Origin of the sequence: Streptomyces sparsogenes, assembly GCF_001704635.1 — a bacterium.
In the GTDB taxonomy this organism is placed as follows: Bacteria; Actinomycetota; Actinomycetes; order Streptomycetales; family Streptomycetaceae; genus Streptomyces; species Streptomyces sparsogenes.
This window is the reverse complement of record NZ_MAXF01000010.1, coordinates 1-47,636: the sequence shown is the minus strand read 5'-3', so window position 1 is coordinate 47,636 and position 47,636 is coordinate 1. Positions and strand designations below refer to the sequence as shown.

Annotated in this window: 51 protein-coding genes and 4 pseudogenes; 31 read left to right on the top strand and 24 right to left on the bottom strand. The window is 72.9% G+C overall.

Annotated elements, in window-relative coordinates; genetic code table 11:
- The 7 genes from BBH68_RS00680 to BBH68_RS00650 all read left to right on the top strand — a co-directional run.
- The coding region (locus tag BBH68_RS00680) for an LLM class flavin-dependent oxidoreductase (RefSeq protein ID WP_141712942.1) at positions 1-675 on the top strand (675 nt) is incomplete at its 5' end.
- A 23-nt stretch (positions 676-698) separates the two neighbouring features.
- Positions 699-1,997 carry an NtaA/DmoA family FMN-dependent monooxygenase gene (locus BBH68_RS00675; RefSeq protein ID WP_065958117.1) on the top strand — a complete coding sequence of 433 codons (1,299 nt, stop codon included), beginning with the start codon at positions 699-701 and terminating at the stop codon, positions 1,995-1,997.
- Positions 1,998-2,272: 275 nt separating this feature from the next.
- Complete coding sequence (locus BBH68_RS00670) at positions 2,273-3,178, top strand: S1 family peptidase (RefSeq protein ID WP_065958096.1); 906 nt, start codon at positions 2,273-2,275, stop codon at positions 3,176-3,178.
- A gap of 270 nt (positions 3,179-3,448) precedes the next feature.
- A complete protein-coding gene (locus tag BBH68_RS00665) occupies positions 3,449-4,291 on the top strand; it encodes a slipin family protein (protein ID WP_065958116.1) in 843 nt (280 codons plus the stop codon).
- A 26-nt stretch (positions 4,292-4,317) separates the two neighbouring features.
- Positions 4,318-4,533: a type II toxin-antitoxin system HicB family antitoxin gene (locus BBH68_RS00660; RefSeq protein ID WP_104531189.1), complete on the top strand. Its 216-nt coding sequence runs from the start codon at positions 4,318-4,320 to the stop codon at positions 4,531-4,533.
- A complete protein-coding gene (locus tag BBH68_RS00655; RefSeq protein WP_065958094.1) occupies positions 4,530-4,754 on the top strand; it encodes a type II toxin-antitoxin system HicA family toxin in 225 nt (74 codons plus the stop codon). Before BBH68_RS00660 ends, BBH68_RS00655 begins: the two co-directional genes overlap by 4 nt.
- 213 nt (positions 4,755-4,967) lie before the next feature.
- Positions 4,968-6,044 carry a S1 family peptidase gene (locus tag BBH68_RS00650; RefSeq protein ID WP_065958092.1) on the top strand — a complete coding sequence of 359 codons (1,077 nt, stop codon included), beginning with the start codon at positions 4,968-4,970 and terminating at the stop codon, positions 6,042-6,044.
- 96 nt (positions 6,045-6,140) lie between these two features.
- On the opposite strand, the gene BBH68_RS00645 is transcribed toward BBH68_RS00650, so the two are convergent.
- Positions 6,141-6,584: an SSI family serine proteinase inhibitor gene (locus BBH68_RS00645; RefSeq protein ID WP_065958112.1), complete on the bottom strand. Its 444-nt coding sequence runs from the start codon at positions 6,582-6,584 to the stop codon at positions 6,141-6,143.
- A 247-nt stretch (positions 6,585-6,831) separates the two neighbouring features.
- Positions 6,832-7,545 carry an alpha/beta fold hydrolase gene (locus BBH68_RS00640; protein ID WP_065958090.1) on the bottom strand — a complete coding sequence of 238 codons (714 nt, stop codon included), beginning with the start codon at positions 7,543-7,545 and terminating at the stop codon, positions 6,832-6,834.
- Between the two features lie 284 nt (positions 7,546-7,829).
- On the opposite strand from BBH68_RS00640, the gene BBH68_RS00635 reads away from it, so the two are divergent.
- From BBH68_RS00635 to BBH68_RS00625, 3 genes are all read left to right on the top strand, one after another.
- Positions 7,830-8,555 (top strand): helix-turn-helix transcriptional regulator, encoded by a 726-nt coding sequence (locus tag BBH68_RS00635; RefSeq protein ID WP_076971086.1) that lies wholly within the window; start codon positions 7,830-7,832, stop codon positions 8,553-8,555.
- A 187-nt stretch (positions 8,556-8,742) separates the two neighbouring features.
- Positions 8,743-12,315, top strand: coding sequence for a DNA polymerase III subunit alpha (locus BBH68_RS00630; protein WP_065958088.1), 3,573 nt, complete (start codon positions 8,743-8,745; stop codon positions 12,313-12,315).
- Entirely contained in the window at positions 12,312-13,439 is a 1,128-nt protein-coding gene (locus tag BBH68_RS00625) for a DNA polymerase Y family protein (RefSeq protein ID WP_245737836.1), read from the top strand. The genes BBH68_RS00630 and BBH68_RS00625 overlap by 4 nt, the downstream gene beginning before the upstream one ends.
- 46 nt (positions 13,440-13,485) lie before the next feature.
- On the opposite strand, the gene BBH68_RS00620 is transcribed toward BBH68_RS00625, so the two are convergent.
- Positions 13,486-14,412, bottom strand: coding sequence for a quinone oxidoreductase family protein (locus BBH68_RS00620; RefSeq protein WP_245737835.1), 927 nt, complete (start codon positions 14,410-14,412; stop codon positions 13,486-13,488).
- 291 nt (positions 14,413-14,703) lie between these two features.
- Here BBH68_RS00620 and BBH68_RS00615 point away from each other — a divergent pair, with 291 nt between their 5' ends.
- On the top strand, positions 14,704-15,594 hold the full coding sequence (locus BBH68_RS00615; protein WP_065958083.1) for an esterase/lipase family protein: 891 nt from the start codon (positions 14,704-14,706) through the stop codon (positions 15,592-15,594).
- Between the two features lie 60 nt (positions 15,595-15,654).
- Here BBH68_RS00615 and BBH68_RS00610 read toward each other — a convergent pair whose 3' ends face one another.
- Complete coding sequence (locus tag BBH68_RS00610; protein ID WP_065958081.1) at positions 15,655-16,158, bottom strand: MarR family winged helix-turn-helix transcriptional regulator; 504 nt, start codon at positions 16,156-16,158, stop codon at positions 15,655-15,657.
- A gap of 71 nt (positions 16,159-16,229) precedes the next feature.
- Here BBH68_RS00610 and BBH68_RS00605 point away from each other — a divergent pair, with 71 nt between their 5' ends.
- Together BBH68_RS00605 and BBH68_RS00600 are read left to right on the top strand one after the other, a co-directional pair.
- A complete protein-coding gene (locus BBH68_RS00605) occupies positions 16,230-16,661 on the top strand; it encodes a MarR family winged helix-turn-helix transcriptional regulator (RefSeq protein WP_065958079.1) in 432 nt (143 codons plus the stop codon).
- Between the two features lie 42 nt (positions 16,662-16,703).
- Positions 16,704-17,345 carry a LysE family translocator gene (locus tag BBH68_RS00600; RefSeq protein WP_065958108.1) on the top strand — a complete coding sequence of 214 codons (642 nt, stop codon included), beginning with the start codon at positions 16,704-16,706 and terminating at the stop codon, positions 17,343-17,345.
- Positions 17,346-17,433: 88 nt separating this feature from the next.
- Here the strand turns inward: BBH68_RS00600 and BBH68_RS00595 are convergent, their stop codons facing one another.
- Positions 17,434-17,850: an organic hydroperoxide resistance protein gene (locus tag BBH68_RS00595; RefSeq protein WP_079150716.1), complete on the bottom strand. Its 417-nt coding sequence runs from the start codon at positions 17,848-17,850 to the stop codon at positions 17,434-17,436.
- 106 nt (positions 17,851-17,956) lie between these two features.
- Here BBH68_RS00595 and BBH68_RS00590 point away from each other — a divergent pair, with 106 nt between their 5' ends.
- Positions 17,957-18,448, top strand: a complete 492-nt coding sequence (locus BBH68_RS00590; protein ID WP_065958075.1) for a MarR family winged helix-turn-helix transcriptional regulator — start codon at positions 17,957-17,959, stop codon at positions 18,446-18,448.
- A gap of 97 nt (positions 18,449-18,545) precedes the next feature.
- Here the strand turns inward: BBH68_RS00590 and BBH68_RS00585 are convergent, their stop codons facing one another.
- Positions 18,546-19,322 (bottom strand): class I SAM-dependent methyltransferase, encoded by a 777-nt coding sequence (locus tag BBH68_RS00585; protein ID WP_065958073.1) that lies wholly within the window; start codon positions 19,320-19,322, stop codon positions 18,546-18,548.
- On the bottom strand, positions 19,319-20,164 hold the full coding sequence (locus BBH68_RS00580; protein WP_245737834.1) for an APC family permease: 846 nt from the start codon (positions 20,162-20,164) through the stop codon (positions 19,319-19,321). Before BBH68_RS00580 ends, BBH68_RS00585 begins: the two co-directional genes overlap by 4 nt.
- Positions 20,165-20,265: 101 nt before the next feature.
- Between BBH68_RS00580 and BBH68_RS42855 the strand changes: the two genes are divergently transcribed.
- A complete protein-coding gene (locus tag BBH68_RS42855) occupies positions 20,266-20,502 on the top strand; it encodes a hypothetical protein (RefSeq protein ID WP_245737833.1) in 237 nt (78 codons plus the stop codon).
- Positions 20,503-20,633: 131 nt separating this feature from the next.
- The gene (locus BBH68_RS00575; protein WP_065958070.1) at positions 20,634-21,089 is read left to right on the top strand and encodes an Lrp/AsnC family transcriptional regulator; all 456 of its coding nucleotides are present in this window, start codon (positions 20,634-20,636) and stop codon (positions 21,087-21,089) included.
- Here the strand turns inward: BBH68_RS00575 and BBH68_RS00570 are convergent.
- The 3 genes from BBH68_RS00570 to BBH68_RS00560 form a co-directional block, all read right to left on the bottom strand.
- Positions 21,043-23,220 (bottom strand): MMPL family transporter, encoded by a 2,178-nt coding sequence (locus tag BBH68_RS00570; protein WP_065958069.1) that lies wholly within the window; start codon positions 23,218-23,220, stop codon positions 21,043-21,045. The genes BBH68_RS00575 and BBH68_RS00570 overlap by 47 nt on opposite strands.
- Before the next feature lie 253 nt (positions 23,221-23,473).
- Positions 23,474-23,743, bottom strand: coding sequence for a hypothetical protein (locus BBH68_RS00565; RefSeq protein ID WP_065958067.1), 270 nt, complete (start codon positions 23,741-23,743; stop codon positions 23,474-23,476).
- A complete protein-coding gene (locus tag BBH68_RS00560; protein WP_065958065.1) occupies positions 23,743-24,132 on the bottom strand; it encodes an ArsR/SmtB family transcription factor in 390 nt (129 codons plus the stop codon). Before BBH68_RS00560 ends, BBH68_RS00565 begins: the two co-directional genes overlap by 1 nt.
- Positions 24,133-24,214: 82 nt before the next feature.
- Here BBH68_RS00560 and BBH68_RS00555 point away from each other — a divergent pair, with 82 nt between their 5' ends.
- The 10 genes from BBH68_RS00555 to BBH68_RS00510 all read left to right on the top strand — a co-directional run bounded on the left by BBH68_RS00555 (position 24,215) and on the right by BBH68_RS00510 (position 36,056).
- Positions 24,215-26,035, top strand: coding sequence for a carboxyl transferase domain-containing protein (locus tag BBH68_RS00555; protein ID WP_065958064.1), 1,821 nt, complete (start codon positions 24,215-24,217; stop codon positions 26,033-26,035).
- Positions 26,036-26,146: 111 nt separating this feature from the next.
- Positions 26,147-26,911, top strand: a complete 765-nt coding sequence (locus tag BBH68_RS00550; protein ID WP_065958061.1) for an SDR family oxidoreductase — start codon at positions 26,147-26,149, stop codon at positions 26,909-26,911.
- A gap of 151 nt (positions 26,912-27,062) precedes the next feature.
- Positions 27,063-28,403 carry an ATP-grasp domain-containing protein gene (locus tag BBH68_RS00545; protein WP_076971090.1) on the top strand — a complete coding sequence of 447 codons (1,341 nt, stop codon included), beginning with the start codon at positions 27,063-27,065 and terminating at the stop codon, positions 28,401-28,403.
- On the top strand, positions 28,400-30,325 hold the full coding sequence (locus BBH68_RS00540; protein WP_065958059.1) for an IucA/IucC family protein: 1,926 nt from the start codon (positions 28,400-28,402) through the stop codon (positions 30,323-30,325). Before BBH68_RS00545 ends, BBH68_RS00540 begins: the two co-directional genes overlap by 4 nt.
- Before the next feature lie 55 nt (positions 30,326-30,380).
- The gene (locus BBH68_RS00535; protein ID WP_245737832.1) at positions 30,381-32,219 is read left to right on the top strand and encodes an IucA/IucC family protein; all 1,839 of its coding nucleotides are present in this window, start codon (positions 30,381-30,383) and stop codon (positions 32,217-32,219) included.
- On the top strand, positions 32,216-33,481 hold the full coding sequence (locus BBH68_RS00530; RefSeq protein ID WP_065958056.1) for a type III PLP-dependent enzyme: 1,266 nt from the start codon (positions 32,216-32,218) through the stop codon (positions 33,479-33,481). The genes BBH68_RS00535 and BBH68_RS00530 overlap by 4 nt, the downstream gene beginning before the upstream one ends.
- An 11-nt stretch (positions 33,482-33,492) precedes the next feature.
- Positions 33,493-34,038: an RNA polymerase sigma factor gene (locus tag BBH68_RS00525; RefSeq protein ID WP_065958104.1), complete on the top strand. Its 546-nt coding sequence runs from the start codon at positions 33,493-33,495 to the stop codon at positions 34,036-34,038.
- A complete protein-coding gene (locus BBH68_RS00520) occupies positions 34,035-34,484 on the top strand; it encodes a hypothetical protein (protein ID WP_141712941.1) in 450 nt (149 codons plus the stop codon). The genes BBH68_RS00525 and BBH68_RS00520 overlap by 4 nt, the downstream gene beginning before the upstream one ends.
- Before the next feature lie 148 nt (positions 34,485-34,632).
- Positions 34,633-35,157: an IS5 family transposase gene (locus tag BBH68_RS42850; protein ID WP_425428747.1), complete on the top strand. Its 525-nt coding sequence runs from the start codon at positions 34,633-34,635 to the stop codon at positions 35,155-35,157.
- Positions 35,158-35,408: 251 nt separating this feature from the next.
- The gene (locus BBH68_RS00510; RefSeq protein ID WP_065958049.1) at positions 35,409-36,056 is read left to right on the top strand and encodes a hypothetical protein; all 648 of its coding nucleotides are present in this window, start codon (positions 35,409-35,411) and stop codon (positions 36,054-36,056) included.
- Between the two features lie 110 nt (positions 36,057-36,166).
- On the opposite strand, the gene BBH68_RS00505 is transcribed toward BBH68_RS00510, so the two are convergent.
- A complete protein-coding gene (locus BBH68_RS00505; protein ID WP_065958048.1) occupies positions 36,167-37,072 on the bottom strand; it encodes an alpha/beta fold hydrolase in 906 nt (301 codons plus the stop codon).
- A gap of 188 nt (positions 37,073-37,260) precedes the next feature.
- Here BBH68_RS00505 and BBH68_RS00500 point away from each other — a divergent pair, with 188 nt between their 5' ends.
- On the top strand, positions 37,261-38,703 hold the full coding sequence (locus BBH68_RS00500) for an SMI1/KNR4 family protein (protein ID WP_065958047.1): 1,443 nt from the start codon (positions 37,261-37,263) through the stop codon (positions 38,701-38,703).
- Between the two features lie 11 nt (positions 38,704-38,714).
- On the opposite strand, the gene BBH68_RS00495 is transcribed toward BBH68_RS00500, so the two are convergent.
- Complete coding sequence (locus BBH68_RS00495; RefSeq protein WP_065958045.1) at positions 38,715-38,921, bottom strand: DUF397 domain-containing protein; 207 nt, start codon at positions 38,919-38,921, stop codon at positions 38,715-38,717.
- On the bottom strand, positions 38,900-39,763 hold the full coding sequence (locus tag BBH68_RS00490) for a helix-turn-helix domain-containing protein (protein ID WP_342673109.1): 864 nt from the start codon (positions 39,761-39,763) through the stop codon (positions 38,900-38,902). Before BBH68_RS00490 ends, BBH68_RS00495 begins: the two co-directional genes overlap by 22 nt.
- 160 nt (positions 39,764-39,923) lie before the next feature.
- Here BBH68_RS00490 and BBH68_RS00485 point away from each other — a divergent pair, with 160 nt between their 5' ends.
- Positions 39,924-40,172, top strand: a complete 249-nt coding sequence (locus tag BBH68_RS00485; RefSeq protein ID WP_065958044.1) for a hypothetical protein — start codon at positions 39,924-39,926, stop codon at positions 40,170-40,172.
- A 19-nt stretch (positions 40,173-40,191) separates the two neighbouring features.
- Here BBH68_RS00485 and BBH68_RS00480 read toward each other — a convergent pair whose 3' ends face one another.
- A complete protein-coding gene (locus BBH68_RS00480) occupies positions 40,192-40,767 on the bottom strand; it encodes a hypothetical protein (protein WP_065958040.1) in 576 nt (191 codons plus the stop codon).
- 596 nt (positions 40,768-41,363) lie between these two features.
- On the opposite strand from BBH68_RS00480, the gene BBH68_RS00475 reads away from it, so the two are divergent.
- Complete coding sequence (locus BBH68_RS00475; protein WP_065958039.1) at positions 41,364-41,900, top strand: GNAT family N-acetyltransferase; 537 nt, start codon at positions 41,364-41,366, stop codon at positions 41,898-41,900.
- A gap of 50 nt (positions 41,901-41,950) precedes the next feature.
- Here BBH68_RS00475 and BBH68_RS43940 read toward each other — a convergent pair whose 3' ends face one another.
- The 7 genes and pseudogenes from BBH68_RS43940 to BBH68_RS00450 all read right to left on the bottom strand — a co-directional run bounded on the left by BBH68_RS43940 (position 41,951) and on the right by BBH68_RS00450 (position 45,087).
- Positions 41,951-42,082, bottom strand: coding sequence for a hypothetical protein (locus BBH68_RS43940; protein ID WP_281182455.1), 132 nt, complete (start codon positions 42,080-42,082; stop codon positions 41,951-41,953).
- Positions 42,082-42,297 carry a hypothetical protein gene (locus tag BBH68_RS42695; RefSeq protein WP_065958037.1) on the bottom strand — a complete coding sequence of 72 codons (216 nt, stop codon included), beginning with the start codon at positions 42,295-42,297 and terminating at the stop codon, positions 42,082-42,084. The genes BBH68_RS43940 and BBH68_RS42695 overlap by 1 nt, the downstream gene beginning before the upstream one ends.
- Positions 42,231-42,440 (bottom strand): annotated as a pseudogene (locus BBH68_RS44400) (zinc finger domain-containing protein); the annotation flags it as partial. The pseudogene BBH68_RS44400 and the gene BBH68_RS42695, both read right to left, overlap by 67 nt.
- 212 nt (positions 42,441-42,652) lie before the next feature.
- Entirely contained in the window at positions 42,653-43,159 is a 507-nt protein-coding gene (locus BBH68_RS00465; RefSeq protein WP_065958035.1) for a GNAT family N-acetyltransferase, read from the bottom strand.
- The gene (locus BBH68_RS00460; protein ID WP_065958033.1) at positions 43,156-43,572 is read right to left on the bottom strand and encodes an arsenate reductase ArsC; all 417 of its coding nucleotides are present in this window, start codon (positions 43,570-43,572) and stop codon (positions 43,156-43,158) included. Before BBH68_RS00460 ends, BBH68_RS00465 begins: the two co-directional genes overlap by 4 nt.
- A complete protein-coding gene (gene arsB / locus BBH68_RS00455; RefSeq protein ID WP_065958032.1) occupies positions 43,565-44,686 on the bottom strand; it encodes an ACR3 family arsenite efflux transporter in 1,122 nt (373 codons plus the stop codon). The genes BBH68_RS00460 and arsB overlap by 8 nt, the downstream gene beginning before the upstream one ends.
- Positions 44,683-45,087, bottom strand: coding sequence for an ArsR/SmtB family transcription factor (locus BBH68_RS00450; protein ID WP_065958030.1), 405 nt, complete (start codon positions 45,085-45,087; stop codon positions 44,683-44,685). Before BBH68_RS00450 ends, arsB begins: the two co-directional genes overlap by 4 nt.
- Positions 45,088-45,167: 80 nt before the next feature.
- On the opposite strand from BBH68_RS00450, the gene BBH68_RS00445 reads away from it, so the two are divergent.
- Positions 45,168-45,641, top strand: a complete 474-nt coding sequence (locus BBH68_RS00445) for an ArsI/CadI family heavy metal resistance metalloenzyme (protein WP_065958029.1) — start codon at positions 45,168-45,170, stop codon at positions 45,639-45,641.
- Between the two features lie 10 nt (positions 45,642-45,651).
- Here the strand turns inward: BBH68_RS00445 and BBH68_RS42845 are convergent.
- The 3 pseudogenes from BBH68_RS42845 to BBH68_RS44390 all read right to left on the bottom strand — a co-directional run.
- A pseudogene (locus BBH68_RS42845) lies at positions 45,652-45,993 on the bottom strand (Tn3 family transposase); the annotation flags it as partial.
- A 60-nt stretch (positions 45,994-46,053) separates the two neighbouring features.
- Positions 46,054-46,124, bottom strand: a pseudogene (locus BBH68_RS44395) (hypothetical protein); the annotation flags it as partial.
- A 403-nt stretch (positions 46,125-46,527) separates the two neighbouring features.
- Positions 46,528-46,671: pseudogene (locus BBH68_RS44390) on the bottom strand (DUF4158 domain-containing protein); the annotation flags it as partial.
- 493 nt (positions 46,672-47,164) lie between these two features.
- Between BBH68_RS44390 and BBH68_RS00435 the strand changes: the two are divergent.
- Positions 47,165-47,542 carry a helix-turn-helix domain-containing protein gene (locus tag BBH68_RS00435; RefSeq protein ID WP_218029724.1) on the top strand — a complete coding sequence of 126 codons (378 nt, stop codon included), beginning with the start codon at positions 47,165-47,167 and terminating at the stop codon, positions 47,540-47,542.
- Positions 47,543-47,636 lie beyond the last annotated feature (94 nt).

The window sequence follows — 47,636 nt, the reverse complement described above, 5'->3', positions numbered from 1 at the left end:
GCCGCCCGGCTGTGGGACAGCTGGGAGGACGACGCCGAGATCCGCGACGTGGCCACGGGCCGCTTCATCGACCGCGACAAGCTGCACTACGTCGACTTCGAGTCCGCCCGGTTCAGCGTGCGCGGCCCGTCCATCGTGCCCAGGCCGCCCCAGGGCCACCCGGTCGTCGTGGTCGACGCCACCGACCCGGTCACCCGGCGGACCGCGGCCCGCCACGCCGATGTGGCGTACGTCAGGGCCGCCACCCCCCAGGCGGCCGGCGCGATCCGCGACGAGCTGCGGCGGCGCGCGGTGGCCCACGGCCGTGACGAGGACGCGCTCACCGTGCTCGCCGCCGTGGCGGCCGACCTCTCCGACGGCGAACCGGCCTCCGAACTCCCGCCGCCCAGCGGCCCGCTGGCGGCGAGAACGGACGGGCTGCCGCTGTACCACGGGGGACCGGTGGACCTCGCGGAGCTGATCGCGCGCTGGCACCAGGCGGGGGCGGTGGACGGCTTCCACATCACCCCCGTCGTACCGCGCCGCGACCTGGAGCGGTTCGTCAACGGCACGGTGGCCCTGCTGCAGCACCGCGGGCTCTTCCGCACCTTCTACCCCGGCGCCACACTCCGCGACCACCTGGGCCTGGCGCGCCCGGCCAACCGATACGTAACGGCGAGGGAGGCGGCCCGGTGAACGACGGCCACCCGACCCGGACGATGCACCTGGCGGCGCACTTCCCCGGCGTCAACAACACCACGGTCTGGGCCGACCCCCGGTCGAGGAGCCAGATCGAGTTCTCCTCCTTCGAGCACCTCGCGCGCACCGCCGAACGCGGCCTGTTCGACTTCTTCTTCCTCGCCGAGGGGCTGCGGCTGCGCGAGCACAACGGCCGGATCCACGACCTCGACGTGGTCGGCCGACCGGAGTCGATCACGGTGCTCAACGCGCTGGCCGCCGTCACCGAGCGGCTGGGCCTGGCCGCCACCGTCAACACGACCTTCAACGAGCCGTACGAACTCGCCCGCCGACTGGCCTCCCTGGACCACCTCAGCGGCGGCCGGGCGGCCTGGAACGTGGTCACCTCCTCCGACGCCTTCACCGGGGAGAACTTCCGGCGCGGCGGCTATCTCGACCGGGCCGACCGCTACACCCGGGCCGCGGAGTTCGTCGCCACGGCGCGCGAGCTGTGGGACTCCTGGCCGGAGGGCGGCGCCCCCGGCGCCTTCGACCACACCGGGCCGCAGTTCCGGATCTCCGGTCGGTTCGGCGTGCCGCGCGGCCCGCAGGGACACCCGGTGATCATCCAGGCCGGGGACTCCTACGAGGGCCGCGAGTTCGCCGCGTCCGCCGCCGACATCATCTTCACCCGGCACGGCACCCTGGAGGCGGGCCGCGCCTTCTACGCCGACGTCAAACGGCGGCTGGCCGACCACGGCCGCGCCCCCGACGACCTGAAGATCATGCCCGGGGTGACCTTCGTGCTCGGGGACACCGCGGCCGAGGCCCAGGAGAAGGCCGCCGAGATCCGCCGGCAGCAGGTCTCCCCGCAGACCGCGCTCCTCACCCTGGAACAGATCTGGGGCGTCGACCTGTCCGGATACGACCCGGACGGGCCGCTTCCGGACATCGACCCGGACCCCGACTCCCAACTCGCCCAGGGCCGGGTGCGGCACGGCGACCCGCGCGCCCTGGCCGCCAAGTGGCGGGCGCTGTCGGAGGAGAAGGGTCTGTCCATCCGGCAGACCGTCATCGAGGCCACCGGGCGGCAGTCCTTCATCGGCACCCCGGAAGCGGTCGCCGAGGAGATGACCGCGTTCGTACGGGCCGAGGCGGCCGACGGCTTCATCCTCATACCGCATCTGACCCCCGGCGGACTCGACGAGTTCGTCGACCGGGTCGTCCCGCTGCTCCAGGAGCGCGGCGCGTTCCGGACCCGGTACGAGGGCACCACGCTGCGCGAACACCTCGGGCTCTCCCGGCCCGTGGCGAAGTCCTGGCCCGCGAACGGAACCTGATCGCCCGACGGCTCGTCGTACCAGGTACCCGAGGGGATGGGTGCACAGCCCCGGTGGCCGGAAGCCGCCGGGGCCATGCGACGTGGGCCGATACCTTTCCGAATTGTCCTCTTGCGCGCTGTCGTTGAGTCCGCGAATACTTCCGGGAGCGCTTGTCAGGGGCACGACGGAAATCTCCGCGCGGCGTCAGTCGCTCGTCTCCGTCGGCCTGCCCTTCGGCTGCGCCTCACGGGCCTGCCCACCCAAGCGGACCCCCGATTCCTGCGGAGGAAGAGTTGAGGATGAAGCGCCCCACCCCCCACAACAAGCACGCGAGACGCCTCGGACTGCTCGCGGCCACCTCGGCCATGGTGGTCGGCGCGGCTCTCGCCGCGCCCAGCGCCTACGCCGGATCCGACGCCACTCCCAAGTTCACCGCCGCGGAGGCCAAGGCGGCCGGCAGCGCGGTCCTCGAGGCCGACGTCGCGGGCACCGCCTGGTATGTCGACAAGGCGACCAACACCCTTGTCGTCACCGCCGACAGCACCGTCTCGCAGGCCGAGATAGCCAAGATCAAGAAGACCGCCGGCGCCAACGCCGACGCGATCGAGGTCAAGCGCACCCCCGGCAAGATCAAGAAGCTGATCTCCGGTGGAGACGCCATCTACGCGGATAGCTGGCGCTGCTCCCTCGGGTTCAACGTCCGCAACAGCAGCGGCACCAACTACTTCGTCACCGCCGGCCACTGCACCGACGGCGCGGGCACCTGGTGGTCGAACTCCGGTCACACCTCGACCATCGGCCCGACGGCCGGCTCCAGCTTCCCGACCAACGACTACGGCCTGGTCCGGTACAGCGGCTCGGTGTCCCCCTCCGGCACCGTCGGCAGCCAGGACATCACCAGCGCCGCCAACCCCACCGTCGGCCAGACGGTCACCCGGCGCGGCAGCACCACCGGCATCCACAGCGGCCGGGTCACCGCGCTGAACGCCACGGTGAACTACGGCGGCGGTGACATCGTCTACGGCATGATCCAGACCACCGTGTGCGCCGAGCCCGGCGACAGCGGCGGCCCGCTGTACGCCGGCAGCACCGCCCTCGGCCTCACCTCCGGCGGCAGCGGCAACTGCACCTCCGGCGGCACGACCTTCTTCCAGCCGGTGGTCGAGGCGCTGAACGCGTACGGCGTGAGCGTCTACTGATCCCGGTCGTCCGGCTGATCCCGGTCGTCCGGCTGACCCCGGTCGTCCGGCTGACCTCGGTCATTCGGCTGATCCCGGTCGTCCGGCTGATCCCCGTGACCCCCGCCCGGTGCGCCCGGGCGGGGGTTCCCGCATTCCCGGGCCCCCGGCCGCTCTCCTCCTCCGGCCCTTCCCCTTCCCGGCCCTGCCCGGTGCGGTGGGGCAGGACTATCGTGGAGAACAGCGCCCCAAGTGGGGCACTCCTCGCGATACGGACGGCAGGTGGCCGTGATGATCGACGAGCTTGTGACAGCAGGCGCGGTCGTGGTCTCGTGCGGGGCGGTCTACGCGATGGCCGCCGCGCGCGTGGTCAAGCAGTACGAGCGGGGCGTGGTCTTCCGGCTCGGCCGGCTGCGGTCGGCGATCCGTCCGCCCGGTTTCACCATGATCGCTCCGGGCTTCGACCGGCTGCGCAAGGTGAACATGCAGATCGTGACCATGCCCGTGCCCGCCCAGGAGGGCATCACCCGCGACAATGTGACCGTGCGCGTCGACGCGGTCGTCTACTTCAAGGTCGTGGACCCCGCCGACGCGATCATCCAGGTCGAGGACTACCGCTTCGCCGTCTCCCAGATGGCCCAGACCTCGCTGCGCTCGATCATCGGCAAGAGCGACCTGGACGATCTGCTGTCCAACCGGGAGAAGCTCAACCAGGGCCTGGAGCTGATGATCGACAGCCCGGCCGTGGGGTGGGGTGTGCACATCGACCGGGTGGAGATCAAGGACGTCTCCCTGCCGGAGACCATGAAGCGGTCGATGGCCCGCCAGGCCGAGGCCGACCGCGAGCGGCGGGCCCGCGTGATCAACGCGGACGCGGAGCTGCAGGCATCGAAGAAGCTGGCGGAGGCGGCCGCGCAGATGTCCGACACACCGTCCGCGCTGCAGCTGCGGCTGCTGCAGACCGTGATGGCGGTGGCCGCCGAGAAGAACTCCACGCTGGTGCTGCCCATCCCCGTGGAGCTGCTGCGCTTCCTCGAAAAGGGCCAGGAGTCCCCCCAGCTCGAGGAGACCGCCCACCCCGCCCACCCCGACGGCCCCGTGGTGGCCCCGACGCCGCCTTCCACGCCACGCTGACGCTCCGAGGTGCCAGACTTTGCCGTATGACATCGCACGCACTGCACCTCACCGCCGCGATCACCCACGAGGACGAGTGGTACGTAGCCCGGTGCCTTCAGGTAGAGGTCACCAGCCAGGGCGAGACCATCGAGGAGGCCCTTGCCAACCTCCGCGAAGCCCTGGAGCTCTACTTCGAGGACGCCCCTGCTCCTGAGGTCACCGACGTGATCACTGCTCCTGTCGAGGTACGTGTCGCATGAGTCCTGCTGTTCCCACGGGCCTTTCCGGGGCGGAGGTCGCCAAGGCCCTGGAGCGCGGGGGTTTCGGCCATGTCTCCACCCGTGGCAGTCACGCCAAGTACCGCAAGGACGACCGCACCGTCATCGTGCCTCTGCACCGGTCCCTCGCGCCGGGCACCCTGCGATCCATCCTCCGGCAAGCCGACTGGAGCGTGGAGGACCTCGGCGATTTCCTGAGGTAGCGCCCGAACGGCCGTGCCCGGCGCCAGGGGCGCGTCTTCTTGATCCACCGCGCGACGCGTACGCGACCTTGTGCGCGCCCCGCGTACCCCGGAATACTCGTCGGCGCGATTTGGCATGGACGCGCCTGCGCATGCGCGGGTGCGTCCACGTCATGAGTCCTCCGGGCCCGGCGCACTTCACCGCCGGGCCCAACCCCCCACAGGAGGCCTGAGTTGAAGCACCGACGCATATCCCGGCGGCATCTCGTCGTCACCGGCGCGGCCGCCGTGGCCCTGACCGCCGGGGCCCTGTCCCTGCCCGCCGCCCATGCCGCGCCCGCCCCGCCGCCGCCCCCCACCCTCTCCGCCGCCGAGGCCGGGGAGACGGCCGCCGCGCTGACCGCCGCCCTCAAGGGCGACGTGGCCGGGGCGTACTACGACGCCGAGGCCGCGAAGCTGGTGGTCAACGTCCTGGACCGGTCCGCCGTGGACCAGGTGCGCGCGGCGGGCGCCGAGGCCAGGGTGGTCAAGTACTCGCTGGCGCAGCTCGGCGAGGCGCGCGCGGTCCTGAAGGACAAGGCGACCATCCCCGGCACCGCGTGGTCGGTCGACCCGCGGAGCGACAAGGTCGTCGTCACAGCGGACAGCACGGTCAAGGGCGCCCGGCTGGACCGGCTCAAGAAGGTGGCCGACGGGCTCGGCGACAAGGTCGAGGTGAAGCGCTCGGCGGGCACGTACCGGACCTTCCTCGCGGGCGGCGACGCCATCTGGGGCCAGGGCGGGCGCTGCTCGCTGGGCTTCAACGTGGTCAAGGACGGCGAGCCGTACTTCCTGACCGCCGGGCACTGCACCGAGGCGATCAGCAGCTGGTCCGACGCGCAGGGCGGCCAGGAGATCGGCAAGAACGCGGGCAGCGAGTTCCCCGGCCATGACTACGGGCTGGTCAAGTACACCGGCGGCACCGCGCACCCGAGTGAGGTCAACCTCTACGGCGGCGCCCCCCAGGCCATCACCAAGGCCGGCGAGGCGACGGTCGGCCAGAAGGTGCGGCGCAGCGGCAGCACCACCCAGGTGCACGACGGCGAGGTGACGGCTCTCGACGCGACCGTCAACTACCAGGAGGGCTCAGTCGAAGGGCTGATCCAGACCACGGTGTGCGCCGAGCCGGGCGACAGCGGCGGCTCGCTCTTCGCGGGCGACACCGCGCTGGGGCTGACCTCGGGCGGCAGCGGGGACTGCTCCTCGGGCGGTGAGACCTTCTTCCAGCCGGTGCCGGAGGCGCTCCAGGCGTTCGGCGCGGAGATCGGCTGACGGGCAGGGCGCCCGGGCGTACGGGACGGGCCCCCGGACACCGCGCTCGGTGTCCGGGGGCCCGCTCGTGCCCGGCCCGCCTCTCGGCTCAGCCGCTCAGAAGTCGAACACCTGGCCCTCGACGGCGTTCTTGAAGCACGGGTTGGCGAAGGTGTGCTCGTACCAGACCCGCCTGCCGTCCCAGACGCCCTGCGCGGTGACGGTGACCGGGCGCCACTCCCGGGTGCAGGCCCGGCCGGGCTCCGTCCTGGCCGTCAGCTCCCGGAACGCGCCGTCGACGGAGCGCAGTTCCGCGCACGCCTGATCCGGCGTCGGATGGGTACCGGTCGGGGTGGGCTTGCAGCTCAGCGTCACCGCGCGCCGCACCGGGGTGGAGCCCGAGTCCTCGCCCTCCCCGTAGGTGAGCACCAGCGCCGAGGCCGGGTACAGACTCCTCGGCTGCGCGGGCTCGGCGTTCGCCACGCCGGTGGCCCCCGTTCCCACCACGCTGCTCAAGGTGAGGGCGGCGCCCAGAGCGATCACCCCTGCGGTTTTCCGCATGTCGAACACTCCCTTGCTCGTGGTTGCAGATACCGGACGGAGTCTTACGCGATGCAGGTCAAGAACGCACTTCGATCGATCACTTCCGGTCGCAACATGTAATCATTCGGTGGCTCATTGTTGCGTGAGGAGAGCGCGTTCCCGCGGAGCACACGAGGACGACCTGCCCCGGGCCGAAAGGCGCCGGTGCCGCCTCGGCCGGACCGGCTCGACCGGAATCCCCCGCCCCGTCACACCCGCGGCAAGATCATCCGGCACCCCTGGCCGCGAGCCCGGGCGCACCGTCCGCGACGCGGTCGCCGAGCAACAGCGCGGCGACCGCCTCCGGGGCCTCGCGCATCGCGTCGTGGCCGGTCGGCAGGTCGTGGACCTGCCACTCGGGATCGGCTCGGAGCCGGGCGCGGAGTCCGGTGAACGGCGTCCGGTCCTCCCACCCCGAGCAGTAGACGAACTCCCGGCGGGGGACCCGGGCGAGCGCGCCGGTGAGCCGGATCGTCTGGAGGAACGAGGCCAGGGGATGGGGACGGCGGCGGGGATCGCCGCCGTCCGGCGGTCGGACGGCGTAGCCGGTGGCCGCCGCGCCGGCGGCGAACACCTTCCGGAAGTGCTCGTTCGTGGAGGACCAGCAGGACTCGCCGTCGCGCGGTACGTAGGCGTCGAGATGCACCAGCCGGGAGATCCGGCCGTCCGCGCGGTCGGCCGCGGCGGCGATCACCATCCCGGCGTAACTGTGGCCGACCAGCGTCGCGTCGGTGATGTGATGGCGATCGAGGAGCCGCAGTACGTCCTCGGCGTGTGTGTCGAGATTGGCGGCCGCGACCGTCGCCTCGTCGTCGTCCGGCCGCAGACCGGTCAGGGTCAGGGCGTGAACGGTGTGACCGGCACGCTCCAGCAGCGGAACCACCGCCTCGAACGCCCAGGATCCCTTCCAGCCGCCGGGCACAAGGACGAACGTCGCCATGCGTCTCTCCCTCTCCGAAGCCGCGGCGTCGAGGCCCGCTGCCTCGATGCCATGCGGTGCGGTCGGACGCCCGGCGCTCCGCGCGACCGAAGACCTCTCCGCATGGAGGCAGTCTCACGAGATCAAGACATGGCTTGCCACCGATAGAATGCCAACCGATGCCCGTTCGCCGCCAAGGTCGCCTGAACGCCGGTGTGACGTCCCATGTGTGGCCGTCCGGCGGGCGTCACCTCTGGCCGTCCGGCGAAACGAGCGCGACGCAGTCGCACGCACGGGGACACCTGGTGTACGCGGCCGGCGGCGTCCTGGCGGTGCACACCGAGCGCGGCACCTCGATCGTCCCCGCCAACCGGGTCGCCTGGACCCCCGCCGGGTTCACGCACTACCACCGCGCCCACGGCGACACCGACATGCGGATCGTCTTTCTCGCGCCCTCCCTCGCCCGGCTCGTCCCGGACCATCCCGCCGTGTTCCTGGCCTCCGGCCTCGCCCGCGAGGTCCTGCTCGCCCTGACCGGCCCCCGCAACTACGACGACGCGGCGCCCGGCTACAGCCGCTCCGCGCGCGCTCGCCTCCTCCGCGTCCTCGTCGACGAACTCCGCGAAGCACCCGAACAGCCACTGCACCTCCCCGAGCCCCGGGACGACCGGCTGCGAGCCATCGCCCGGAAGCTGTACGGGACGCCCGGGGACAACGCCACGCTGGCCGAACTCGGGAAGGCGATCGGGGCGAGCACCCGCACCCTCAGCCGGCTGTTCCGCGACGAGCTGGGCATGACCTTCTACGAGTGGCGCACGCAGCTGCGCATCCACCACGCGCTCGTGCTCCTGGCCGACGGCCACGACACCATCCACACCGCACACGCCTGCGGATGGGCCAACCCCAGCAGCTTCATCACGGCTTTCACCCACATCATCGGAACGACCCCGGGCCGCTACCGAGCCGGCCGCCGCACCGGCGCCCCCGCATCCCAGACCCCGGCGACTGCCGGGCGTTATGAGGGGTATTAAGTCATTAGTCCTTTATGGTGAAAGAAGGGGAGGTGCGATTCCCGCAGGTCACCGGGGCAGGCGGGTCCGTTCGCACGACTGTTCGAGGATTGGTTTACAGTGAGGCCGGGGGCTGTAGTCGGTAGGCGGCACCGCCGCGTGGCGAGCAGGGACGGTCAGGGGGTGTGACGAGCAGCGGGAGGTGTGGATGCCAGGCTTCACGCATCTGCACACCGCCTCCGGGTTCTCGATGCGCTACGGAGCCGTCCACCCGGAGCGGCTGGCCCAGTGCGCCGCCGAGCGCGGCATGGACGCGCTCGCGCTGACCGACCGCGACAGCCTCGCCGGGGCGGTCCGGTTCGCCCGGGCGAGCGCGGCCGCGGGGGTGCGGCCACTGTTCGGGGTGGACCTCGCCGTACGGGAGCGGTCCCCGGAGCCCAGGCGTACGGCCCGGCGGCGCACGCCGGTGCGCGGTGGGGCGTTCATCGACGAGTCCACGCCCCGCGCGGTCTTCCTGGCGCGGGGCGGCGCGGCCGGCTGGGCCGCGCTGTGCGGGCTGGTCTCCGCCGCCCACGCCGAGTCGGCCCATGACGCCCCCCGGCCCCTGCTGCACTGGGAGGACCTCGAACGCGGCGGCGGCGCCACCGCCCTCGCCCCGCTGACCGTCCTCCTCGGACCGGACTCCGACGTCGGCCGGGCCCTGGCCGCCGGGCGCCCCGACCGGGCCGAGCGGCTGATCGCCCCCTGGCGCGAACTGTTCGGCGACGCGCTGCGCCTTACGGCCGTGTGGCACGGCCGCACCGGCACCGGACCCGGCTCGCTGCGGCTCGCCGCCCGGACCGTCGGCTTCGCCGCCGACCAGGGCGTACGGGCCGTCCTGAGCAACGCCGTGCGGTACGCCGACCCGGGGCAGGGCCCGGTCGCGGATGTGCTGGACGCCGCCCGCAGGCTGGTGCCGATCGACCCGCGCGACCCCGCCACGCTCGACAGCGGCGAGCGCTGGCTCAAGGGCCCGCGGGACATGGCGCGGATCGCCGAGCGGATCGCGGAGGCCGCGGGAGGGCGGCGGGACGCTCGCCGGCTGCTGGAGGAGACCGAGCGCACCGCCGCCGCGTGCCTCGTCGACCCCGAGGACCACATCGGCCTCGGCAGCATCCACTTCCCCGAGCCGCACCTGGTCGGAGCCGGGCACCGCAGCGCCGAGCGGGTGCTGCGCTCGCGCTGCGCCGCCGCCATGGTGCTGCGCGGCTACGACCGCGACCGGGAGCGGTGGGGGCGGCTGGAGGACGAGCTGCGCACCATCGAGCGGCTCGGCTTCGCCTCGTACTTCCTCACCGTCGCCCAGGTCGTCGACGACACCCGCGCGCTCGGCATCCGGGTGGCCGCCCGAGGATCCGGGGCGGGCTCCTTCGTCAACCACCTCCTCGGCATCGCGCACGCCGACCCCGTCGCGAACGGCCTGCTGATGGAGCGCTTCCTGTCGGTGCGGCGGGCCGCCCTGCCCGACATCGACATCGACGTGGAGTCCGCGCGCCGCCTGGAGGTCTACCGCACGATCTTCGACCGCTTCGGGTCGGAGCGGGTCGCGACCGTCTCCATGCCGGAGACCTACCGGGTGCGCCACGCCGTACGGGACGTGGGCGCGGCCCTCGGCATGGACCCGGCCGAGGTGGACCGGCTCGCCAAGTCCTTCCCGCACATCCGCGCCCGCGACGCCCGCGCCGCGCTCGCCGAACTGCCCGAGCTGCGCCAGGTCGCCGCCGAGCGGGAGCGCCACGGCAGGCTGTGGGAGCTGGTCGAGGCGCTGGACGGGCTGCCCCGCGGCATCGCTATGCACCCGTGCGGGGTGCTGCTCTCCGACGCCGCGCTGCGGGCCCGTACGCCCGTCGTGCCCACCAGCGGCGAGGGCTTCCCCATGTCGCAGTTCGACAAGGACGACGTCGAGGACCTCGGGCTGCTCAAGCTGGATGTCCTCGGGGTACGGATGCAGTCCTCGATGGCGCACGCGGCCGCCGAGGTGGCGCGGGTCACGGGCCGACCGCTGGACCTGGACGACCCCGAGGTCGTGCGGCCGAACGACCCGGCGACCTACGACCTGATCCGCTCCACCGAGACGCTCGGCTGCTTCCAGATCGAGTCGCCCGGCCAGCGAGACCTCCTCGGGCGGCTCCAGCCCACCTCCTTCCATGACCTCGTGGTCGACATATCGCTCTTCCGGCCCGGCCCGGTCGCGGCCGACATGGTGCGCCCCTTCATCGACGCGCGGCACGGCCGCAAGGCGCCCCGCTATCCGCATCCGGACCTGGAGGACGCGCTGCGCGAGACCTATGGGGTGGTCGTCTTCCACGAGCAGATCATCAAGATCCTGTCGATCATGACCGGCTGTGAGCGGGACCTCGCCGACGAGGCACGGCGCGCGCTCTCCGACCCCGAGCGGCAGGGGCGGGTGCGGGCCTGGTTCCACGCGGAGGCGGCGAACCGCGGCTACCGACCGGAGGTACTGGCGCGCACCTGGGAGATCGTCGAGGCCTTCGGCTCGTACGGCTTCTGCAAGGCCCACGCCGTGGCCTTCGCGGTGCCGACCTACCAGTCGGCCTGGCTCAAGGCCCACCACCCGGCGGCCTTCTACGCCGGGGTGCTCACCCACGACCCCGGGATGTACCCGAAGCGGCTGCTGCTGGCGGACGCGCGGCGGCGCGGGGTGCCGATCCTGCCGCTGGACGTGAACCGGTCGGGGGCCGCCTATCGAATCGAACTGGTGTCTGGTGACGGTGGATCGGGTGATGGCGGATCGGGTGGCGGCCGGTCAGGTGCCGGTGGCGACGCCGCCTTCGGGATCCGGCTCGCGCTGAGCGAGGTCCACGGCATCAGCGAGGCCGAGACCGCGCGGATCGTGGCCGGCCAGCCGTACTCCTCGCTCCAGGACCTGTGGCGGCGCGCCCACCCCGGGCGGCCGGTCGCCGAACGGCTCGCCCAGGTCGGCGCGTTGGACGCCTTCGGCGCCGGCCGCCGCGACCTGCTGCTGCGGATCGCCGAACTGCACCGGCAGCAGCGGGGCGCCCGGCGCGACGGCACCGGCGAGGGCCAGCTCCCGCTGACCGAGGCCGCCCCGCCCGCCCCCGCCGGCCTGCCCGACCTGGACGCGGAGGAACGCCTCGGCGCCGAACTCGGCATCCTCGGCATGGACGTCTCCCGGCACCTCATGGGCGACCACCGGGCCTTCCTGGAGGAGCTGGGCGCGGTCCCGGCGAAGCGGCTGCGCGACGCGCGGCACGGCGAGACCGTGCTGGTCGCCGGGGCCAAGGCCGCCACCCAGACGCCGCCGATCCGCTCCGGGCGGCGCGTCATCTTCACCACGCTCGACGACGGCACGGGGCTGGTCGACTGCGCCTTCTTCGACGACAGCCACGCCGCCTGCGCGCACACCGTCTTCCACTCCTGGCTGCTGCTGGTGCGGGGCGTGGTCCAGCGGCGCGGGCCGCGCAGCCTCAGCGTCGTCGGCTCGGCGGTCTGGAACCTCGCCGACCTGGTCGAACTCCGGCGCGAGGGCGGCCTGGAGGCCGTCGCCGCCGCACTCGCGGGCGCGGGCGCGGGCCGGGCGGCGGAGGCCGGGCCCGGCGCCCCGGCCGGCGCGGACACCGGGGCCGGGAGCGACTCCGGGCGCCGCATCCACCTGTCCACCGGTTACGCCATGCACCCGTGGGCCGACCTCCAACCCGCGGGCGAACAGGCCGCCACCGGCCGCAAGCTGTGGCATTCGAGCCCAGGGAGCGCGGGATGACTCCCCGGCAGACCCCTCCGGCCCGAAGCGGCGGGCAACCGCATGTGCTGTACGTGCGCTTCCACCCCGTCGAGTACTCCGCCGGGCACTCCGTCGAGCGGGCGGCGGAGGCGCCCTCCGGCGCACCCCGCACCGGCACCGCCCCCGGCCGTGCTCCTGGCGCCGGCCCTGGCCCCGGCATCGACGCGGACACCTACGAGGGCCTGCTCGCCCTGCTCACCGAGGTGACCCCGGTCGTCGAGGCGATCCCGCCCGACGCCGCGCTCGCCGATGTCGCCGGCGCGCTGCGCTACTTCGACCGGGACGCGGCCGGCCTCGCGGAGATCGTACGGGTCCGGGCGCTGGCCCGGTACGGCGTCGACTGCTCCGTCGGCGTCGCCGCCAACCCGCTGCTCGCCCGCATGGCCGCCGCCCAGGACGCCCGGTCCGCGGTCCGCACCGTCCCCGGCGACCCGGACGCGGTCGCCGCCTTCCTCGCCGACAAGCCCCCCACCGCCCTGCCCGGCGTCGGCCAGGCGACCGCCCGCGCCCTGCACTCGTACGGCCTCGACAGCGCCGCCCGGATCGCCGCCGTACCGCTGCCCACCCTGCGCCGGATCCTTGGCCCGGCCACCGCGCGCCGGGTGCACGACTGGGCCCGCGGCATCGACCCGGTCCCCGTCACCCCGAACGCCCCGGCCCGCTCCATGGGTGCCGAACACCGCTTCGGCCACGACGAGCTGAACCCGGAGCGCAGGTGCCGCGCGCTGCTCACCCTCGCCGACCGGCTCGGCTCCCGGCTGCGCACCAGCGGACAGGTCACCCGCGTCCTCACCCTCACCGTCCGCTACGCCGACCGCTCCACGACCACCCGTAGCAGGACCCTGCCCGAGCCGACCGCCCACACCCCGACCCTGACCGCCACCGCCTACGCCCTGCACGCCGCGCTCGGCCTGCAGCGGGCGCGGGTGCGGTCCCTCGCGCTGCGCGCCGAGGGGCTGACCGCCGCCGACCAGGCCTCCCACCAGCTGACCTTCGACCCCGCCGACGACAAGGCCCGCCGGATCGAGGCCGCCGTCGACCGGGCCCGGGCCCGCTTCGGCGACCGGGCGGTGCGCCCGGCCGGGGGATTCGACACCTGGTGAGGGGCGCTGGATCGCCTGGCGGCCCGCCGTACGCGGGGGCCCGCGGTCAGTCGGCGACGCGCAGCAGCAGCTTGCCCGTGGAGGTGCGTCCGCCGATGAGCCGGTGGGCGCCGGCCGCGTCCGACAGGGGGAACTCGGCGGTGACGGGAAGGACGACCGTTCCGTCGCGGACGGTGCGCAGGGCGCGTTCGGTGAGCGCGCGCAGGGCGTCGGGTGCGGACTGGGCGAGGGCGATCAGGGAGAGGCCCGCGACGGAGCGGCCCTGCGCGTACAGCTCTTCCTGCCCGGCCCGCCAGGGCTCGGCGCCACTGGCGTTGCCGAAGGAGACCAGGCGCCCGAAGACGGCCAGTGCCTCCAGGCCGCGGCGCAGCGTGTCGCCGCCCACGGGGTCCAGGACCAGGTCGACGCCCCTGCCGCCGGTCGCCCGGCGGACGTCCGTCTCGAAGGTGTCGGGCCGGAACACCTCGTCGTAGCCGTATCCCCGTGCGTACTCGGCCTTGGCGTCGCTGGAGGCCACCCCGTACACCGCGCCGGCGCCCGCCGCCCGGGCCAGCTGCCCGACCGCCGTGCCGATGCCTCCGGCCGCGCCGTGCACCAGCACGCTCTCCCCGGCCCGCAGCCGCCCCACCTCGTGGATCAGGGCGTGCGCGGTCGGCAGCACGGTCGGCAGCGTGGCGGCGGTCCGCAGGTCCAGCCCGTCGGGCAGCGGGAAGACCCTCGCGGCCTCGGTGACCACGACCTCGGCGTAGCCGCCGCCGTCGACGAGCGCGGCGACCTCCTGCCCCGCCCGCAGACCCCCGACGCCCTCCCCGACCGCCCGGACGCGCCCGGAGACCTCCAGGCCCGGACGGTAGGGCAGCGACGTCACCCGGTACCCCTGGGCACGCGCCTTCACGTCGGCGAAGTTCACCCCCGCCCACACGGCCTCGATGGCCACCTGGCCGGGGCCCGGCTCGGGTGCCGCGGTCTCCACGACCCGCAGCACCGCCGGCTGCGCCGCGAAGAGTTCGACGCCCGCTTCCCCGGCCTCCTCGACCTGGCCCTCCGCGCCGACGAGACCGACTGACCCGGACGTTCCCCAACACCCACGCCTCCGCGTGGTGTTCCTGGACGTGCGGTGAGGGACGGGTGAGCGTTTCTTCACCGGCGGACGGCTGGATGCGCTTGCTACCCGCGCGTAATTTAAGGCGGACGCGACACCCCTGTGATCCGGATCGCAGAGCGCACGGCCAAGCGCATCCCCCACCAGCGAGGAGTCCATGTGATGCCGCACTGGAGGCGTATCCGCCCGCTCCGCAGGTCCCTGTCCGCCCTGGCCCTGGCGGTCGCGGCGGTCATGGCGCCCGCCGCCGCGAGCGCCGCGCCCGCCGACACCGCCGCCGCGCCCGACACCGCCGCCGCGCAGGGCGCGTCGGGCGGCGGGTGGAACGACTATGCGTGCAAGTCCGCCCAACACCCCCGCCCCGTCGTCCTCGTCCACGGCACCCTGGGCAACTCGGTCGACAACTGGCTGGGGTTCGCGCCCTATCTGGTCCGCCGCGGGTACTGCGTCTTCTCCCTCGACTACGGCCAGCTGCCCGGCGTGCCGGTCTTCCATGGCCTCGGCCCGATCAGCGAGTCGGCGAAGCAGCTGTCCGCCTACGTGGACCGGGTGCGCGCCGCCACCGGCGCCGCCAAGGTGGACGTGGTCGGCCACTCCCAGGGCGGGATGATGCCCCGTTACTACCTGAAGTTCCTCGGCGGCGCGGCCAAGGTGAACGCGCTGGTCGCGTTCGCCCCCACCAACCACGGGACCACCCTGTCCGGGCTCACCGCGCTGCTCGACTACTTCCCGGCCGCGGCCGACATCCTGGCCAGGCACACGCCGGGCCTCACGGACCAGGTGGTCGGGTCCGACTTCCTCACCCGGCTCAACGAGGGCGGCGACACCGTCCCCGGGGTGCGCTACACCGTCATCTCCACCAAGTACGACGAGGTCGCCACGCCCTACCGCGCGCAGTTCCTCAGCGGGCCCGACGTCAAGAACGTCGTGGTCCAGGACCTGTGCCCGGGCGACCTGTCGGAGCACGTCACCATCGCCATGACCGACAAGGTCGCCTTCCACGAGGCGGTCAACGCCCTCGACCCGGAACACGCCACCCCGACGACCTGCTGACGTACGAGGCGCCGCCCGCCGCCCGTCACCGCGGCGCCGCCCGTCGCCGGGGGCCGCCCGTCACCGGGGCGCCCGGCCCCCGCTCCGGCCGAGCGCCCTGACGAAATCCGTGAGCAGCCGGGCGAACTCGGCGCGGTCCGCCTCCGGCCAGCCGGCCATCGCCTCCGCGAACACGGACCGCCGGAACCGCCGGACCTCTTCCGTCAGGGCGCGCCCCGCCTCCGTCATCACCAGCAGGGCGCGCCGCCCGTCCGCCTGGTCCGCCTCCCGCCGCACCAGCCCCGCCTCGACCGCCCCCGCGACCAGCTTGCTGGCGCGGGGCTGGTCGACGGCCAGGGCGGCGGCGACCCCGGAGACGGTGGCCGGCGCCCCGCTCTGCTCCGCCGCCTCGATCGCGTCCACCACGTCGAAGGCGGCGCCCTTCGCCATCGCGCCCTTGGGGGAGTCCCGGTCGGCGAGCCGCGCCAGCGAACGCCTGCTCTGGCTGCGCCGGATGGCGACCATGGCCCGCTCGATGTCGTCGACGGGTTCCCGGTTGCCGACGGGTTCCCGGTTGTCGTCCATCACCCCTCCATGCATAATCAAAAACATCTAGTTGCTAGATTACATGTATTCCTTTGGGGAGGGGACCCACCATGAAGCCGATCGGCTACTGGCTCAAACACCTGGACGGGCTCATCGAGGCCGACTTCGCCCGCGCCCTGGACGCCGGCGGTCTCGCCCGCCGCCACTGGCAGACCCTGAACTCCCTGTCGGCGGGCCCGAGTACCCCGGACCAACTCGCCGATGCGCTGCGCCCCTTCTGGGGCGAGGGCGCGATCACGCTCGACGAGGTCCTGGACGAGTTGGAGCGCCGGGGCTGGGTCGCCCGCGACGGCTCCGGGGGTCCGTACGCGCTCACGCCGCTCGGCGTCGAGGGCCACGCCGCGGCGGCCGAACGGATCGGGGCGGCCCGGCGGCGGATCACCGACGGGGTGACGGACGACGAATACCTCGCCACCGTCGGAGTGCTCCGCCGCATGGCGGAAAACCTGGAGGGCGCGGCACGACCGGCACGGGTCGCGTAAAACCCCGGCCCCGGCGAGCCGCGCCCGTACACAATGGGCGCCATGACCGAACTCGCGTCCTTCCTGGGCCTGTGCTTCCTGATCACCATCACGCCCGGACTCGACACCGCCGTGGTCATCCGGAGCGTGCTCCGGGGCGGGCGGGCGGCGGGTCTGCGCACCGCGCTCGGCTGCGCGGCCGGGCTCTTCGTCCACGCCGTGGCCGTGGCGGTCGGGCTGGCGGAGCTGCTGCTGCGCAGCGAGGCGGCCTTCGAGGCGGTCAAGCTGGCGGGCGCGCTGGTGCTGCTGGTCCTCGGCGGCCGTTCACTGTGGGCGGCCTGGCGGGCACCCGCCGAGCCGGCCGGTGGGCCCGCCGGTGAGCCGGGCGACGGCGCCGGGGCGCCCTCCCGCGGCACGCCCTTCGTCCAGGGGCTGCTGACGAATCTCACCAACCCCAAGGCGACGCTCTTCTTCGTCGCGGTCCTGCCCCAGTTCGTGCCCGCCGACCGCCCTGGCCAGGCGGTGCCGATCGCGCTGGGGCTCGCGGCGATCACCGTGCTGTTCAGCATCACCGGGCTCGGCCTGACCGCGCTGGGCGTCCACCGGGTCCGTCATCTCCTGCGCTCCCGTCGCGCGCGGCGCGCTCAGGACGCCCTCCTCGGTGCGACCCTGGTCGGCCTCGGGGTGCGCGTGGCCACGGAGTGACGGACCCGACCCGGCTGAGATGGCCGTACGGCCGGCCGATCCGGCCGTATGACTGCTCGGCTGACTACGCGGCCGACTGTGCGGCTGATTACTCGGCGACCAGCTCGACGGCGATGTTGCCCCGGGTCGCCTTCGAGTACGGGCACACCTGGTGGGCCTGCTCGACCAGGCTGCGGCCGGTCGCGCCCTCCAGCTCCTCGGGCAGCTCCACGCGCAGCGTGACCTTCAGCCCGAAGCCGCCGTCCGACTCGTCCTTGCCGATGCCGACCTCGGCGGTGACCGAGACGTCCTTGGTGTCGACCTTCGCCTGACGGCCGACGAGCCCCAGCGCGCTGGCGAAGCATGCCGCGTAGCCCGCGGCGAAGAGCTGCTCCGGGTTGGTGCCCTTGCCGCTGCCGCCCAGCTCCGGCGGCATGGCCAGGGCCAGGTCGAGCTGCCCGTCGGAGCTCACCGCCCGGCCGTCGCGTCCGCTGGCCGTGGCCACCGCGGTGTAGAGCGCGTCCATGAAGACCATCCCTTTCCGGGTCCTGCGGCGCGCCGTCGTGCGCTCCGCCATAGCAGAAGTAGAGCACACAACTTAATTGTGCACAACTAAGAGGTACCCTAAGCGTATGTCACACCAGACCGGCCCGGCCCCGTCCCCCGGCGAAGCGGCTGACGACCTGCTCCGCCTCGACGCCCAGCTCTGCTTCGCCCTGCACGCCGCCTCCCGCGCCTTCAACGGCGTCTACCGGCGGGTCCTGCGCGACACCGAGCTGACCTATCCGCAGTACCTGGTGATGCTGGTGCTGTGGGAACACGGCGAGATGCCGGTCAAGAAGCTCGGGGAGTTCCTGCGCCTGGACTCGGGTACCCTCTCGCCGCTCCTCAAGCGGCTGCAGTCGGCGGGCCTCGTCCAGCGCGAGCGCAGCCTCCACGACGAGCGCTCGGTGACGGTCCGGCCGACGGCGGAGGGGGAGGCCCTGCGGGAGACCGCCCGGGCCGTGCCCCTCCAGGTGATCAAGGCCAGCGGGCTGGACCCGGAGGAAGCGGTCGATCTGCGCGCCCGCCTGCGGCGGCTGACGGCGGCGCTCGACGCCGTGCAGGCGGACGCGGAGGGCTGAGCGCGGAGAGCTGGGCGGCGGAGGGCTGAGCGGGGGCGCCCCCTCAGCCCCGGGCGCCCCCGCTCAGCCCTCCACCCCCCAAGCCCGGCGGGCCGCCTCACGCGGGGCGCGTCGCCACCAGCACCCGCATGCCGCGCGGCCCCACCCCGTCGTGGGACACCTCGAGACCCGCCTCCCGGCAGCGGTCCGCGAGCCAGTCGGCCGCGATGCGCAGCTTCGAGTACGACCCGGTGTGCAGCGTCCAGCCGTCGGGCGTGCGCAGATGCAGCAGGTCGTGGACGCGCACGGTGTCCGCGTCCAGGTATTCGAGGAAGCAGGTGAGGATGCGGTCCGCGTCGTCGCGCACCGGCAGGAAGCGGTCCGTGCCCTCCAGCGGCCGGGTCAGATCGCGGTAGCTGACGACCAGCCGGCCGCCCGGGGCCAGCGCGCGGGCCGCGTCGGCGAGGAGTGCGGGCACGTCGTCCTTGGCGGGCAGATGCGTCAGCGTGTCCCCCATGCACACGATCGCCGCCGTCTCGCCCGGCGTGGTCAGTTCGGGGAGCGCGGTGCGGATGTCCGCCCGTACCGGCCGTATCGAGGCGTCCGGGAAGCGCTTCGCGGCCGTGGCGAGTTCGTCGAGGAGGGCCTGGCTGGTGTCCACCGCGACCACCGGCGCGAAGCCGAGCGCCGCGAGCGCCAGCGTCTGGGCGCCGGGGCCGGAGCCCAGGTCCACGGCGGGGGAGGAGCCCGAGGGGCCCGAGGGGACCGGGGCGACGCCGAGTCCGCGCAGCAGCTCGGCCTGGTCCTCGGCGGCGGCGGACACGTCGCCGCCGGTCATCCAGGTGTAGTGGGCGGCCAGCAGCCGCTCGTAGTGCTGCTCGGTCGGCGTGGTCATGCGTGGTCCTCCTGAAGGCCGCGGCCCCGGGCGGGGCGCCGGCGGGCGAAGATCTGGAAACAGTACGCGGCGGCGGCCAGCCCCAGCGGAATCAGCAACAGCGGCCCGGAGAAGGCGAGTACGGTCGCGATGACGGCCGCGCTGCCGACCGCCGCCCACCACAGGGGCGTACGGCGCGGAAGCAGGACCAGCGCCGCCAGCACCCCGGCCAGGGTGACCGCCGCGAGACAGGTGGAGGTGGCCCGCATCAGGCGGTCGAGATCGGCCGCGCCCGTGGCCGCCACCGCCCCGACCGGGACGCAGCCGCAGGCCAGCACGGCCAGGCTGCGGCGCGGCACCTCCCCGGGCCGGCCGCCCCGGGCCAGCCGGCGGGGCGCCGCGCCGTCGCGGGCGAGGGCCGCGCCGAGCCGGGCGGCGCCCGCCAGATAGGCGTTGACGGCGCCGAAGGTGAGGAACAGGGCCGCGACGGCGGCCACCGGCCGGGCCGCGCCGCCCACGCTGCGCGCCAGCAGGTCGGTCAGCGGCGTGTCGGTGGTCGCGGCGGCGGGGCCCAGCGCGCCGACCGTCGCCAGGGACAGCCCCAGATACAGCACGGTGATCACGGCGAGGGTGAGCGCGGTGACCCGCGGCAGGTCCCGCCGCGGATCGGCGAACTCGGCGGACAGGTGGCTGGCCGCCTCCCAGCCCACGAAGGCGAAGAAGAGCACCCCGGCCGCCGAGCCGACCGAACTCCAGCCGCCCGGCATGAAGGGCGTGAAGTGCGCGGCGCGCAGATGCGGAAGGGCCGCCAGGACCGCGGCCAGCAGCAGCGCCGCCAGCAGGCCCACCAGCAGCAGCTGCACCCGAACTGACCGCCGATCCAGGCGCCCGCGACCACCCCGACCGGCACCACCCCGTAGAACCACCACCCGACGGTCGCCGCCGCGCGCGGCCCGAAGGCCCGGTGGACATACGTCGCCACGCCGCCCCCGTCGGGGAACCGCGCGCCGAGCACGGCGAAGCAGGCGGCGACCGGGACGCTGGTCGCCAGCAGCGCGGCCCAGGCCAGGACCGACGCGGGCCCGGCGGCCGCGGCGGCGAGCGCGGGCAGCGCGAGCACGCCGGGCCCGAGGACGGCGCCCGCGTACAGGGCGGTGCCGCCGCCGAGCCCCAGGCGCCGGGGGCCCGGGCGGGTGGCTGAGCGGGCGGCCGGACGTGGGGGAGCGGGGGAGCGAGTACGTTGTACGGTCACAGCCCGGGAAGCTAGCCGAAGCAACGATGAGCCGACCGGCTCACCGAACGAAATTCGGCGAGCCGGTCGGAGGAGGCCCCATGGACGAACTTGATACGGCGATCGTCCGCGAACTGCAGCGCGACGCACGGCAGACCAACCGCGACCTCGCGCGCACCCTCGGCATCGCCCCCTCCACCTGTCTGGAGCGGGTGCGCGGCCTGCGGGAGCGCGGAGTGATCACCGGCTATCGCGCCACGGTCGACCTGCGCGCCCTGAACCGCCCGGTGCAGGCGCTGCTCGCGGTCCGTATCCGGCCGCTGAGCCGCGAGGTCATCGAGGGCTTCAAGGCGTATCTGATGACGCTCCCCGAGGTGCTGTCCGTCTATGTCGTCGCGGGCGGCGACGACTTCCTCGTCCATGTCGCGGTGCCGGACGTGGACCGGCTGCACGCCTTCTTGATGGACCGCTTCTCAGGGCGCCGGGAGGTCGTCGACTTCCGCAGCTCGATCATCTACCAGCACGTCGCGGGCGAGGCGTTCGTTCCCCTGGAGTGAGGCCGGGGAACGCGGTGCGCCCGAGCAGTGTGATGGCGGCGGGCAGCAGCACCCCGCGCACCAGCGTCGCGTCGATGAGGACGGCCACCGCCAGCCCGACGCCCATCATCTTGTACTCGATCGCGGACAGGACGACGAAGACGCTGAACGCAGCCGTCATGATCACCGCCGCGCTGGTGACCACGCCCGCGCCGGACGCGACGCCGCCCACCACCGCCTCGCGCACCTCCGCCCCGGCGAGCCGGCGCTCGCGGATCCGGCTGAGCACGAAGATGTGGTAGTCCATGCTCAGCCCGAAGAGGATGACGAACATGAACAGCGGCAGCCAGCCGACCACCCCGCCGTACGAGGTGAAGCCGAGCGCCGAACTCAGGTGGCCGTCCTGGAACACCCAGGTCAGCACCCCGTAAGCGGCCCCGAGCGACAGCAGGTTCAGCACGATCGACACCAGCGCGACGGCCGGCGAGCGGAACGCGACGACCAGCAGCACGAAGGCCAGCACCAGCACGAACGCGAAGACGTACGGCGTGCGGTCGGTCACCCGCTGGGTGAAGTCGTAGGCGAAGGCCGTCTTGCCGGAGACCGCGTAGTCGATCCCAGGCACGTCGCCGAGGGCGGCGGGCAGCGTCCGCTCCCGCAGCGTCTCCAGCGCCCGGTTCGCCGTCTCGTCGGTGCCGAAGCTCGCCAGCGGCACCCGCACCACCAGCGCCCGGCCGACCCTGGCGGTCGAGATCGGCTCGTTCAGCGCCCCGCCGCTCGCCGCGGCCCGCCCGTGCAGGCTCTCCACCGCCTTCCGTACCGCCGGGGCGGCCACGGAGTCCGGGTCCTTCCCCCAGATCACCACCCTCGCCGGGGCCGGGGTGCCCGGGAACGCCTCCTGCATCCGGGCCGCCGCGTCCACCGTCGGCACCGACCGCGACAGGCTGTCGGTCACCGCCGCGTCCTGGAGCCGCATCCCCAGGGCGGGCAGCGCGAGCAGCAGCAGCGCCAGCACCGCCGAACCGCCCCACACCAGCGGCCGCCGCACCACCGCGCGGGCCACCGCCGCCCAGACCCGGGACCGGTCCGCCGCGGTCCGGCGGCGGCCCACCCACGGGATCCGCGCCTTGTCCACCCGGTGCCCCAACAGGGCCAGCAGGGCGGGCAGTACGGTCACCGAACCGACCATCGCCACCCCCACCACCAGCACCGCGCCGGTCGTCAGGCCCTTGAAGTTGTCGAGACCGGTGAGCAGCAGCCCGCCCAGGCACAGCATCACCGTCAGACCCGAGACCACCACCACCCGCCCCGAGGTGCGCGCCGTGATCCGCAGCGCCTCCGCGACACCGTGTCCGGCCGCGCGCTCCTCGCGGGCCCGGCGGAGATAGAACAGCGAGTAGTCGACGCCCACCGCCACGCCGATCAGCAGCACCATGGAGGACGTGGCGCTGTTCACCGGCACCCAGTGGGCCAGCACCTGGAGGAAGCCGAAGGTGCCGACGACGGTGGTGGCCGCCAGCAGCAGCGGGATCGCGGCGGCGATCAGCGAGCCGAACACCACCAGCAGGATGACCACGGTGAGCGGCAGCGAGAAGAACTCGGCCCGCTTGAAGTCGCCCTTGATGCCCTCGTCCACCACGCTCGACAGGCTCCTGTCGCCCGCCTGCGCCAGCCGCACCTCGGGGTGGCGGGCCGCCACCGTCTTCACGGCCTCGGTCGCCGCGTCGTAGTGCTCGGCCGTCCGCTCGTCGGGCCCCGCAACCTCGAAGGTGACCAGACCGGAGCGGCCGTCCTTCGACACCAGCCGGCTTCCGTCGCGCTCCAGCGGGGAGCGGACGGCGGTCACCGCGCCGGGGGTGCGGCGCAGCGCCGCGACCAGGTCCTCGGTGGCCCGCCGCAGCTCCGGACTCCTCGTGAAACGCCCTGCCGCGTCCGGCGTCCGGGCCTGCACGAGCACGTTCTCCTGAGGCCGCGGATACTTCTGCTGCGCGTCCAGCACCCGCTCCGCGCGGCCGGAACCGCCGGGGTCGGTGCTGCTCGCCATCTCGCCCGGGACGACCGCGCTCGCCAGGACCGCCACGACCACCAGCGCGAACCAGCCCACGATGGCCAGGGCGCGATGGCGGACGGACCAGCCGGCGACGCGCTCCACGAGCGCGGCCCGGCCGCCTCCCGGTCCCGGACTTGGACCGTCCGTTTCTTGCCGGTCCGTTCTCTGTCGCGACTTGCTTTCGCGCAGCATGAGCTGCTGTCCTTTCCATGAAGGGACGTATCCGTGAGAACTCGCCCATGGGCGAGGTGATGCTTCTTCCTTCATCTGGGCCGTCGAGTTGCCGCTCGACGGCCCAGGGCCTGTGTGGTGCGCGACCGCCTGTTTCGACGGTCTGTCCGACGTCCGTTGAGGTTTATTCGACGGTCTGGAGGATCCGCTCCAGCGACTCCATCCGGCCCTGCATCTCCGCCAGGCGCTCGCTGATCTCCTTCAGCCGCTCCTCCGTGCCCTGCTGCGCGGCGGCCGCGCTCTCGGCGAGCTTGCGGTACTCCTGCTCCCGCACCACCTGGATCCTGGCGCGCCGGGTCGCCGCGAACTGCCAGATGATCACCGTGGGCAGGGTGATCACCAGGGCGAAGAGGCCGAAGGCCCCCACCACCTCGGTCCACTCGCGTACGTCCATCACTTCGATCCCTTCGTCTCCCCGCCCGGCCCGTCGCCCGGCGGGGTCAGCGTCCGCTCCGCGGCCTCGACGGCCTCCGGTGTCAGCTCGATCGCGAACCTGTTGACCTCGTAGAACTTCATGGCCTTGCCGTCCTGTGACACCTCCACCCGGGCCGTCACCAGCCCGGCCGCCTCCAGCTTGCGCAAGTGGACCTGGAGCAGCGCCCGGCTGATGCCCAGCGCGCGGGCCAGCTCGCTCACGTACATCCGCTCCCGGGCGAGCGCGGCGACGACCCGCAGCCGGTGCGGATTGGCCAGCGTCGCCAGGACCCGCACCAGTTCGTCGCCACTGAGGTCGCCGAGGTCGCCGAGGTCGCCGGGCCCGTTGCCCGGCGGCGAGGTGGTCATAGCGAAACCCTGCACATGCCAAGAAAAGTTAGCACATGCCGAGTTGGATTGAAGTGGCTGTGTGTCGTGGCAGGGTGTCAGCATGAGCGCAGCGCACCCCCGCACGTCAGCCCTCCAGCTGATCGAGGCCGTCGTGGATCCCGGCAGCTGGCACCGCTGGGACGAGCCGGTCGCCATCACGACGGACGACCCCGCCTACCGGGCCGACCTGGAGCGGGCCCGCGAGCGCACCGGCCTCGACGAGTCCGTCGTCACGGGCGAGGGCCGTATCGAGGGGCGGCGGGTGGCCGTCGTGGCCTGCGAGTTCCGCTTCCTCGCCGGCTCGATCGGCGTGGCCTCGGGGGAGCGGCTGGTGCGCGCCGTGGAGCGGGCGACGGCGGAGCGCCTGCCGCTGCTCGCGGCCCCCGCGTCCGGCGGGACGCGCATGCAGGAGGGCACGGTCGCCTTCCTGCAGATGGTGAAGGTGGCCGCGGCGATCACCGACCACAAGGCCGCCGGCCTGCCCTACCTCGTCCACCTGCGCCACCCGACGACGGGCGGGGTGCTCGCGTCCTGGGGCTCCCTGGGCCACGTCACCGCCGCCGAACCGGGCGCGCTCATCGGCTTCATGGGCCCCCGGGTCCACGAGGCGCTGTACGGGGAGGAGTTCCCGGCGGGCGTCCAGGTCGCGGAGAACCTGATGGCCCACGGCCTGGTCGACGCGGTCCTCCCGGCCGAGCGGCTGTCGGAGGTGGCGGCGCGGGTGCTGAGGGTGCTGTGCGGGGACGCTGCCGCTGCCGCTGTGTCGCGCGGGGACGTGCCGGGGGCGGGCCCGGGCGGCGACCCGGCGGCTGCGGGCCGCGCTCCCGGCGCGCGGCCCACGACCCCCGCCGTCGGCCGCGAGCCGGAGACCGGGCCAGGCCGCCCGCCGGAGGCGGGTGACCGGCCGGACCCCACGTCGACGGGACGCGGCGAATCGCCGAAGGGCCGGGGCGGCGCGGGGGTAGCTGCTGCGGCGGTTGACGGGGGCGGCGCGGGGGCGGCCTCCGCCGCGGCGGATGGCGGCCCCGTGCCCCGTTCCGGGCGGGTTGGGCCTGGGGCCGAGGTGTCCATCCGGCGGTCGCGGCGGGCCGAGCGGCCCGGCCTGCGGGACCTGCTGCGCGCCGCCGCCGAGGACGTGAGCCCCCTGAGCGGTACGGGCGCGGGCGAGCACGACCCCGGGCTGCTGCTCGCGCTCGCCCGCGTCGGCGGGACGCCGTGTGTGGTCCTCGGACACGACCGGGCCGCGCGCCACGGCGGCGCGGTGGCCGACGGGCCCGGCGAAGGGCAGCCGCTCGGCCCGGCGGGGCTGCGCACCGCGCGCCGCGGCATGCGCATCGCCGCCGAACTCGGCCTCCCGCTCCTCACCGTCGTCGACACCGCGGGCGCGGCCCTGAACCGCGAGGCCGAGGAGGGCGGTCTGGCCGGCGAGATCGCCCGCTGCCTGGCCGACATGGTGACCCTGCCCGCGCCCACCCTCTGCCTGCTGCTCGGCCAGGGCGCGGGCGGCGCCGCGCTCGCGCTGCTCCCCGCCGACCGGGTGCTCGCGGCGCGCCACGCCTGGCTGTCCCCGCTGCCCCCGGAGGGGGCCTCCGCGATCCTCTACCGGACCACCGAGCGGGCGTACGAGACAGCGGACCGGCAGGGTGTGCGCTCCGCCGACCTGCTCGCCCACGGCATCGTGGACCGCATCGTGGAGGAGGAGCCCCAGGACGCGGCGGGGGAGGGCCCCGAGCGCCCTGAACACCCTTCGCGCGACGATGCCTTCCTCGCCCGCCTCGGCGCCACCCTCGGCGCCGAGCTCGCCGCGCTGCGCGCCCAGGACCAGGCGGAGCGGCTGGCCGCCCGCCGTGCCCGCCACCGCCGCATCGGCCTGCCGGGCTGACTCACTTGGAGCACGTCTCGCCGTATCCGGATCGCGGGAATACGGAAGGCAAGCCGGCGGTTCAGCGAGTTGATCAACGCGACCGACCGTATGGGTGAGTGAGGAAGCATCATGTCCCAGACCACCGGAGCCGCCGGCCCCACCGTCCGGGCCGCCGAGGATCTGCGGGGCCGCACGGTCGTCCTCATCGGAGGCGGGTCCGGCATCGGCCTGAGGGTCGCACACCGGGTGGTGGAGGCCGGCGCCCGGGTCGTGCTCGGCGGCCGCACGGCGGCACGGCTGGAGGCCGCGGCCGCCGAACTGGGCGGGGCGGCGGTCACCTGGCGCACCGTCGACACCGGGGACACCGCGTCACTCGCGGCCTTCTTCGGCGACATCGAACGAGTCGACCATCTCTTCACCTCAGCGGCTTCCTACCAGGTCGGACCGATGCGCGAACTGAGCGACGAGGAGGCGGCGTCGCCCTTCGACTCCAAGTTCTGGGGCCAGTACCACGCGGTGCGCCTGGCCGCCCCGAAGCTGGCCAGGGACGGCTCCGTGGTCCTGATGTCGGGCGCGGCGTCGGCCCGCCCCGCCGGGCCCGCTCCCGCCTACGTCGCGTGCAACGCCGCGATCGAGGGCCTCGGCCGTGGCCTCGCGGTGGAACTCGCCCCGGTCCGGGTCAACACGGTGGCGCCGGGCACCGTCGACGGCAACCTGTGGTCGAACCGCCCGGCCGCCGCCCGGGAAGCCGCCTTCGCGCACTACCGCCGCGAGGCGCTGCTGGCCCGCCCGGCCACCGAGGACGAGATCGCGCAGGCCGTGGTCTTCCTCTTCACCAACGGCTTCACCACCGGCTCCACGCTCTACACCGACGGTGGTTACACCCTGCGCTGAGCCCGGGAACCCGCCGGCCTGATACGGGCCGCCCTCGCCCTCACCGCATGGCGGCTGCTCGACGACTGAGGTTGACGGCGAATCAGGCACAAACGGGCAGACGGGTGAGGCGAATTGGCGATGTAAGGCATGCCTAACCTAATCTCAGCCCGTGAACGAGAATGATCCAGACGGGGCATTCGGCCTGCCCGCACGGGCCGCTGCCGGGCGCACCGCATCCGGCCCATCCACCCGCGGGCGGCGGGGAAACCTCCAGCTCCTCGCCCTCAACCCCACCGACTCCGTCACCGAGGGCTTCCTCCCCGCCGCGGCCCGGCTCGGCCTCGCCGTCACCCTCCTCACCGACCAGCCAGACGCACACCGGCACGCCTACGACCGGCACGCCGCGGCGGGCGGCGAGCTGCCCGAGCTGGACCTCGCGCACTGCGACGTAAGGGACTTCCGCGAGGTCATCGGCCGTATCTCGGCCCGGGTCTCGGACCACCCGGCGAGCCGCCCCGCCGCGATCTTCACCAACAGCGACCACCTTCAGGTCCAGGCCGCACTCGCCGCCGACTACTTCGGCCTCCCCGGCAAGGACTGGCGGGCGGCCCTGCGCACCAAGAACAAGGCCGAGCTGCGCCGAAGCCTCGCCGCCACGCGCGCCGACACCCTCTGGTGCGCCGAGCTGGCCCCCGGCCAGGACCCCTCCGACCACCCCAGCCTCGCCGCACCCGATGTGCCCTACCCCTGCGTCCTCAAGCCGCGCGAGGGCGTGGCCAGCGAGGACGTCGTGCTCGTCGCCGACGCCCGCGAACTGGACCGGCGCTGCCGCGAGATACGCGCCCGGCGGCCGGAGGCGCACTTGGTGGTCGAGGAGTTCCTCGACGGGCCGCTGCGGACCCTGGAAACCCTCGGCGACGGCCACACCCTGCACGCGCTCGCCGCCTTCCGCACCGAGATCTCCCCGCCCCCGCACTTCATCGAGGAACGCCTCGAACTGCTCCCCGCCCCACCCGAGCCCCACACCGGCCATGTGCTGGAGCAGTTGCGGGCGCTCGGCGTGGGCTTCGGGGCCTGCCACACCGAGTACGTCGTCCAGGGTGAACGGGCCCGCATCATCGAGGTCAACTACCGCGCCATCGGCGACCAGTGCGACCTCGTCCTCGCCGACCTCCTCGACATCCCGCTCTTCGACCACATCCTCCGCACCCACCTCGGCGAGCCCCTCCCCGCCGACCTCGGCGCCCGCACCGACGGCAGGGTGCGCATGGAATACGTCATGGCGGACCGAGGCGGCCGCCTCACCGACGCCCCCGCCGCGAGCGTCAGCGACCGCGACGGCGTACGGCTGGACTACCGCCCGCTGCGCGCCATCGGCGAGGAACACCCGCTCTACGGCACCAACCGCGACTTCCTCGGCGTACTCCGCGCCACCGGGACCGACCAGCGGCGGATCGACCAGGCGGTGGCCGGGTTCCTGGCGGCCAATCGGTGGGTGATCGCGCCATGAGCCACCCGGTCGGGGAAGGGAACGGGAACGGGGACGCGGACGCCTTCGAGGAGGAGTTGCTGGCGCGGGTGCTCGACGCGCTGCTGAGGGAGGACGCGTACGGGCTGCGCGGCCGTGCCCGGACCGTACGCCGTCCCGACGGCGACTGGCTGCGGATGCCCCTCACGGACGGCACGACGGTGGCGCTCCCCGTCGAACCGGACGGCTTCCAGTGCGAGATCCGGGCCCGCCGCCCGGCGCGGCTGCTCCCGGAGGCTCACCGCCCCGGCCCCCCGGCCGCTCGCGGTGGCGATGCGCCGGCCCGGGCTTCGGAGGGGGCCGGGTCCGGCGCCCGGCCGCCGGGTGCGGCCGACGCCAGGTCGTATGCCCCGCCGGGCGCCACCGTCCTCACCCGCCTCGACGCCGTCCTCGCCCGGCTCCGCCACGCCGCCGACCCCGCCGACCGGGGGCTCTACGACGCCTTCGCCGTCGAGTGCCGCCGCGCGCTGGACGCGATGCGGCTGCACGCCCGCGTCCGGCCGGGCGTCGTGGAGAGGCTGGTCGCCGCGTACGGCGACAGGCCCGCCGAGCAGTGGGCGGGGGTGCGCGGTTCGCTCGCGTACGACACACTGGCCGCTTTCCGCGATCACCCGGTCTACCCCACCGGCCGCACCCGCATCGCGCTGAGCGACGCCGAACAGCGCGCCCACGCCCCCGAGTTCCACCCCTCCTTCGCGCTGCGCTGGGTCGCCCTCCCGCGCGAGGCGGTCGCCGGGGACCTGGACCGGCTGCCCGACTGGTGGCCCACGCCGGGGGCGCTCGGTCTGCCGGCCGGGCTGGACGCCAGCCATCTGGCGCTGCCCGTCCACCCGCTGAGCGCGGGCCGCCCGCTGGCGGTGGCCCTGCGCGCCACCCACCTCGCCGGCCGGGCCCGCCTCGCCGAGGCCCCCTGGCTCGACGTACGGCCCACCCTGTCCATGCGTACCGTCGCCGTCACCGACGACCCGCTCACCCACCTCAAACTCCCGCTCGCCACCGCCACCCTGGGCGCGCGCAACCGCCGCACCATCAAGCCCGGCACGCTGGCCGACGGCGCGGCGGGGCAGCGGCTCACGGCGGCGGTGCTCGGCCGCGAGCCGCGCGTGTCCCGGGCCGTGCTGCTCGCCGACGAGCGCACGTATCTGCACGCCGGGCACGAGTTCCTGGCCACGCTGGTGCGGCGCTGTCCACCCGGCCTCGACGGCTGCCAGGTCGTGCCCCTGGCGGCGCTGCTCGCCCCCGCGCCCGGCGCGGACCCCTGCGCCCTCGTCGCCGACGCCCTCGCCGCCCGCTACTACGGCGGCGACCTGCTCGCGCTCCTCGACGCCTATCTGACGGTCCTGTTCGAGGCGCACACCATCCTCTTCGCGTACGGCCTCGCCCTGGAGTCCCACCAGCAGAACACCTCTCTCGTCCTCGACGAGGCGCACGGCCGCCCCCGGCTGCGGCTGCTCGTCAAGGACCACGACGGCCCGCGCGTCCACCCCGCCCGGCTGGCCGACGCCCTCGGCGGTGCCGAGGCCGCACGCCTCCTCGCCGGATTCGACGACCCCCGGATCCGCACCGACGGCGACGGCCCGGTCGCCGACGTCTTCGCCACCATCACCGTGCACCTGTGCGCCGGCGCCCTCGCCTTCGAACTCGCCCGGCTCGGCCGGGCCCCGCTCGCCACGCTGCTGCGGCTGATACGCGACCGGCTCGCCGAAGCCATCGACCGGCTGGGGGACCGGCCCGGCGCGCCCGGCGCCGTGCTGCGGGCCCGGGTCCTGGACGCGGACCGGCTGCCGGTCAAGGCCATGGTCACCGCGGGCAGCCTGCTCACCAAGCAGCGCTCCGGGGCCGCCGACATCAACAAGCACTACGTCACCGGGCCCAACTACCTCCTGCCGGACGGCGGCCGGTGAGCGCCCCGCGCCCAGCCTGCCCCGTACCGTCCTCCGCACCCGCTGGAGCCGCCTCATGACCACCTCCGCCGCCGATACCGGCGCCGCCACCGACACCTCTGCCGATACCGCCACCGACACCTCTGCCGGTACCACCGCCGCCGTGGTCCGCCTCGCCGACCGGGTCGTCGCCCACACCCTCCTCAACTGCCTGCTCCGCGAGGTGTCCGGGCCGGAGCACCAGACCGTCGTGGCCGACGGCCACCTGCGGCTGCGGCTGCCCCGCTGCGGCGTGCTGCTGCGGGTCGCCCTGCGCCGCACCTCCCTCATCGGGGCGCACCGGTTCACCGGGCCGGTCACCGAGGAGCGGGACGGCGCGTGGGCCGAGGTGTCCTGGCGCGCGCTCGCCGAGTACATCCACCGGGAGCTGCGGCTGCGCACCGGTGTGCGCAACGACGAGTTCCTGGAGCAGGTGGCCTCCAGCCACGCGGGCGTCACGGCGGCTCTGGAGAGCCGCGAGCGCGCCGTCCCCCACGGCGTTGCGAACACCGCCGACGACCCCGCCCAGGCCGACGACCCCGACCAGGCCGAGGCCCCCGACCAGGCCTCCCTGGCCTACCTGGCCTCCGAGCAGTCGCTGCTCTTCGGCCACCGCTTCCACCCCACCCCCAAGGCCCGCTCCGGCGACCCCGACTCGTGGGCCCGCTTCGCGCCCGAGACCGGCGCCCGCTTCCCGCTGCACCATCTCGCCGTACGGCGGGCGCACGTACGCGAGGAGTCGGCGTCCGACGGCGCCCTCGCGCCGCTGGACCGGCAGCGTCCCGTGCCCGACGGCTACCGCCTGCTGCCCGTGCACCCCTGGCAGTACGCCCTGCTGCGCGACCACCCCGCCCTGCGGGCGGCGATCGCACGCGGCGATGTGCTGGACCTCGGCCCCGGCGGCCGGGACTTCGCGCCCACCGCCTCCGTCCGCACGCTCTACGACGGCCGGGACTTCCTCAAGTTCAGCCTCAACGTCCGGATCACCAACTGCCTGCGCAAGAACGCCGAATACGAGCTGTCCGGCGCGGTCGCCCTGACCCGGCTGCTGGAGCCCGTCGCCGCCGACCTGGCCGCCCGCTTCCCGGGCGCAGCGCTGCTGCGCGAACCCGCCTACCGGACCCTGGACCTCGGGGGCGAGCGGGAGCTGATCGAGGGCTTCGGAGTGATCGTGCGCGAGGGGCTCGCCGCCCGGCTGCGGCCCGGACTCACCGGGCTGCTCGCGGCCGCCGTCGCCGACGAGTACCCGGCGCCCGGCGGGGCGCGGGTCGCCCAGCTCCTCGGCGACACCGGGCCCGCACACGCGCTCGCCTGGTGGGAGGCGTATCTGGAGCTGCTCGTGCCGCCCGTCCTGGCCGCGTACTTCGACCACGGCGTGGTCCTCGAACCCCACCTCCAGAACGTCGTCGTCGGCGTCGATCCCTCCGGGCTGCCGTGCCAGGTCCTCTTCCGCGACCTCGAAGGCACCAAGCTGCTGCCGGAACACCACGCGGCGGCCCTCGCCGCGCTGCCCCCCGCCGTGGCCGGGCCACTCACCTACGACCGCGAGCGCGGCTGGGACCGCGTCGTGTACTGCCTGCTGGTCAACCACGTCGCCGAGACGCTGGCCGCCCTCGCCGACCGCCACCCCCGCCTGGAGCCCGAGCTGTGGTCGGCGGTCCGCCGGGTCCTGGCCGAGCGGGGCGCGGCACACGACCACCCGCCCGCCCTGCGCGCCCTGCTCGCGGGGGTCCCGCTGCCCGCCAAGGCCAACCTCCTCACCCGCTGGGCCCGCCAGGCCGACCGCCACGCGGGGTACGTCCGCGTCGCCAGCCCGCTCGCCTCCGACCTGCTGTCCGAGGCGGCCCGCGTCATCGCCCCCGGGAGCCCCCGATGACCACCCGGCCCGCCACCCTCACCACCTCCCCCCTCACCCCCCGCGTGGCCGCCTTCGCCGACACCCTCACCGGCGACGACCTCCCCGCCTACGTCTACGACCTCCCCGCCCTCGCCGAACACGCGCGGGCCGTACGGGCCGCCCTGCCACCCGCCGTCGAGCTGTACTACGCCGCCAAGGCCAACCCGGCTCCCGAGATCCTGCGCACCCTCGCCCCCCACGTCACCGGCTACGAGGTCGCCTCCGGCGGCGAGCTGACACACGTCCGCGAGGCCGTCCCCGGCCCGCCGCTGGCGTTCGGCGGGCCGGGCAAGACCGAGGCCGAGCTGCGCCGCGCGCTGAAGCTGGGCGTGGCGCGCTTCCACGTCGAGAGCGAATACGAGCTGCGCCACCTGGCCGCCCTCGCCGAGGAAGCGGGCCGCACGGCCGACGTCCTGCTGCGCGTCAACCTCCCGCTCGCCGACGAGGCCTTGGGCGCCGCCGCCCTCGCCATGGGCGGCCGCCCCAGCTCCTTCGGCCTCGACCCCGACCTGATCACCGAACGCTGCCTCCCCCTGCTCGCCCCCGGCGGCGGCCCCCTCCGGCTGCGCGGCGTCCACGCCCACCTCGCCAGCGGCCTCGACGCCCCCGCCCTCCTCGCGGTCGCCACCCGCGTCACCGACTGGACGCGCCACCTGGCCACCCGCCACGGCCTGCGGCTCACCGAGGTCAACGTCGGCGGCGGCATGGGCGTCGACTACTCCCGCCCCGGCACCCGCTTCGACTGGGCGGCGTACGGCACGGGCATGGCCGACATCGCCCGGCGGAACCCGGACCTCACCCTGCGGATCGAGCCCGGCAGGGCGCTGACCGTCTACTGCGGCTGGTACCTCACCGAAGTCCTCGACCTCAAGCACAGCGGCGGCGAGGCCTTCGCGGTCCTGCGCGGCGGCACTCACCACCTGCGCACCCCCGCCGCCAAGGGCCACGACCACCCCTTCACCGTGCTCCCCGCCGCCCCCTGGACCCGCCCCTGGCCGCGCCCCGGCGTCCGGGACGAGCCGGTGACCCTCGTCGGCCAGCTGTGCACACCCAAGGACGTTCTCGCGCGGCGCGTGCCGGTCGAGGAGCTGCGGGTGGGGGACCGGGTGGCCTTCGCGCTCGCGGGCGCGTACGCGTGGAACATCTCGCACCACGACTTCCTGATGCACCCGCCCCCCGGCTTCCACTACCTGGGCGGCGGCTCCACCCCGCCGCAGGAGCGCTCAGCCCCGAGGCGATAGTGTCCGCGGTGATGGACGGCTCAGCGGGAGAACCTCAGCCGCCGTGGGAAGCCGTGGCCGCGCTGGTACGGGCGGCGCGGACAGGCGACGCGCTGGCGATGGACGAGGTGCTCACGGTGGTGACGCCGTATGTGACCCGGCTGTGCCGGCCGATCGCCCTGTCGGACTGCGAGGACGCCGTCCAGGAGGCGCTGACCGCGGTCTTCGTCGGGATGCGCGGGCTGCGCGATCCCCAGGCGTTCTACGGATGGGTGCGCACCGTCACCGTGCGCGAGGCGGTGCGGGTGGCGCGGCGCACCGCCGCCGAGCGGGCCGTCGACCCCGAGGAAGTGGCCCGTCTGCACGGTCTCGTCGACGTCGGCGACGGCGAGCTGCCGGCGCAGGTACGGGACGTGCTCGCGCGGATGCCCGTGCACCACCGCGCCGTGCTCGTCCTGCGTGAACTCGAGGAGCTTGATGAACGAAGCGCCGCCCGGATACTCGGTATCGCGCCGGGCACGGTCAAGTCCCGGCTGCACCGAGCCCGTTCGGCGTTCCGGAAGGCGTGGCAGCAATGAGCGTTGACGCCGTGACCAGACTGCGGCTGCTGGCCGCGGGCCTGCACACCACGCTGTACGTGGAGGAACGCCTGGAGCTGCCGTACGACAAGGTCTGGGCGGTCGCCTCGGATCTGGCGGGCGAGCTGCCCCACCTCGTTCCCCTGCTGCGCGAGTTCCGCGTCCCCTCCGGCGACGCCGATCGCAAGCGCGCCCTCGCGGTGGGCCCGCTGGGCTGCCGCAGCGCCTTCGACGTGCGGCTGGCCCCCGGCTGGTGCCTGATGCAGTCACGACTCGTGGTGGGGGGAATGGCGGCCGTGCCGGAGGGCGACGGCACGCGCTTCGCCATGCTCGGCGCGGCGCGCCCCGCCGCCCTGCGGCCGGTTCAGTGGGCGTACGGCCTCGGGGGCCGCCGTGGGCGTGCCTTCATCCGGAAGGTCGCGCTGCGGGCGGCCTTGCGCCCCTAGCCGTTCCCCGGGACGGCACCTGGCAGCGGATCTTCACCACCCTCCAGGCTCAGGCGGATGCCAGGGACCTGATCACCTGGGACCTCAACGTCGACTCCAGTGTTGTCCGTGCCCACCAGCACGCTGCCGGGGCGCGTAAAGGGGGGACCTGCAGAAAGAGCCGCCCGGCGGTGCAGTCGCAGAACCGGCCGACCACGGGCTCGGGCGCTCGCGCGGCGGCCTGACCACCAAGCTGCACCTGGCCGTCGAGCAGCGGCACAAGCCCATGTCGATTGTCATCACGGCGGGGCAGCGGGGTGACTCCCCGCAGTTCGAGGCCGTCCTGGGCCGTGTCCGGGTTCCGCGGCTGGGGCCGGGCCGGCCGCGCACCCTGCCGAGGCGGGTTCGCGCGGACAAGGCGTATGCCTCCCGTAGGAACCGCGCCTACCTGCGACGGCGGGGCATCCGCTACACCATCCCGGACAAGGCCGACCAGGCCCACAACCGTAAGAAACGTGGCTCTCAAGGTGGTCGGCCGCCGAAGTTCGACCCGGTTGACTACTGTGAGCGGCACGCGCTGGAATGCGGCATCAATCGCCTCAAGAGGCACCGAGCAGTGGCCACGAGATACGACAAGTTGGCGGTCCGCTACGAGGCGACCGTCCTCGTCGCGGCCATCAACGAATGGCTGTGACCAACACGTTCGATGCCCGCCCTGGGCGCGCGTCCGGGGCGAGACGCCGCCCCGTCAGGCCACCGCCGGAGGCGGTGCCTGCCCGCACGGCGATGTGGGCATGACGCTGCTCAGCTGACAGGCTGATCGTCCGGCTGCTCAGGGGACCCTCAAATGCCTTGCCGCGCCCGTGCGGTGTCCGCACTATGAGCCCATCAGTGATCATGGTGGAGTTACAGCCCCATATCTAGCGGGAGAACAGGAGCCGACGCATGCGCGGCACTACATGGCGATCGTGGGCGGCGGGCCTGGCCACGGTGACCCTGGCGGCGGGCCTGGCGGCCTGCACCAGTGACTCGGACGGCAAGGACAGCCCGGCCAAGGACAGCGCGGCCAAGTCCTGCACGGACGGGACGTACGCTTGGTCCGGCGTCCGGCGTTGGGAGAAGCTGACCTCGCTGGCCGACCCGATCAGGTTCGAAAAGAAGACCGAGTATTACAAGGCCCTCCTCAAACCCACCGACGACACCATTTATCGGCCCACGGTGACCGGCGCGCCCGCCGGTGTCGGAGCGGCTCGGGTGATCAAGGCGCTGGGCGCCCACTTGAAGGTCAAGGAGCCGCTCGCGGGCCCGTCCGAGACCGAGCGCATTGAGAAGCGGTATTTCGAGAGGGCGACCTCCGACCCCAAGGGTTCGTACTATTCCTGGGGATGGATCGACCTGGTCGAGGCGGACTTCACGTACACCTGCAAGGGGAGCACGAAGCCGGTCAAGGGGCATGTGAGCACGTGGAGGGGTACCGGCAGCGGCTTCCTCTCCTGTTCCGACCTCTCGGAAAGCACCGTCGGCCGCGCAGCAGCCCGCCGGACGTGCCCCGTCGGATCCCCGGCGGCGAACAAGACCGATACGGAGTCGTAGCGTCGGCGCCGAGCCGTTGCCTGATCGCGGCTGCACCAGTCCACCTGGGATCAGGTGCTGGTGCAGCGGCGCATCTGCGAACGGTGTCGACGGTCAGCACACCTAGCCGTTCACCGGCCCGCCGCGAAGAGTTCCCTCATCGCCCCGGCCACCACCTGGGGACTCTCCCAGGGGAGGAAGTGGCCGGCGCCGGGCACGATCCGTACGGTGAGATCGTCCGCGTGGCTCTCGCCCCCGGCCAGCATGGACGGCGGGAACACGTTGTCCCGCTCACCCCCCAGCAGCACGGTCGGCACGGTCAACCGCTGCCCGCGCCACCTGCCGCGCAGCAGCGCCGGGATCTCGCGGACCACGTACTGCCAGAACATGGCCTGCCCGGCATGCGCGCCGGCCTGGGCCGCGGCGCTGAACTCCATCAGCTCGCCGGTCTGCCACACCGACCGGTCGGCGACCTGGTGGCGCAGCAGGAAGCGGCAGAACGCCGGCCAACGGCGCAGCACGGCGCGGCCGACCACCGGATATTCGATGAAGGCGGTGTACCACTGCCGCCACAGGTTCGGCAGGATGGCCCGGTGCCGGGCCCACGGGTGCGCCACATTGAGCGCCAGAAAGCCACCGAACCGCTCCGGTGCCCGCAGACACAGCCGGAAGCCGACGTGGGCACCCCAGTCGTGCCCGACCAGACCCACGCGATCAAGCCCGAGCGCGTCCAGCAGCGCCAGCATGTCGTCGCACAAGCCGTCGATGTCGTAGCCGCGCCGGGTCTGCTCCGACCAGCCGAAGCCCCGCAGGTCCGGGCAGATCAGCCGTTGCCCGTCGGCCGCCAGGCCCGCGACCCGGTGCCAGCCGAACCAGTGCTGCGGGAAGCCGTGCAGCAGCAGGACCGGCGCCCCGGCCCCGTACTCGGCGACATGCAACCGGACGCCGCGCACCTCCACCCAGCGGTGCTCCGCGCCTTCGGCGTGCGGCAACGGCCTGTCGGCGGCGGCCGTTACCGCACTTCCGCCTGATGTCATGAGAAACCCCTCGCCTTCGGCGAACCCCTCCTGAGGGCCCGCTTCGGCATGCCAGGAGGCGGGGCCGAGCCAAAACGTTCCCCCGCGGTGGTGTGAGGTCGGCGGCGGCGCAGCGGGCACGCCTCGTTGTCGTACCCCTGTGCTGTTCTTCTCCTGTCGCAGTGGCCTCAAGGCGAAGGAGCACACCGGTGAACCGCGAGCAGTGGCGTCCGTTCCTCCAGCAGTGGAGCGAGGAGTGGATCGACAGCCATGACCCCGAGAAGGACGGCGAGCTGGACGAGGCCGTGGTGCGTGACCGCTGGCTCGGCTTCGCCCCGGCGAGCGAGGAGGAGATCGCGGCGGCCGAGGCCCGTCTGGGCCGCACCCTGCCGCCGTCGCTCCGCGAATTCCTGGCGGTGACCAACGGGTGGCGGGACGCGGGCTGCTTCATCTACCGGCTGGCCGGAACGGCCGAGTTGGAGTGGCTGGCCGACACCGACCGTTCGTACCTGATCGAGATTTATGACGAACTCGCGGAGGACGACACGGAGGACGACGCGGACGGGGAGGAGGAAGAGGACCCTGATGTGATCAACGAGGCGGAGGTGCTGCGGCGTTCTCTGCTCGTCTCACTGGAGGGTGACGCGGCGGATGTCTTCCTCGACCCCGAAGATGTGAACGAGCGCGGGGAGTGGACCGCCTACTGGCTCGCTTCCTGGTCGGGGGAGGGGCTGGAGCCCTTCGACTCGTTCTACGAGTTGATGTACGAACAGTACAAGTCCTTCCACGCCTTGCGGAAACCGGAGGGGGAGACCAAGGACCGCTGGGAGGCGAAGGTGGAAGAGGCCCGCCGCGCCGCCATGAAAGGTGAGATCGACGGCCCGTTGCGGGTGTTGACCGATGCGGAGGACTTCGGCAACGAGCGGGCTCTGCTTCTGCGGTTCCAGATGCTGACCATGCTCGGCAGCGGTCAGCACCAGGCGGGCATCAGCCATGTCGTGAACCACGCACACCATCCCGGCATCCTGCGACACCCCCTCTTCCTGCCCGAGTTGCTGCCCCTCGTCCTCGAGGAGGACCGCACCCGCGACCTGCCACACGGATGGTCGACGCTGCGCTTCTGCCAGGAGAACGGCCCGGAATGGCTCCAGACACTCCTCGCCGACCATGAGGCCCGCCGCGCCGCCCCTGACTTCCGGCTCTCCTTCGGCAACCCGGAATTCGACGCCGCCGTCCACCGCATCGTGGACCGGCTCGCCGCCGACCCCGCGTTCCACGTCCGGGATCCGTACGAGGAGCAACGACAGAACGCGACCTACGAAGAAATCTGGGTGGACGGCCAGCCCGCGATTCGCATGGAAATGCAGTCCCTGACCGCCTCCTCGGTCCTCATCAGCGAGGAATCGGAGGACGGCGCCCCGGCCGACTTCGACGTCCACGACCCCTTCGGCGCATACGACCGGGCACGTGAGCGTCAGCGACAGCTCATCGACGCGGCCTGGCCCGAACTGAAGGAGGCGATGCGGCTGTGGCGCCCGCTGCATGAGGACCACATCGCCCCCGTGGTCCTGTTCGCCGATCCCGTGCTCGCCGAGATGATCACCGAGGAGCGGGGCCGGGAGATCCTTTCGATGTGTCGGTCTGGAGGTTGATGCCAGCCGTATCAAGCGGTCGGCGCTGTGAGGGTGGCTATGAACGCGCTCCAGGATCCCGCGGGGAATATGAGGGCGGGGCCGTCGGGGTCCTTGGAGTCGCGGACGGGGACGAGGCCGGGGAGGTTGTCGGCGACCTCGACGCATTCGCCGCCCGCGTTGTTGCTGTAGCTGCTCTTACGCCATCTGGCAACGCTCAGGTCCGGGGTGGTTGGCATGAGGACCAGTCCTCCATAGCGGCTCGGATCACCGCCTCGGAGTCGCGAGGCGGGAGGGCCATGGCCCTGAGCAGATCGTAGTTCGCCTGGAGTTCTGCCACTGCCTCCCGATCCTCGATGATGGTCCCGGATCGGCTCCCCTCTTCATAGGCCACCTTCGGCGCGTCAGGCACCGTATAGAGCGTCAGCGAACCCCCCGCCTCCGCATGCTGTCCCGCGCTGAATGGCAGGACCTGAAGAGTTACGTGTGCCTGCGTCCCCCGCTTGAGCAGGGACGCCATCTGCCGACGCATCACCTCCGCTCCTCCGGCCGCGCGGCGAAGCACCGCCTCGTCCAGAATGAACCAGCAGTGCGGCGGCTTGGCCTCACCGAGTCGCGCTTGTCGCTCGATGCGTGCCTTCACGAGTGCGTCGATCTCAGCGTCCGGGGCGTGGCGGTTTCCGCACCGCAACGACTCCTTCGCCAGGTCGGGTGTCTGAAGCAGGCCGGGGATGGTCGCGCATGAGTACTGCTCGATGGCCACGGCCTGCTTCTCGAACTCGATCACTCGGCGGAACTTGCCCGGAAAGGGCTCGTTCTTCGCGACCGCGTGCAGCCTGGCGAACAGCCCGTCCGTACCGAAGCACGCGTCCAGTTTCGCAGGCAGGTCGTCGTACGGAAGGCACTCCGCCGCCTCGATCCGCGCGAGGTGCGACTTGCTGTAGTTCAGCACCTCTGACAGCCGCCGCAGCGACATGTCCGCCTTCTCGCGGTGGCGGCGGATCTCCGCGCCGAACAGATCGCGTGCGGAGCGGTCGGGGAAGAGTTCGCGTGGCTGAAAAGGCATGGCGTATCCCTCCATGTCCCGCTGATCTCACGGGGACGACTGGCCTCTTTTGAGCATACGTCTCGCAGCGCAACGATGAGCGCACTCACCGTAATTGGCCCTGGAAGAAGTAAGCCCCGGCGACCGTGCGCGCGGTCCCGGGGCGGGCCAACCTGAAGGAAGGACACAGGTCGACATGGACCAACCTACCGAGCGCGCCTCCGCCCGCCGCAAGGGGATTTCCCGCCGTACGCAGGCCGAGCCCGACGGCCCCCGGATGACGATGCGCGTCTATCGCGTGTCCCCGGAGACCGGCGAGGTGACTCAAGAGCTGGGCAAGGTGATCGTGATGGTCAAGGACAAGCTCGCCCCCTTGCAGTCCAGCCAGTTCCCGCCCTGCGAGTGTCCGCTGCACCGCGACCGCTCGGCTCCCTGGTACCGCTGAACCGCTCCGTGGGTCAGCCTCACCACGGCTCGCGGAAGGTGATGCCCAGGTGCCGGGTGAGCCCTTCGCGCTGTTCGGCGGTGGCCAGGACCATGACGTCGTCATGGCCGAGGGTGTAGGGGCCACTGTCGACGCAGCGGAAGGAGCGAGGGTCGTCGTCGGGGCTGAGCGCTTCGATGGCGGCCTGGGCCGCGCCCATGTCGAGGTAGTCGTTCGACTCCTGCTCTATGGAGAAGGAGAGCGCCTTGCCATTGCGCTCGAAGTACATCGTCCCGCGACCGGCGTCCTCGTCGTCCGGGTCCGCCTTCTCGAAGCGGTAGTTGTCGACGGTGACCTTGCCTCCGGTGAGGGCTGCGGCTTCTCCCAGGAGCCATTCGTAGTGCTGGTCGGCGAAGTCGACGTCTTCGGCGTGGATGGATACGGCCACGCCGAAGTCCTCGAGCGAGCCGGCGATCTCATGGCCCGGTTCGAGTTCGCCGTACGCGAGGTCGCCGAACTGGTCTATGACCCCTTGCGCTGTCTCCGAGGTGATCAGGCCCAGCTCGGTGAGGACTTCAGCGACCCGTGCGTAGGTGATCGGTTGAGATTTCGCCATGGCTTCATCCTGTCAGCGGCGGCCGCACAGGTTTCCGCTCCGCGCGGTGGGCCGATCCCCGGACCACCCCGGCACGGGCGCCCACCGGCCGCGATGTGTGCGGTGGGGCGGCGGACCGTACGGCGACTGCCAGGCCGGGCGGTCGGTTCGACGGCGAACGATCGGGAGGTGGGTGGGCAGGACCATCCAGTTTTCGGACACGGAGATACACCAGTTCCAGTGAGAGGACCGCAGCGGAAAGGAGCGCGGCGCCGAGGGGCGACGCGCGACGGATCAGCGCTTGGGGGGTCTCACTTGGTGTACACCGGCATGTCCTTGACTGGGTGGCTGTGGGCGGGAGCACGGTAGCGGCACACGGGAGTGTGGCTCCACTGATTTAAGTCCGTTGCCGGGGCGGGGGAGGGGTTGTTAGGGTCACTCCGGCGCGAGTGCGCGTGATCACCGGATCAGGGAGGTTGATGACTATGGCCGCCGTCGGCCCTCATCGGCATGCCCTTGTCCGGTCCGCCTGACAGCTCAGCGCGGTCCGGTCGTTCAACGACCAGGAGTGACACGTGTCTTCTTCTTCCGTACCTTCCGTGCCTTCAGTACCTTCCGTGCCTTCGACGTCCTCCGCGTCCGCACCCTCCACACCACCCCCCGCCGATCTGCTCACCGAACGTCTGATCCTCCGGCCCTGGACCACCGCCGAGGTCACCGCGGTCCTCGGCGGCGACCGGCCCGAGGGCTGGGCGGACGACTTCCCCGCCGAGGGCGACCGGGTGATCGCGGGCCTCTTCGAGCACAACCCGCAGTGGCTCGGCGCGTACGGCCACCGCCTGGTGGTCGAGCGCGACACCGGCCTGGTGGTCGGCTCGCTCGGGCTGTTCTGGCCGCCCAGTGAGGGCGTCGTGGAGCTGGGATACGGCATCGTGGCGTCCCGCCGCGGCCGCGGCTACGCCACCGAGGCCGCCCGGGCGCTGACGGAGTTCGCCCTCGGCGCGCCCGAGGTGCACACCGTGAGCGCCGGCGTGGAACTGCCGAACCCCGCCTCCGTCCGCGTCCTGGAGAAGGCGGGCTTCCGGCGGTGGACCGCCGCTGAGGCCGGACACACGGCGGACGGCGCGCAGAACACCGCCCGGTACCGGGTGTGAGTAGTTGAGGTACAGGAAATCCCGGTGAGATTGATCTTGCCGGGTTTCCCCTACTGCTCGTCTCTGTGCCGGGCCTGCTCGAGCAGTTGGGCCACCACGTCGTCGGAGCCGCCTTCGGCCGTGCTGGCCAGGTCGTCCTGCGCGGGGTCGCCGTCGAGGACCTGCGCGGTGAGCCGTTCCATCAGTACCGGGTCGGTGCCGCTGCGGGGCCCGGTGATGCGGGCGTGGCCCGGGCGGCGGGGGCCGATGGCAGGTCGTAGATGCCGGTGAGCGGGCCGGTGAGCAGTTCGAGCTGGACGCCGGCGGCCTGGAGCTGTCCGGAGAGGGTCATCAGCTCGGCGGCGTTGCGGGCGAGGCGCTTGCCGGCGGGGCCGGGGCCGGCGGGCCCGCCTTCCACGGGCGCCCGGGGCCGCGGTTCTCGGGGACGAGTACCTCCAGCTCCTCGTGGAGCGCGGGCACGAGGATGAAGCGGGCGGTGTGGTACTTCGTTGCGCACTTCCCGCTCCGGGTGCGGCACGGGCTCCCGGTCGGGGCTTCACACTTCGGACAGTCGTTTCATTCTACCGCGTTTGCTGCTTGATCGGGCGTCAGATCCACCCCGGCAGTGTGTCAGAACTGTCTCGCACAACGCGCCGGTTTTGAGAGGGGTTCTGCGAATGGCGACCTGCGGATTCGTGAGCGGCTCCGGGGCGTTCGCAGAACTCTCGCAACTGGTCATTTTTGAGAATGACCGTCCGTGGTGGCCGTCACGCTCAGTTCACGCTCGGGCTGCGGCGCTCGACCAGGACGACGTCGCGCCATGCGCCGTGGTGGCGGCCGATGCGTTCGCGGGTGCCGATGACGCGGAACCCGGCGCGCTGGTGCAGGGCGAGGCTGGCGGTGTTCTCCGGGAAGATGCCGGACTGCACCGTCCAGATGCCGGCGGCGTCGGTGGAGGCGAGCAGCGCTTCCAGCAGCGCGAGACCGATCCCGCGGCCGCGGGCGTCGGGGTGGACGTAGACGGAGTGCTCGACGACGCCGGCGTACGCGCACCGGTCGGAGACCGGCACCACGGCGGCCCAGCCCAGCGCCCGGCCGCCGTCGAGGGCGACCAGGCGGTGGTCGGGCAGCTTGGCCTTGTCGAATGCCTCCCAGGTGGGGGCGGTGGTCTCGAAGGTGGCGTTGCCCTCGTCAATGCCGAGCTGGTAGATCGCCAGGACCTGCTGCGCGTGCTCAGGCCGCAGGGGCGCGATGCGCGCGCCGGTGTCGTTGGCCGTCACGCTGCGGGCTCGATGCCGAGTTCGGCGAGCAGGCCCCGGATGCGCCGCTCGATTTCGTCGCGGATCGGCCGGACGGCCGCGACGCCCTGCCCGGCCGGATCGTCGAGCTGCCAGTCCAGGTACCGCTTGCCGGGGAAGTAGGGGCAGGCGTCGCCGCAGCCCATGGTGATCACGACGTCGGATGCCTGCACCGCCTCGGTGGTGAGGACTTTCGGGGCCTCGGCTGAGATGTCGATGCCCGACTCTCGCATCGCCTCGACCACGGCCGGGTTCACCGTGCTCGCGGGGGCGGACCCGGCCGAGCGGACCTGGACCCGGTCTGCGCCGAGGTGGGTGAGGAAGGCGGCGGCCATCTGAGAGCGGCCTGCGTTGTGGACGCACACGAACAACACGGACGGCTTGGTCTCAGACATGAGCGGAGCTTTCCGGGGAGACGGCCGGTCGGGCCACCGGGGCGGTCTGGGGGAAGAAGCGGCGGGCGCCCAGGGCGACGTAGACGAGGCCGATGAGGACGGGGACCTCGATGAGGGGCCCGACGACTCCGGCCAGGGCCTGGCCGGAGGTGGCGCCGAAGGTGGCGATGGCGACCGCGATGGCCAGCTCGAAGTTGTTGCCCGCGGCCGTGAACGCCAGCGTGGCCGCCTTCGGGTAGTCCAGTCCGACCGCGCGCCCGGCGGCCATGGACCCGGCCCACATGACGGCGAAGTACACCAGCAGCGGCAGCGCGATCCGGGCGACGTCGAGCGGCTGGGAGGTGATGGCGTCGCCCTGGAGGGCGAACAGCACCACGATCGTGAACAGCAGTCCGTACAGGGCGAACGGCCCGATGCGGGGGATCAGCTCCGTCTCGTACCAGGTGCGGCCCTTGGCCTTCTCGCCCAGGCGGCGGGTGAGGAACCCGGCCAGCAGCGGGATACCGAGGAAGATCAGCACACTGCGGGCGATCTCCCAGACGGACACGTCGAGCGCGGTCTGCTCCAGGCCGAGCCAGCCGGGGAGCACGGAGAGGTAGAACCAGCCCAGCAGGCTGAACGCGAGCACCTGGAACACGGAGTTCAGGGCGACCAGGACGGCGGCGGCCTCGCGGTTGCCGCAGGCGAGGTCGTTCCAGATGATGACCATCGCGATGCAGCGGGCGAGGCCGACGATGATCAGGCCCGTGCGGTACTCGGGCAGGTCCGGCAGGAAGATCCAGGCCAGAGCGAACATCAGGGCCGGGCCGACGACCCAGTTCAGGACCAGGGAGGGGACCAGCAGGCGCCGGTCGCGGGTGACGGTCTCCAGGCGGTCGTAGCGGACCTTGGCGAGCACCGGGTACATCATCACCAGCAGGCCGAGCGCGATCGGCAGCGAGACCCCGGTGACGGTGACCTTCGCGAGCGCGTCTCCCAGACCGGGCACGAGGTGACCTAGGCCGAGGCCGGCCGCCATCGCGAGCAGAATCCACACGGCGAGGAAGCGGTCCAGGAACGACAGCCGCCCGGCGACCGGCTCTGCGGGCGCCGTGGCTGCGGCTTGCGCGCTCATGACGCTGCCCCGGCCGCCGGCGCGGTCTCGGCCGGGACCTGTCCGGCGGGCCGGGTGAGAATCGCCGCGAGACGGTCGGTCATCTGCGGCAGCAGCCGGTAGTACACCCACGTCCCGCGCCGCTCGGAGTCGATGAGCCCGGCCTGCTTCAGCAGTTTGAGGTGGTGGGAGATCGTCGGCTGGGACACCTCGAAGGCAGGGGTGAGGTCGCAGACGCAGACCTCCCCGCCCGCACGGGAGGCGATCATCGACAGTAGCCTCAGCCGGACCGGGTCGCCCAGGGCCTTGAACACCTTCGCCAGCGTCTCGGCCTGGTCCTCGTCCAGCGGGGCGGTCAGCAGAGCGGGGCAGCAGCCCTCGACGCCGTCCTGCCCGAGCACCGCCAATTCGTGTTTCGACATGCTTCTATGTTGACGTTTATCGATCCAAGACGCAAGCTTGAATCGACAGGCGTCAATGCAACCTGAACGGGGAGACAGTCATGTCCCGTGCCCAGCTCGCGCTCAACGTTGCCGACCTCGAAGCGTCGGTGACCTTCTACTCCAAGCTCTTCGGCGTCGAACCCGCCAAGCGCCGCCCCGGCTACGCCAACTTCGCGATCGCGACCCCGCCGCTCAAGCTCGTCCTCATCGAGGGCGAGCCGGGCCAGGAAACCCGCCTGGACCACCTCGGCGTCGAGGTGGAGACCACCGACGAGGTCACCGCGGCCACCGACCGCCTCAAGGAGGCGGGGCTCGCCACGTTCGAGGAGAACGACACCTCCTGCTGCTACGCCCTTCAGGACAAGGTCTGGGTGACCGGCCCCGGCAAGGAGCCGTGGGAGGTCTACGTCGTCAAGGCCGACGCCGACCAGCTGGGCAAGAGCCCCGTCGCCGGCGGGGACGCCTGCTGCTCCGGCCAGGAGTCGAGTACCGAGGCCGTGCCGGCGGCTTCGGGCTGCGCCTGCGGCAGCTGAAAGGCGACGCTCACCCTTCTTCCGGCTCCTCCTCATGCGCGGCCTCGGGGTTGCGCAGGGGGCGCAGCCCCTGGCCGGGGCCGCTGGCCTTGATGTTGAACAGGTAGCGGCCCAGGAAGTTGATGTGCCGGTCCTTGAGCGGGGAGAGGCGGGCGACGTCCTCGTCCTTGATGTCGTGACCTTCGGCGCGCAGCTGTGCGACGGCGGCGTCGAGATAGCGGGTGTTCCACAACACGACGGCGTTGAGGACCAGGCCGAGGGCGGCAAGCTGGTCCTCCTGGCCCTCGTGGTACGCCTGGCGGATCTGGCCCCGGCCGCCGTGGCAGATCGCGCGGGCGAGCCGGTGGCGGGACAGTTCTGGTCGACGTGGGACAGGCGCGAGCGGGTCAGTGCCTTGTTCTCCGGGTCGATTACCGGGGTCAGGCCGATGTTGCAGCTCTGCGAGACCAGCAGGGCGACCAGGGAGACGAGCAGGCCCTCCATGCGGGTGCGCCGGTCGGAGACGTGCCCGAAGGAGTCGAGGCGTCGATCGTCTGCGCCTTGCTGAGCTGTCCGTACCGGCCAGTGTGGACAGTCGGTTCACCGGCACCCGGGACAGGTTCACCCGGCGCAACGCGAACGCGGAGATTTCCTCCAGCCGCTCCATCGCCCGCACCATCGCCGTGCCCGTCGACTTCACCGGCGGCGTGCGCAGCCGCTCCAGCTCCGAGACCCGCTTGCCCTCCGGCACCACCAGCAGCCCGGCCAGCGCCGGCGCGAGCGCCGGATCGGCCCGATCGGTGGCCCGGGCCACCGCCTCGTACAGGCGCCGCTCGGCCGCCGTACGGGCCTCCGCCACCTGCCGGGCCAGCACCGAGACCCCCGGCAGCAGCACCCGGTTCTTCCGCAGCCACGTCACCGCGTGATTGAACAGCGCGACCGGCCCCTCCGCGTGCGTCCACGCCCGCCCGTACAGGAAGCCGCGGAACTGCCGCCCCCATTCGCGGTCGGTGAAGTCGCGGTACCCGAACCGCTCCTCAACGTCCCGTATGCCTCGGCCTGCTCATCAGTCAGAAACTCCACCGGCACGAACGGACCGTAGCCAGCACCGACGACCGCCAGACGATCTTTCCGCGAACCCCAGCGAACCCTCCAGCCGACGTGCTAGCCGACCACGATCGTTCTCACCGGGATTTCCTGTACCGCAACTACTCACACCCGGGTACCGGATCACCCGGGTCGCCCGGACCATCGGGTCGGACGCCTCCGAGCGGTGACCCCGGGGGCCGGTGGCGCCTGCCGCCACCGGCCCCTCGCGCGGCCGCGCCGGACCTTCGGCCTAGTAGCGCGTCGCTGCTTAGTTGTGGCATGTCTGGTGGGAGGCTGGTGTCTGGTGGGAGGCTGGCGTCTGGTGGGTTCCTCCTTCTCTTTTGCCGGACAGGACTGTCGTCATGGGTTCACAGAAGAAACGGCCGGTCAGGTTGACACCGCAGGATCGTGAGGAGTTGGTCCGGGCGACCACGACGGGTGTCCGCCCAGCCTCGATGATCAGGCGTGCGCGGGTACTGCTTGCGCTGGACACCTCGGTGGGTGAGGTGGAATCCAAGGAGGTGATCGCGGCCCGGCTCGGCGTCTCCGGTGAGACGTTACGGTTGGTCGCCAAGCGTTTCGCCGAGACCGGTGGCGATGTGCACGCCACGATCGCGCGCAAGAAGCGCGACCTGCCGCCGGTGCCCTCGCCGGTGACCGGCGAGGTCGAAGCCCGGCTGATCGCGATGGCATGCTCCCAGCCACCCCAGGGCCATGCACGGTGGTCGCTGCGGCTGCTGGAGAAGCACGTCGCGCTGGCCGAGGACATCCCCGATCTGGACCACTCCACCATCGGACGGGTCTTAAAAAAACGGAACTGCGCCCTCACCTGAGAAAGTGCTGGACCATTCCACCCCGGGCGAACGCGGAGTTCGCGGCGCGGATGGAAGACGTGCTGGCCGTCTATGCCCGGCCCTACGACCCGGC

Coding starts and splice junctions, on each gene's coding strand:
- BBH68_RS00665 (WP_065958116.1), top strand. CDS start 3,449: ATGATCGACGAGCTTGTGACAGCAGGCGCGGTCGTGGTCTCGTGCGGG.
- BBH68_RS00560 (WP_065958065.1), bottom strand. CDS start 24,132: ATGACCACCTCGCCGCCGGGCAACGGGCCCGGCGACCTCGGCGACCTC.
- BBH68_RS00495 (WP_065958045.1), bottom strand. CDS start 38,921: ATGCCAACCACCCCGGACCTGAGCGTTGCCAGATGGCGTAAGAGCAGC.
- BBH68_RS00585 (WP_065958073.1), bottom strand. CDS start 19,322: ATGACCACGCCGACCGAGCAGCACTACGAGCGGCTGCTGGCCGCCCAC.
- BBH68_RS00610 (WP_065958081.1), bottom strand. CDS start 16,158: ATGGACGACAACCGGGAACCCGTCGGCAACCGGGAACCCGTCGACGAC.
- BBH68_RS00505 (WP_065958048.1), bottom strand. CDS start 37,072: ATGACATCAGGCGGAAGTGCGGTAACGGCCGCCGCCGACAGGCCGTTG.
- BBH68_RS00625 (WP_245737836.1), top strand. CDS start 12,312: ATGACTCCCCGGCAGACCCCTCCGGCCCGAAGCGGCGGGCAACCGCAT.
- BBH68_RS00550 (WP_065958061.1), top strand. CDS start 26,147: ATGTCCCAGACCACCGGAGCCGCCGGCCCCACCGTCCGGGCCGCCGAG.
- BBH68_RS00645 (WP_065958112.1), bottom strand. CDS start 6,584: ATGCGGAAAACCGCAGGGGTGATCGCTCTGGGCGCCGCCCTCACCTTG.
- BBH68_RS00565 (WP_065958067.1), bottom strand. CDS start 23,743: ATGGACGTACGCGAGTGGACCGAGGTGGTGGGGGCCTTCGGCCTCTTC.
- BBH68_RS00540 (WP_065958059.1), top strand. CDS start 28,400: ATGAGCCACCCGGTCGGGGAAGGGAACGGGAACGGGGACGCGGACGCC.
- BBH68_RS00535 (WP_245737832.1), top strand. CDS start 30,381: ATGACCACCTCCGCCGCCGATACCGGCGCCGCCACCGACACCTCTGCC.
- BBH68_RS00435 (WP_218029724.1), top strand. CDS start 47,165: ATGATCAGGCGTGCGCGGGTACTGCTTGCGCTGGACACCTCGGTGGGT.
- BBH68_RS43940 (WP_281182455.1), bottom strand. CDS start 42,082: ATGGAACGGCTCACCGCGCAGGTCCTCGACGGCGACCCCGCGCAGGAC.
- BBH68_RS00460 (WP_065958033.1), bottom strand. CDS start 43,572: ATGTCTGAGACCAAGCCGTCCGTGTTGTTCGTGTGCGTCCACAACGCA.
- BBH68_RS00590 (WP_065958075.1), top strand. CDS start 17,957: ATGTCACACCAGACCGGCCCGGCCCCGTCCCCCGGCGAAGCGGCTGAC.
- BBH68_RS00480 (WP_065958040.1), bottom strand. CDS start 40,767: ATGGCGAAATCTCAACCGATCACCTACGCACGGGTCGCTGAAGTCCTC.
- BBH68_RS00605 (WP_065958079.1), top strand. CDS start 16,230: ATGAAGCCGATCGGCTACTGGCTCAAACACCTGGACGGGCTCATCGAG.
- BBH68_RS00595 (WP_079150716.1), bottom strand. CDS start 17,850: ATGGACGCGCTCTACACCGCGGTGGCCACGGCCAGCGGACGCGACGGC.
- BBH68_RS00615 (WP_065958083.1), top strand. CDS start 14,704: ATGCCGCACTGGAGGCGTATCCGCCCGCTCCGCAGGTCCCTGTCCGCC.
- BBH68_RS00520 (WP_141712941.1), top strand. CDS start 34,035: ATGAGCGTTGACGCCGTGACCAGACTGCGGCTGCTGGCCGCGGGCCTG.
- BBH68_RS00655 (WP_065958094.1), top strand. CDS start 4,530: ATGAGTCCTGCTGTTCCCACGGGCCTTTCCGGGGCGGAGGTCGCCAAG.
- BBH68_RS00660 (WP_104531189.1), top strand. CDS start 4,318: ATGACATCGCACGCACTGCACCTCACCGCCGCGATCACCCACGAGGAC.
- BBH68_RS00490 (WP_342673109.1), bottom strand. CDS start 39,763: ATGGAGGGATACGCCATGCCTTTTCAGCCACGCGAACTCTTCCCCGAC.
- BBH68_RS00485 (WP_065958044.1), top strand. CDS start 39,924: ATGGACCAACCTACCGAGCGCGCCTCCGCCCGCCGCAAGGGGATTTCC.
- BBH68_RS00510 (WP_065958049.1), top strand. CDS start 35,409: ATGCGCGGCACTACATGGCGATCGTGGGCGGCGGGCCTGGCCACGGTG.
- BBH68_RS00555 (WP_065958064.1), top strand. CDS start 24,215: ATGAGCGCAGCGCACCCCCGCACGTCAGCCCTCCAGCTGATCGAGGCC.
- BBH68_RS00445 (WP_065958029.1), top strand. CDS start 45,168: ATGTCCCGTGCCCAGCTCGCGCTCAACGTTGCCGACCTCGAAGCGTCG.
- BBH68_RS00575 (WP_065958070.1), top strand. CDS start 20,634: ATGGACGAACTTGATACGGCGATCGTCCGCGAACTGCAGCGCGACGCA.
- BBH68_RS00630 (WP_065958088.1), top strand. CDS start 8,743: ATGCCAGGCTTCACGCATCTGCACACCGCCTCCGGGTTCTCGATGCGC.
- BBH68_RS00450 (WP_065958030.1), bottom strand. CDS start 45,087: ATGTCGAAACACGAATTGGCGGTGCTCGGGCAGGACGGCGTCGAGGGC.
- BBH68_RS00525 (WP_065958104.1), top strand. CDS start 33,493: ATGGACGGCTCAGCGGGAGAACCTCAGCCGCCGTGGGAAGCCGTGGCC.
- arsB (WP_065958032.1), bottom strand. CDS start 44,686: ATGAGCGCGCAAGCCGCAGCCACGGCGCCCGCAGAGCCGGTCGCCGGG.
- BBH68_RS00530 (WP_065958056.1), top strand. CDS start 32,216: ATGACCACCCGGCCCGCCACCCTCACCACCTCCCCCCTCACCCCCCGC.
- BBH68_RS00640 (WP_065958090.1), bottom strand. CDS start 7,545: ATGGCGACGTTCGTCCTTGTGCCCGGCGGCTGGAAGGGATCCTGGGCG.
- BBH68_RS00675 (WP_065958117.1), top strand. CDS start 699: ATGCACCTGGCGGCGCACTTCCCCGGCGTCAACAACACCACGGTCTGG.
- BBH68_RS00600 (WP_065958108.1), top strand. CDS start 16,704: ATGACCGAACTCGCGTCCTTCCTGGGCCTGTGCTTCCTGATCACCATC.